The following is a 57671-nucleotide window of genomic DNA, read 5'->3' as shown; positions in this document are numbered from 1 at the left end:
CTACGGCTACGACGTGCTCCGCCGACTACGCGCCGCCGGTCTTGCCGACGTCGGGGACGCTTCGGTGTACGGCACACTCCGGCGGCTGTACTCCGCCGGCTGCCTGACGTCGTACGTCGTCCCCAGCGAAGAGGGGCCGCACCGCAAGTACTACGGAATCACCGACGCCGGCCGGGACCAGCTCACCGAGTCGACGAAGACCTGGACCGGCTTCGCCCGGACCATGGACGACCTGTTGACCGGGGAGGCAGTGGCATGACCGCACCGACTGTCGGGACCGAGGCGGACCGCTACCTGCAGCGGGTCCGGGCCGCCCTCGCCGACCTGCCGGACGAGGAGCGCAACGAGCTGATCGAAGATCTCTCCGCGCACCTCGCCGACATCACCGCGGAGACGCCCGGCACGCTCACCCAGGCCGCGCTGGTCGAGCGGCTCGGCCCGCCGGAGGCGTACGCGGCCGAGTTACGGTCCGCAGCCGGGCTCGCGCCGGCACCGACCGTGACCGCGACCCCGGCCGGGCGCCTCCGTCGCCGCTTCGAGCATGCCCGGGCGCGACTCGACGCCCTCCCCCTCTACCAGCGCTTCCGCGCGTTCCTGCCGGAGCTGCGGCCAGGCTGGTGGGTGCTCCGCGGGTTCTTCTTCGCCGCGCTGGTCTTCGCGATCTTCGGTGGCGGATTCAGGGGGCTGCTGCCGGCCGGCTCCGGCGAGACGTTCGTGTTCCTGATCTTCGTGGTCGCCGCGGCGTACGCGTCGGTGTGGCTCGGGCGCCGGACCGACGGCTTCGGGATGTGGGGCCGGCGGGCCGTGCTGGCCGGTGGCATCCTCGTCGCGCTGGCCGGGATCGCGATCACGACCAGCACGAACTACTCCTACGAGACGTCGTACGGATACGACCCCGGCCCGTACAACGGGGCGAGCGACCTGCGGGTCTACGGTTCGGACGGCAAGCTCCTCCGTGACGTGCAGGTCTTCGACCAGAACGGTAACCCGGTGGTCCTGCCGGAGAGCTGCCCGCTGCAGCAGCGCACCCGGGTCGACGGCGGACCGGCCGAGAACGTCTACCCCCGCACGTACGACTCGCCGTCGTCCGACGACTACTACCAATGCACCCCGGACGGCGTCCCGGTCGCCGAGCAACTCCCCGGCCTGACCTCGGTGACTCCAACGGCCCCCGCCATCCCGAGCGAATCCGCCAGCTCCACCCCGACTGCCAGCCCCACGCCGAGCGCCAGCCCCACGGCATCCGCGACCCCCACCCGCTGACCCGCGCGGCCGGCCCGACCCGGCCGCGCGTCAGTTCGGCGTCACCCAGTCGACGAGCTGGACGATCACCCCGTTCGGGTCGGTGACCTGGAAGAACCGTTCACCCCAGGGCTCCTCGGTCAGCTCGTGGGTGATCGGCACGCCTTCCGCACGCAGGCGCGCCTGCTCGTCGTCGAGATCCTCGACGACGAAGACGACGAGGACGCCGCCGGCATGGGCGTCGCGAAAAGGAGCAGGCAGCGTCGCCAGCCCGCGGCGCAGATAGATCACGTTCATCGCGTCGCCACGGGTCAGCGACGAGAAGCCGTCGGCCGACATCTCCTCGCGGAACCCGAAGTGCTCCTGCAGGAACCGGCTGGACGCCGGGACGTCGTCGACGTTGAGCGAAACCGCGCACGCGGTCACACGCATCCGGACTCCTTCGTCGAGAAACTCCGTACAGGGTACATTGTACTGCGTACGGAGAGAAGCCTGAGAAGATCGACCCGTGCCTGGAGAACGCAGCAGCGCCGGTGATCCGGCGCGGACCCTCGCCCTGCTCTGGCGCGGCGCCGAACCGGTCCCGCCCCCGTCGCGCGGCCCGCGGCCGACGCTGACCGTCGACCGCGTCGTGACGGTCGCGGTCGCTCTGGCGGACGCCGAAGGGCTGGCCGCCGTCACCATGCGCCGCATCGCGACCGACCTGTCGGTGGCGCCGATGACGCTCTACACCTATGTGCCCGGCAAGGCCGAGCTCCTCGACCTCATGCTCGACGCGGTGTACGCGGCCATCGCGCGCACGACCCCGGCCGACGCGAGCTGGCGCGCCCGGGTGGGCGCGGTCGCCGACGACAACCGGGCGCTGTACGAGCGTCATCCCTGGCTGGCCGAGATCTCGACGAGCCGGCCACCGCTGGGACCGGGCGCGATCGCCAAGTACGAGTACGAACTAGGGGCGTTCGACGACGCCGGTCTCGACGACGTCACCCGCGACGCCGCTCTCACGTTCGTCCTCGGGTTCGTCGAGACCTGCGCCCGAGGCGCAGCGGCAGCCCGGGCCGCCGCGCGCGAGAGCGCGCGCTCCGACGAGGACTGGTGGGCCGAGAGCGGTCCGCTGCTCGCGAAGGTCTTCGACGCCGACCGCTTCCCGCGCGCCGCGCGGATCGGCTCCGCGGCCGGCGAGGCCCAGAACGCCGCCTACAGCGCCGATCACGCCTACGACTTCGGCCGCGCCCGCCTTCTCGACGGCCTGTCCGCCCTGATCGACGCCTGACCCGGCCGAACTCAGTCGCGGGCGGGCACCGGGAAGCGCGTCTCGTTCCGGGCCAGCTTCGCGGTCGCGACGTCGATCAGGTCGACGTCGAGAACGCGGGCCAGTTGCACGAGGTACAGCACGACGTCGGCGATCTCGTCGCGGACGTTCGGAGCCGCCTCCGGATCCGTCATCACCGCGGCCGACTCCTCCGGCGTGAGCCACTGGAACAGCGCGGTGAGCTCGCCGACCTCCCCGGACAGCGCCATCACCAGGTTCTTCGGGGTGTGCCACCGACCCCAGTCGCGGGCGGCCGCGAAGTCCGCCGTAGCCGCCGACAGTGCGTCCAGTCCCGCGTCGCCACTCATGGCCCGCAGCCTACGGCGCGCCGCACCGCCGTCCGGAATGCGTAGAATAAACCCGTCTAAGGGGGGCAACGTGGGCAGCATCCTTGTCGTCGAGGATGAACCGGACATGCGCGAGCTCATGGCGGTCAAGTTGCGCGGCGCCGGGCACCGCGTCCGCACGGCTCAGACCGGAGTCGACGGCCTCGCCTCGCTGCGCGAGGACCGGCCCGATCTGGTCCTGCTCGATGTCCAGCTGCCCGACACGACCGGGCTCGCCTTCTGCAAGACCGTTCGGGCGGACGCGGAGATCCGCGACATCCTCATCGTGATGATCTCGGCCTCCGCGTCCCAGGAAGAAGTCGACGCGGGCCTGGCGGCCGGGGCCGACGACTACGTCACGAAGCCGTTCGCGCCGAGTGCGCTGGTGGCTCGCATCCAAGCCCTGCTCGATTCCGGCCCGGCCTGACGCTCCACCTAGGACTCCGGCTCCTCGAGATCACGGACGCCACGACACGGGCGGGCCTGTGGAGGCGGTCCGCGTGGCTGCGGCTGGACGGGGGATCATGGGTGCAACCGGTGCATCCAGGAGGTCGTTCGTGGTCGAGGCCGAGCCCGCGCGGGTCGTGGTGTACGCCTGCGGGGGCGCAGGTAGGTGGGGTGCTCTGTTGACCCACGGCGACGCTCGGCGGGAGCTGTCGGGAGCGGGCGACGGAGGTTCCCGGGAGCGGATGTCGCTGCTGGCGGTCGTGACCGCGGTGGAGCGATTGACCCGCCCGTCGGTGGTGTCGGTCCTGACGGACAGCCCGTACGTGCGAGACGGCGTGGCGGCTCGGCTGGCCGGCGGAGTGGCCGATGAGCGGGATGCGGATTTGTGGGGCCGGCTGGGGACGGCGGTCAAGGGGCATCGGGTGCAGTGGGTGGTGGTGGATGCCGCTCTGGCGGCGCGTGCCGCCGAGCTTGCTGCGCCCCCGAGCTCGGCCGCAGCCGCGCCGGAGGGTTCGGTCCCCACGGACCGGGCGCCGGACGCGCGCCAGCGCAGACCGATGGACGCAGCCGACCGCGACGCGGCCGACGCGGTCAGCGCGGCCGACGCGGCCGGCGCGGTCAGCGCGGCAGAGCGCGGCGCGGCCGACGCGGCAGAGCACGGTGCGGCCGGCACGGCCCGGCGCAGCACAGCCGGCACGGCAGAGCGCGGCGCGGCCAGCACGGCAGAGCGCGGCGCGGCCAGCACGGCAGAGCGCAGCGCAGCCAGCACGGCAGAGCGCAGCACAGCCAGCACGGCAGAGCGCAGCACAGCCAGCACGGCAGAGCGCAGCACAGCCGGCGCGGCCGAGCGCGGGACGGCGAACGCGGGCGAACGCGGCGCGGCCGAAGGCGGTGCGGCGGGCACGGCAGAGCGCGCCAGGACCGCGGGCGGTGAATCGGGCGCGGCCGACGGCGGGGCGGCAGACGCGGCCGAACGTAGAACAGCCCGTCAAAGCACACTGGATGCGGGCGAGCCAAGGGTCAGCGAGCGCGGCACGGCCGAGCGCAGGGCGCGCGGCGCCGCGGAAGGCAACCTGGCGAGCGCAGCTGAACGCGGGGTGGCGGAGCGCAACGCGATAGGCGCGGCCGAGCGCGGGACGCGCGGCGCCGCGGAAGGCAACCTGGCGAGCGCAGCTGAACGCGGGGCGGCCGATCGCGGCATGCCAAGCGCGTCCGAACACGGCGTCCCGGGCTGGGCCGAGCGCGGGGGCTCGGGCGAGCGCGAGGGCGCGGACGAACACAGGGGTGCCGACGAACACCGGGGCGTGGGTGGCGCCTCGGGTAGAGAGGTGCGGGGGGCGGCTGGCGAGCCGGTTTCCAGCAGGGGACACGGCGCGTCGGAGTCGGCGGAGCGCGGCGGGCTGGGTGCGGCGGAGCGCGATGCGGCGGGCGGTTCGGAGAGGATGTCGGCAGCGGAGGTAGGGCCTCGGGAGACACCAGCGGAGCGCGGAGCCACGGCTGCGGCAGGTCGCCGCGCGGCTGAGCGCGAAGCAACTGAACGCGGGACAACCGAACGCGGGGCAACCGAGCACGAGGCAACCGACCGCGGGGCAACCGAGCGCGGGGCAGCTGAACGCTCGACAACTGCGCGCAGGGCAAATGGGCGCGGGGTGGATGAGGGCGGCACAGCTGAGGGTGGTGCTGCACGCGGGGTGGCAGGCCCGGTTGAGCGGGGGGTGGCCGGGCGAGGGTTGCCGGCGGAGATCGTGGCGGCTATGCGTCCGGCCAGTACTTTGGGGCGGCCCAGCGGAGAGCGGACCGGGTTGCCATTTCGGGCCGGTGACCCCGTGCCCAGCCGGGCACCAATTGGCGACTCCGACCGTTCGGCGCAGCCCGGCGAGGGATCAGAGAACGTTGCCGCACCCTCGGCGCCCGGCTCCGCGCCCGACTCCGCGTCCGGCTCCGCCTTCGGCGCGGCGGAGGACTACGCGTCCGGCTCCACCTCTGGCCCAACGGTCGGCGCTGCGTCCGGCTCCGCGGACGGCTACCGGGACGGCTCCGCGGACGACTACGGGAACGACGGGGACGTCGCGGACGTCGGGGACGAGATGCGGGAGTTCGTCGAAGAGCTCGAGTTCTGGCTCGAGGAAGAAGCCGGGGATGGCGGCGCTCCCGACGAATGGGTGCGCGATGCTGCGCTGGTGATCGTGGGCGTCGGCGAGGAGTCGATCACGTTCGACGACGGCGACGGGCGGACGATCGGGCCGGTCCCGGTTCCGGCTGGCCTCGCCGAGCAGGCCGAGCCCGGCTGGCAGATCCGCCTCACCGCGGCCCGAACCGGCGACACCTGGCAACTCCGCGCCCGCACCTGACCCGCGGCGCCCCGGCGCCCCGGCGCTGCGGCGCCCCGGCGCCCCGGCGCCCCGGCGCTGCGGCGCGGCGGCATCGGCGGCGCCGCCCACCTACCGAGGCTGAGGCTTCAATCCGAGCAGGTGGGCGGCGTGCCGACGGTACGCGGCCCGGTAGTTCACCGGGCCTCCGGTCCGTCCACAGTCCACCACCCACTCGCACTCCACCGCCCACCCGCACTCCACCGCCCGCAGGCAGGCCTCAGCGTGAACTCTGCGTCTGAAGGTTTCGGCTCGTCGACGTTCTCGTACTGTCACCGCGCTCACCCGGCCCTGCTAGCGCTGACGCTCTCCGACCACCTCCACGATAACCCGAGCCAGCAAATGTCTAAAAGCAATTTGCACGTCACACTCGATTCCCGAAGGATTTCCTAGCGCAGCGGCGACGTTGCGGGCGGCGGGTCGTCGTCGGTGCGGTCGATGGTGGGGAACCAGAGCACGAACGTGCTGCCGACGCCCAGCGTCGAGAAGGCCGCAACCTGACCACCGTGCGACTCGACGATCTGACGCACGATCGCCAACCCCAGCCCGGTCCGCCGCTCCCGCGGCGAAGACTGCCCCCGCGACGACGCCTCCCGCCCCGAAGGCGACGACCGCCCCGCACCCCCGCGCCAGAACCGATCGAACACCCGGGGCAGATCCTCCGCCGCAATACCCGGCCCCTCGTCCGCAACCGCGAGCCAGAGCCACGACCCGACCCGACCCGTCGCGATCGTCACCGTCGAGGAGTCGGGGGCCAGCCGGAGCGCGTTGGACAGCAGGTTGCCGACGGCGCGCCGCAGAGCGTCCGCATCACCGATGAGGTGCAGGTCCGGGACCGTCGCGTACCGCAGGACGCGGTCGGAGACGACCGCCTCCTCCCCCGCCTCGCGGGCGGTCGCGCTGAGGTCGACGTCGGTCTCGGTGGTGGCGTCCGCGTCCCGGCGCGCGGTCGCGAGCAGGTCCTCGACCAGCCGCGACATCCGCGTAGTGGCGCGGTCGACGACCGCGACCGCGCGGGTCCGTTCCTCGGCGGACGCGTCCTCCGCGGTCAGCGAGGCGTCGAGGTGGGTGCGGATGATGGCGAGCGGGCTGCGGAGCTCGTGCGACGCGTCGTCGATCAGCTGACGTTGGGCCTGGAACGCGTCGTCGAGCCGGTCGAGCATCGAGTCGATCGTGTCGGCCAGGTCGCGGAGCTCGTCGTGCGGGCCCTGCAGACGGATGCGCCGGGAGAGGTCGGTGGCCTGGATGTCGCGCGCCGTGCGGGCGATCGCGCCGACCGGGCGCAGCACGCGTCCGGACAGGACCCAGCCGATGCCCAGGCTGCTGATCAGCAGGCCGCCGAGCGCGATCAGCGAGTACGTCCGGAGGTTCTCGAGCGTGTTGTAGTTGACCGCGGCCTCGATCTCGCTGACCTCGGCCACCGTGGTGGTGCCGACGTACTCGTAGTTGTTGTAGATCTTCGCGGTGCGCTGGGTGACCGGCTGCGGCGACGTGGTCTGGGCGACCGCGAAGTACGTGATCGCGAGCGCGCCGCCGGCCAGCGCGAACAGCAACGTCGAATAGATGACCGTGAGCCGGACGCGGATCGAGCGGAGCCTCACGACGTCTCCCGCAGGGCCTCGGACTCGCGCAGACGGTAGCCGCGCCCGACCACGGTCTCGATCCGGCCCTGGCCGAGCTTGCGGCGGAGCGTGCCGACCGTGACCCGCACCGTCTGCGTGAACGGATCGGCGTTGGAATCCCAGACGTGTTCGAGCAGCTCCTCGCCGGGGACGACGTGACCGGGGCGGGTCATCAGGTACTCGAGGACGCCGAATTCCTTGTTGGTCAGCGCGAGCGGATCGTCGCGCAGTGTGGCCGAGTGCTTGGCGGTGTCGAGGGTGAGGTCACCGACGGTGAGCGTCGCGGTGGAGCCGTTCGTGTCGCGGCGGAGCAGCGCGCGGATCCGGGCCAGGAGTTCGGCCAGGTGGAACGGCTTGACGAGGTAGTCGTCGGCGCCCTCGTCGAGGCCGCGGACGCGGTCGTCGAGGCCACCGCGGGCGGTGAGCATGAGCACGCGCAGGTCGGTGTCGCCCGGGGTCGGAACCGCGCCGTTGCGCAGGGCCCGGCACAGCGTGAAGCCGTCGCCGTCGGGCAGGTTGATGTCGAGCAGCATCAGGTCGTACTCGTTGACGGTGAGCCGGTCGTAGGCGGTCTCGGCGTCGATCGCGACGTCGACCGCGTAGCCGTTGCGGGCCAGGCCGACCCGTAAGCCCTCGGCCAGGTCTTCTTCGTCTTCCACTACCAGCAGCCGCATACTCGATCATCCCCGGGCGATGAGGGTGGTGGCCACCTGCGCGGCGCGGTCGATCGGGATCGCGAAGCCGATGCCGATGCTTCCGTTGCCGTCGAGGGTGGCGATGGCGGTGTTGACGCCGAGCACCTCGCCGCGGGCGTTGACCAGCGGGCCGCCGGAATTGCCGGGGTTGATCGAGGCGTCGGTCTGCACAGCGGTCCGGCGGACGTCGCCGCCGAGCCGCACCTCGCGGTTCAGCGCGCTGACGATGCCGGCGGTGACGGTGCCGGAGAGTCCGAGGGGTGAGCCGAGCGCGAGGACGGGCTCGCCGACGTGAGTGGTGCGGAGGTCGGCTCTTTCGAGCTTTTCGAGGCCGTCGGGGTCGACCGCGAGGACGGCGATGTCGTTCGACGGATCGGTGCCGACTACGTCGGCCCGGCGGCTGCGACCGTCCTGCCCGGTGACGCGCACCGGGCCGCCGTCGGCGGCGGCGACCACGTGGTTGTTGGTGACGACGTGGCCGTCGTCGTCGAAGACGAACCCTGATCCGGACGCGCGGCCCGCTTGCACGGAGACGACGCCGGGCAGCGCCCGGGCGGCCGCGGCGACGAGCGCGGTCGCGTCGGCACCGGGAGCGAGGCCGGGCGCGGCCGGGGCCCCGGCGGGGGCGACGGCGGATGCGTGGGTGGTGGCGTAGCCGGCGGTTCCGCCGGCCGCGGCGGCCAGAGCTAGCACCACGGCCCCGGCCGCGATCGCCCGAGGCCACCGCCGCGCGCCCGGCCCACCGCCACCCGGCGCACCGCCACCCGGCCCACCGCCACCCGGCCCACCGCCACCCGGCCCACCGCCGCCCGGCACACCGCCGCCCGGCGCCGACGGCTGCCCCCAGTACGGCGGGATCCCGCCGGACGTCCCATACGGCAACCTCCCCGCCGGGGACGCGGGAGCTCCCGACGGCGGCGCGGAAGGTGACCCCGGTGGGAGGGGGTGAGTGGGCCGCGCCGGGGGCGGCGGGGTGAGCTGCACCCCCGGCGCGGCGGTCGGGCCCGTGCCGGGGTGGACCGCCGGAGTCGGTCGGCCCCAGGCGGTCTCGGCCGACGAGGCACGCTCGCCCCAGGCGCCCCCGCTCGGCGCGGACTCGGGATCGGAAGAAAAATCTGGGCCCTGGGGGGCGCCTGAGTCGGACGACATACCAAACCCCTCACGGAAGCCGGGCGAACCAGAACAGCGACGCCAGCGCGCCGAGGACCGCGAAAACCAGACCCACCCCGATGAACCGCGCCGAAATGTCCTGCATCTCGGCCTCGAACCCCACCAAACTCCCGATGTCCGAATAAGCCGCCCGCAGTTCCGAGACACTCCCGGCCTCGAAGTACGACCCACCCGTCGCCTGCGCGACCGCCCGCAACGTCTCGCCATCCACCGGGACCGGCTGGGCCCCGGTCGTGAAACCGTTCCCGGCATCGATCGACCCACCGGCGGTCCCGAACGAGATCGTGTCCACCGGCACCCCGAGCTGGGCCGCCAGCTGCGCGGCCGACGCCGGGTCCTGGCCGGCCGTGTTCGCCCCGTCGGAGAGGACGACGACCCGGGACGGAGTCTCCTCCCGGATCTGATCCAGCGCGGTCGCGATCGCGTCTCCGATCGCGGTCCCGCCCTGGCCGGCGCCCTCCGACAGCCGATCGATCCCGGCGTCCACATCGGCCCGAGGGGCCGACGGTGGGACGGCCACCGACGCGGTCCCGGCGAAGCTCACCAGGCCGACCCGGAATCGCGACGGCAGGTCCCCGACGAATTCGTGGGCCGCGGTCTTGGCCGCCGACAAGCGGTCCGGGGCCACGTCCGACGCGAGCATCGACCGGGAGACGTCGACCGCGACCAGCACCGTCGCCTGTTCCCTGGGGACCTGCACCTCGGCCTGCGGCCGGGCGAACCCGACGACGAGCAGGACCAGCATGACCAGGAAGAGCCCGGCCGGCACGTGCCTGCGCCAGGCCGGTCGCTGCGGAGCGACCCGGTCGAGCAGCTTGAGGTTCGTGAAGCGGACGGCGTACCGACCGCGCCGGCGCTGGGCTACGACGTACGCGATCGCCAGCGCCCCGACGCCGAGCAGCAGCCACAGCCGCTCGGGAGAGAGCCAGCTCATGCCCGCACCCCCCTCAGCCGTCGCTGTGCCAGCACGTGGCGAGCGATGTCGGCGACCCAGTCCCGATCGGTCCGCAGCACGAGATGGGCGGCGCCGGCTCGCTTGAGCGCCGAAGCGATCGAGGCCTGCTGCTGCCCCACCGCCGCCGCGTACCGCTCGCGCAGCCGGCGCGAGGCGGTCGGGACTTCCCGCCGTCGTCCGGTCTCCGGGTCGACCATCGGCAACATTCCGACGTCCGGCAGCTCGTGTTCCCGCGGGTCGGTGACGTGCACGGCGAGCACCTGGTGCCGGTGCGCGAGCCGGCGCAGTGGCCGCTCCCAGGTCGGCGCGCCCGGCCCGAGCCCGTCCTCGTCCAGCCCGTCGAGGAAGTCCGACACGACGACGATCAACCCGCGCCGCCGCACCGCCCGCCCGATCCCACCCAGCCCCACGGCCAGGCCCCCCACGCCCAGGCCCCCCACGCCCGAGGCCGCACCCATACCGGCGCCCGCGCCCGCGGCCACGCCCGCGGTCGCCCGCGCGCCCACGCCCGCTTCCGGCCCACCCCTCGGCGCCTCGACGAGCGTCCGCAAGATACCGAGCAAGTGGGTCCGGCCGCCGCGCGGCGGGAACCGACGCGTGCCGGAGGCGCTCGACAGCCACCCCCCGAGACGGTTGCCGGTGCCGGTCGTCAGGAACCCCACCGCGGCCACCGCGCCGACGGCGAGCTCGCGTTTCTCGTACTCGGCGGTGCCGAAGTCCATGCTGGCCGAACCGTCGACGAGTACCCAGGTGGCCAGCTCACGGTCGGCGTCGACGGTCCGGACGTGCGGGACCGTCGTCCGCGCGGTGACCGACCAGTCCATCCACCGGACCTCGTCCTCACCGGCCCGGTACTCCCGGCTGCCGGCCGGTTCGCTCCCGGCGCCGGGCAGCAGCCCGAGGTAGCCGCCGTGCAGCAGCCCGTCCAGCCGACGGGTGATGAGCAGCTCCAGCCGGCGCAACCGACGTTCGGGCGTCAAGAGGGCGGTCACGCCGCCACCCCGAGACCCGGACCCGACTGCGCGGGCGCGATCGTCGGCCGCGGAACCGCCTCGACGATCCGCGCGACGACCTCTTCCGGGGCGACGCCGTCGGCGACCGCGTCGAACGAGAGCACGAGCCGATGAGCGAGCACGTCCGAAGCCAGGTCGAGGATGTCGCCCGGCAGCACGTACCCCCGCCCGCGCAGCAGGGCCAGCGCCCGACCGGCCGCGACCAGCCCGAGCGTCGCCCGGGGCGACGCGCCGTAGGCCAGCAACCCGGACAGGTCCGACAGCCCGAACCGCGACGGCGCCCGCGTCGCGGTCACCAGCCGCACCACGTACTCGGCCAGCGCGTGGTGGACGAACACGTCCCGGGCCTGGGCCTGCAGCCGCAACAGCGACGAGACGTCCAGCACCGGGGCGGCCGTCGGCCGCGAGGACCCCATCCGGTACAGGATCGCCAGCTCCTCCCGCTCGTCCGGGTAGCCGACGACGACCCGCATCAGGAAGCGGTCACGCTGGGCCTCGGGCAGCTGGTAGACGCCCTCGCTCTCGATCGGGTTCTGGGTAGCCAGCACCACGAACGGCGCCGGCACGTCGAAGGTGCGGCCGCCGATCGAGACGTGCCCCTCGGCCATCACCTCGAGCAGCGCGGACTGCACCTTGGCCGGGGCCCGGTTGATCTCGTCGGCCAGGACGACGTTCGCCATCACCGGTCCGAGCTCGACGTCGAAGCTCTCCCGGCTGGCCCGGTAGATGCGGGTGCCCAGCAGGTCGGAGGGCACCAGGTCGGGGGTGAACTGGATCCGGCGGAAGGACCCGCCGACCGCGACGGCCAGCGTCTCGGCAGCCAGCGTCTTGGCCACGCCGGGGACGCCTTCGAGCAGGCAGTGCCCGCCGGCCAGCAGCGCGGTCAGCAACCGCTCGACGAGCCGGTCCTGACCGACGATGACCTTCTTCACTTCGAACAGGGTCTGCTCGAGCAGCAGGGTGTCTGTCATGGGGCGATTCCAGCAATCGCCACCGAAAACGGAGCGAAGTTGCTCTGTGTAATTTCGAAATCACGATCGGCCTGCGGATTTCGTCACCCTGGCAATAGCATCAGGTGGCCGCGCCGGTCCCGCCGCCCCGGCTGAACGTGGGTGCTCCATTGGCTCGACGAAGCGGGGTGGCTGGAACCTGTGTTGAACACCGGCGCGTTACCGACGACCGGACGTGCACGCAGGCCGAGGCGGGGCCCTTCACGGGCTTCGCACACGCGGCCGTTACGAATGCCCCCGGAGTGGGCTCCGCACGACGCCACCTGGATGGCCTTCCCGACTCCGAACGCGACGTTCGAGGACGACAGCAGCCCCGCCCTGAAGGCCGCCCGTAAAGCCTGGGCCGCGGTCGCGAACGTCGTCGTCGGCTACGAGCCGGTCCGGATGCTCGTCAACCAGAACGACCGGGCCGCGGCCGAGGAGGTCCTCGACCCCCGCGTCCGCCTCGAGACCATCGAGCTCGACGACGCCTGGCTGCGCGACGCCGGCCCGACGTTCGTCCATGACCTGAGCGAGGGCGTGACCAGGGCGATCGCCTGGCGCTTCAACGGCTGGGGCGCACAGTCGTGGGCGTCCTGGGGTCGCGACCGGCACCTCGGCGCACGCATCGCCCGGGCGGCCGGCGTCGAGTTCGACCGGTCGAACCTCACCCAGGAGGGCGGCGGCCTGCACGTCGACGGCGCCGGCACCGTGCTGCTGACCGAGACCGTCCAGCTCGACCCCGATCGCAACCCGGGCTGGCTGCGCACCGAGGTCGAGACCGAGATCCACCAGCGGCTCGGCACGACGACCGCGATCTGGCTGCCCCGCGGGCTCACCGCCGACTACGACGAGTTCGGCACCCGCGGCCACGTCGACACGGTGGCCACGTTCGCCGAGCCCGGCACCGTGCTCGTGCACACGCAGCCCGACTCCGGGCACCCCGACCACGAGCCGATGAAGGAGGTCGGCGAGATCCTGCGCACGGCCGTCGACGCTCGCGGCCAGCGGTTACGGGTGGTCGATCTTCCGTCACCCACGGTGGCCGACTTCGACGGCCGCCCGGTCGACCACTCCTACGTGAACCACTACGTGGCGAACGGCGTCGTCGTCGGGTGCGCGTTCGACGATCCGCAGGACGCGGTGGCGGCCGACGTGCTGACGCGCGCCTACCCCGGCCGGGACGTCGTGCTGATCGACGCCCGCGACATCTTCCGCTTCGGCGGCGGCGTCCACTGCATCACCCAACAGCAACCGGCCGCGCCGTGGAGCTGATCGTCGCTCCCCGGGCCGCCTCCCCGGCCCGGGTGGCCGCGCCCGAACGCGCGCCGGTGACCGTCGGTCTGGTCCAGACCTGTTTCCATGCGGACGCCGCCGAGCACCGAGCCGTCCTGCTGGACGGCATCCGCACGGCGGCGGACGCCGGAGCGCAGGTCGTCGTCCTGCCCGAGCTGACCCTCTCGCGGTACCCGGCCGACGTCCGCCCGCCCGGCGACGCGGATGCGGACGCCGAAGACCTGCCGACCGGTCCGACGGTCGAGTTCGCGGCCGCGGCGGCGAAGGAGACCGGAGCGGCCGTGGCCGCGTCGCTGTTCGAGCGGGCCCCGGGCCCGGACGGGCTGGGCTTGAACACCGCGGTGCTGGTCGGGCCGGACGGGTCGCTGCTCGGGAAGCGGCGCAAGACGCACATCCCGCGGACCGCCGGCTACTACGAGGACCGGTACTTCCGGCCCGGGCCCGCGGATTACACGCCGCTGCCGGTCGGCGGCGCCTTCCTCGGGCTGCCGACCTGCTGGGACCAGTGGTTCCCCGAGGTCGCCCGCTCCTACGCGCTGCAGGGTGCCGACGTCCTCGCCTACCCGACCGCGATCGGGTCCGAGCCGGATCATCCCGATTTCGACACCGCGCCGCTCTGGCAGCACGTGATCGTCGGGCACGGTATCGCGAACGGTCTGTTCATGGTCGTGCCGAACCGCTGGGGGTCGGAAGGCCTGCTGACGTTCTACGGGTCGTCGTTCATCTCGGACCCGTACGGGCGGGTGCTGTGCGCGGGTCCTCGCGACCGCGATGTCGCGCTCGTGGCGGAGCTGGATCTCGACCAGCGGCGCGACTGGCTCACGCTCTTCCCGTTCTTCGAGACCCGCCGTCCGGAGACCTACCAGCGCCTCGTTTAACGTTTGGCCAGTGCAACCGATCAGCCGTGGCCTCACGCTTCTCTTCGCGATCGCCGGTGGCGCGGCCGTCGGCAACCTCTACTGGGCCCAGCCGCTGCTCGATTTCATCGCCGACGATCTGCACGCCTCGACCGCGGTGGCGGGCTGGCTCGTCACCGCGACCCAGGTCGGGTACGCGAGCGGAATCCTGCTGATCGTCCCGCTCGGCGACGTGCTCGATCGACGTCGTCTGGTGCCGGTGATGCTGCTCTGCGCGGCCGTGGCGCTGACCGCGTGTGCGCTGGCCCCGTCGTTCGGCACGCTGCTCGTCGCAATCACCGCCCTCGGAGTGACCACCGTCGCCGGGCAGATCCTCACCCCGCTGGCCGGCGACCTCGCCGACGACGCCCACCGCGGCCGGGTCGTCGGCACGGTGGTGTCCGGCCTGCTGGTCGGCATCCTGATCTCCCGGACGATCAGCGGGCTGGTGGCGTCCGTGGCCGGCTGGCGGGCGATCTTCGGGGTGGCCGCGGTCGTCGCGGTGGTGCTGGCGGCGCTGCTGTACCGGAGCATCCCGACCCTGCCGCCGAAGACCCAGCTGCCGTACCCGGCGTTGATCAAGTCGGTGTTCACCGCGATCGCCCGGGAGCGGACCGTCCGCTGGACGCTGGCCCTCGGCAGCACCGGCTTCGCCTGCTTCACGATGTTCTGGACGTCGCTGACGTTTCTGCTCAGCGCGCCGCCGTACGAGTACCCGGTGTCGGTGATCGGGTTGTTCGGCCTGGCCGGGCTGGCCGGGGCGCTCGCCGCCCAGCGGGCCGGGTGGCTGCACGACCGCGGCCTCGGCATCGCCGCGATGGGCGTGACCTGGACGGTGACGCTCGTCTCGTTCGTCGTTGCCGGGGTGGGACGGAACTCGGTCGTGTTGGTGCTGGTGGCGGTCGTGCTGCTGGACGTGGCGATCCAGGGCGGCAACATCCTGAACCAGACCCGGATGCTGTCGGTGTCGGACGAACTGCGCAGCCGGCTGAACACCGTGTTCGTCACCGGGAACTTCATCGGTGGAGCGATCGGATCGGCGGCGGCGGCGGTGCTGTGGAACGCGGGCGGCTGGACGGCGATTTGCGTGGCCGGTGTCACAGCCAGTGTGTTCGCGTTGGTTGTCTGGGTACTGGGCCGCAGTGGCCCACTCCGTACCTCGCCCTGATCGACTGGGCTACCGACCGGCGTTGGACGGGCTTCGGGCTCTCGCCGTCACCGCGGTGCTCGTCTACCACCTCGGCGCGTCCTGGCTGCCCGGCGGGTTCCTCGGCGTCGACCTGTTCTTCGTGCTGTCGGGGTTCCTGATCACGACGCTGTTGCTGGACGAGTGGGCGGCCCGGGGCCGGCTCGACCTTGGCGCGTTCTGGCTGCGCCGGGCCCGGCGGTTGCTGCCGCCGGCGCTGCTGGTCGTCGCCGCGGTGATGGTGGTCGGGTGGCGCACGGTCGATCCGTCGCAGCTCGCGTCGCTGCGCTCGGACGGCCTGTGGACGCTGTTCTACGGCGCGAACTGGCACCTGATCGGCTCGGGCCAGTCGTACTTCGACGCGTTCGCGGCCCCGTCGCCGTTGCGTCACGCCTGGTCGCTGGCGATCGAGGAGCAGTTCTACCTGGTCTGGCCGCTGCTGCTGCTCGTGCTGGTGCGGGTCCGGCGGTTCCTGCTGCCGGTGATCGTCGGGCTGATCGCGGTGTCGGCGGTGCTGATGGCGGTCCGGTACTCGGCCGAGGACCCGTCGCGGGCCTACTACGGCACCGACACCCGGGTGTTCGAGCTGTTGATCGGCGCCGCGGCGGCGGTGGTCCGGCCCCGGGTCGGCCGGGTGCTCACCGCCGTGGCCGGGGCCGGGGTGCTCGTCGCGTTCGCGTCGATGCAGGACGAGTGGGTGGGGTTCTACCGCGGTGGTGCGGTGGCGTTCGCGGTGGTGGCGGCGGTGCTGGTCGTCGGGACGGTGGCCCACCCGAACCGGGTCTTGACCGCCCGGCCGGTCGTCGCGCTGGGGCTCATCTCCTACGGCGTCTACCTGTGGCACTGGCCGGTGTACTGCTGGCTCGACGACGCCTGGCTGCCCACCACCACCCCCGGCCTGCTCGCCCACGGGGCGGCGAAGATCGCGCTCACGCTCGCGCTCTCGGTGACGTCGTACTTCGTCGTCGAGAAGCCCGTCCGGCGCGGGGCGTTCGGGCTGACCGGGCGGCGGATTCTCCTCGCCGCACCCACCGCGATCGCCGCGGTAGCGGCCCTCACCCTGGCCGCGACCGCCGCCGCCACCGCGCCGGTCACCCAGGTCGACGAGCGCAACGTGACCGCGCTGTCCACCCCGCGGGCCCTGGTCGCGCCCACCGCGTCGACCGAGCTCAGGCTCGCGACCGTCGGCGACTCGGTCGTCAAGAGCCTCTCCCCCGGTCTGGCCACGGCGGCCGAGGAGCGCGGCTGGTCGTACACCGACGCCAGCGTCAGCTCCTGCTCGGTGGCCGGCCTGCTGATGCTGGAGGAGGACGGCTCGCCCTGGTCGACCGGTGCGGTCTGCCCGCAGGTGGTGACGACCGTGCAGCAGCGGCTCATCGACGAGGACCGGCCGGACGTCATCCTGGTGCACTCCCGCTGGGAGACGTACCGGGTCCGCGGGGCCGACGGCGACCCGGTCGACGTCGGCACGCCCGCGCACCGGCAGTTCGTCGCCGCCCAGCTGCGCCTGACGATGGAGCGGCTGACCTCCGGCGGGGCCCGGGTCGTCTGGATCGACTCGACGCCGATGACCGAATCGCTGTGCCGTCGGCTCGGCCACGACACCGGGACCTGCGCCCACACCGCGGTCGACGCGACCGTCGACGCCTACACGGCGTTACGGCGCCAGGTCGCCGCCGAGTTCCACGGCCGGGTCACGTCGCTGTCGCTGACCGACCTGCTCTGCGACGACGAGCGGTGCCCGGATTCCGTCGACGGCCGGACGTTGCGCCCGGACGGTCTGCACTTCACCGCCGAGACCGCCGACGCGATCGTCCCGGACCTGCTGGAGCGGGTCGCGGCCGTCACTCAACTGCCCTAGTACTCTCACCCGAATGGGACGCGAATCCGGGTGGCGAAGCCGTCTGACCGGGGCAGTAGCCCGGTTAAGGAACGAACCGGGCACGGCTGACCTGACTCGGCTCCAACCGGTGGTCGAGCGGGCCAACGCGCGCCGGGACGAGATCGCCGAACTCGACGACGACGAGCTGCGCGCGGCCGCCGAGGCTCTGCGCACCGGCACCGAGCTCGACGACCTCGAGCTGGTGGAGTTCTGCGCCGTTGCCAGGGAGATCGGCCGCCGGGTCTGGAACCTCGACGCCTACGACGTCCAGCTGCTGGCCGTCGTCAACATGGTGCGGGGCAGCCACGTCGTCGACATGGCCACCGGTGAGGGCAAGACGCTCGTCGGCGCGCTGGTCGCGGCGGCCTACAGCTGCGCCGGTCGGCGCGTGCACGTGCTGTCGGTCAACGACTACCTGGCCCGGCGCGACGCCGAGTGGTCGGCCGGGTTCTTCTCCTGGTTCGGCATCTCCTGCAGCGGCGTGACGTCGGTGAACACCGACGACGAGCGCCGCGAGGCCTACCGCGCCGACGTCGTCTACGCGCCGGTCCACGAGGTCGGCTTCGACCTGCTGCGCGACCGCCGCCGCACGTCCCGGTCGGCGATGGTCCTGCACCACGAGGGTGGGGACGTGCGCGACGTCGCGGTCGTCGACGAGATCGACGCGGTGCTGCTCGACGAGGCGCTGGTCCCGCTCGTGCTGGCCGGCGACTCCGGCGCGGTGCACGACGGCCGCGACCTCGCGTCGCTGATGCGAGGCTTCCGCCTCGGTCGTGATTACGAGGTCGACGACGAGCGCCGGAACGCCACGTTCACCGACGTCGGCCTGCGGGCGGTCGAGCGGTTCCTGGACGTCGACAACCTGTTCGAGTCCGACCAGGTGGGGCACCTGACCGCGGCCAACCTCGCGCTGCACGCCGAGGTGCTGGTCGAGCGGGACGTCGACTACCTGGTGCGGCACGACCGGGTCGAGATCATCAGCAGCTCGCGCGGGCGCACCGTCGACAAGCAGCGCTGGCCCGACGGCCTGCAGACCGCGGTCGAGGTCAAGGAGGGCCTCGCGGTGTCGTCGGCGGGCGAGGTGCTCGACCAGATCCTGATCCGGGCCCTGGTCACCGGGTACAAGACGGTGACCGGGATGAGCGGGAGCGCCCGTGAGGCGGCCGGTCAGATCGACGAGTTCTACGACCTGAAGATCGGCGTCGTGCCGCCGGCCAAGCCGAACATCCGCGAGGACGAGCCCGACCGCCTCTACGCCGACGCCGAGTACCGCGACGACGCGCTGTTCGCGTTCCTCGCCGAGGTGCACGGCACCGGCCAGCCGCTGCTGATCGGTACCCGCAGCGTCGCGACCTCGGAGTACTGGAGCGACCGGCTGGCCAAGGAGGGCATCGAGCACGTCGTCCTCAACGCCCGCAACGACGAGGAAGAGGCCGGCATCATCGCCGAGGCCGGGCGCCGGGGCGCGGTCACCGTGTCGACGCAGATGGCCGGTCGCGGTGTCGACATCGTGCTCGGCGGCTCCGACGCGTCGTCGTCCGACGAGGTGCGTTCGTTGGGTGGCCTGTGCGTGGTCGGGATCGGGCGGTACGACTCGGCCCGGCTCGACCGGCAGCTCCGCGGCCGGGCCGGACGTCAGGGCGACCCGGGCACGTCGGTGTTCTTCACCAGCGTCGACGACGACCTGGTGCTCGAGCAGGCGCCGGACGTGCCGCAGATCCGGGACCTGGCCTCCGACGGCCAGGTCGAGACGGCCGCGGTGCGCAAGCACGTCGAGCACGCGCAGCGGGTCGCGGCGGGCAAGCTCGACCAGATCCACCGCAAGACCGTCCGCTACAACGAGATCGTCGAGAACCAGCGGGCGGCCGCCCTCCAGTGGCGCGACGTGATCCTGGACGCGACCACCCCCGACGACCTCGGCGACTGGCTCAGCCTGGAGGCGCTCGAGCGTCTGGACGAGATCGATTCGTCGGTCGCGATGGCCACGGCGTCGAATGTTCTGCTCTTCCATCTGGACCAGGCCTGGGCGGAGCACCTGGCTGACCTGGCCGGCCTGCGGGAGGGGATCCACCTGCGGATCCTCGGCCGCGAAGCGCCGCTGGACGAGTTCAACTCGCTCGCCGTGAACGCGTTCCGCGGTCTGCGCGACCGGGTGGTCGAGGCGGCCGACGAGACGCTGACGACGGCGGAGCTCACCGACGAGGGCATCGATCTGGAGGACGCCGGCCTCCGTCGCCCGACGACGACCTGGACGTACATGGTCGCCGACACGCCGTTCGCCACCGCCGAAGACGGCTTCTTCAGCGCCCTGGCCAAAACCATCCGCGGCTGACGCCGCCCGAACGCGGACCGGGCTCGCCAGGACGGGCCCGATCCGCGTGCCACCGATCCCGTACGCCGGTGAAGCTTCCGGCACGTTCGAGGTACGCCTTCTCGATGAGGGCGAGCACCTGATCGGAGTCTTCGCGCACATCGCGGGGTGTGAAGTGCAACGTCAGCACCCCACGGGCGGCGAGCACGTTCTGCCGGTGATACGTGCGATGCCAGTCGCGCGGTGAAGAGTGGAACTCGTGCGAGTTCGATTCCAGCGCCAGGCCTGCGTCTTCTATCAAGCCGTCCGGGGACGGCAGCGCTGTGCCGTCGGCGGCGACGAGGGCGGGGTTCCACCGCACGGCCGGCAGGATCGCGCTGCCGCGGACGAGGTCGCGGAGTTCCGCTTCCGGCGCGGAGACCACGCCGTCGGTCAGTTCGGCGATCACCCGGCGGAGTAGCGCGCTGTTGCGCTTGGGCCCGAGCCGGGCCCCTCGCTCCAGCGCGTCGACCGTGGTGAGCCGGCGCTGCACCATCTCGGCGAGAAACGCCCGTACCTCACGCAACGGATATCCGGCGCGTGCGGCGTCCGCACCCGCCCGGGAGACCGAGCAGATCTCCATCGCCGGCAGGAGCCGAGCGTGATCGTCGAGTCGCCGGGTGGTGCTCACGACGACGAATCCGCGGGAACTCCGACGCGTGCTCGGCGGCACGAGGACGTGGACTCGAGACTCGTCCGGTAGATACCTCAGGCGATGGTGCCGCAGGGCCGCGACGCCGGTGATCTGCGCGCACGTGCCGCCGTGCAGCGCGGCCGCTTGCAAGCGCTGCATCTCCGAGAGCGGGCCGCTGAAGCTCGCGTAGATACCGGCCAGCACGCGCTGCCAATAGCCGCGGGAGAGCCGCCAGGCTATCCCGCTCCGCGTCAGGCCGAGCGCCAGTGCCTGGTGCCGTGAATCAACCCGGACTGCCGGGCGAGCAGATCCACCCGGCCACTGTGCGCGCCCCACGTCACCGGGCGCGAGAGCCCGCCTCTAGCTGTGGACGGCGGCGATGGACGGAAGCGGATCGGGCTCGCTCGGGCGTGTCCTATCCGCGTTCGTTCGGGGGGAGCAGTCGGCGGAGGGCGTAGAGGGCGGCGCCGGCGGCGAGGACCGCGGTGCCCGCGAGCACGGCGCTGAGCGGGAGCGCCACCGCTAGCACCACGCAGCCCAGAAACCCGAGAACCGGCACCACCCGCGGCGGGCGGCCCTCGGCGAGGGTCAGCGTCCAGGCCGACGCGTTCGCCACCGCGTAGTACGCCAGCACCCCGAACGACGAGAAGCCGATCGCGTCCCGCAGGTCGGCGGTCGCCGCGACCACCGCGACGATCGCCCCGATCGCCACCTCGGCCCGGTGCGGCACACCGAAGCGCGGGTGAACGGCGGCCAGCACCGGCGGGAGGTGCCGATCGCGGGCCATCGCGAGCGTGGTCCGCGACACGCCGAGCAGCAGGGCCAGCAAAGACCCGAGCGCCGCCACCGCGGCACCGGCCCGCACGACCGGCGCCAACCCGGGATGCCCGGCCGCGCGCACCGCGTCCACCAGTGGCGTCGCCGCACCGTCCAGAGCCGACCCCAGGACCGCGAGCACGGCGAGCGTCACCAGGGCGTAGACGACCAGCGTGACCGCGAGAGCAACCGTGATCGCCCGCGGGATGACCCGCGCCGGGTCGCGGACCTCCTCGCCCAGCGTGGCGATGCGGGCGTAGCCCGCGAACGCGAAGAACAGCAGGCCGGCGCCCTGCAGCACGCCCAGCACCGACGACGGGGCCGACAGACCCGCCGGCCGCCCGGAGGAACTCAGCCCGACCACCACGATGACGGCCAGCACGACCAGCACCGTCACGACGATCGCCCGGGTCAGCCAGGCCGCCTTCTGGACGCCGACGTAGTTCACCGCGGTCAGCACGAGCACCGCGGCCACCGCCACCGCGTGGGCGTGGGCCGGCCAGACGTAAGTGCCGACGGTGAGCGCCATCGCCGCGCACGACGCGGTCTTGCCGACGACGAACCCCCAGCCGGCCAGGTACCCCCAGAACTCGCCCAGACGTTCGCGCCCGTAGACGTAGGTGCCGCCGGAGTCCGGGTAGCGCGCGGCCAGCCGGGCCGACGAGGTCGCGTTGCAGTACGCGACGACCGCGGCGATCGCCAGGGCCAACGGCAGCCAGGCCCGCGCCGCCGACGCGGCCGGACCGAGCGCGGCGAAGATCCCGGCGCCGAGCATCGCGCCCAGACCGATGACGACCGCATCGGTGAGGCCGAGCCGGCGGTCCAGTCTGGTCATCGGTTCTCCTGTGTGCCGCATGGTACTGTGTGCCGCATGGTAAACGACGTTCCCGAGAAGCTCGAACAGGAGCTGCGCCGGGGCGTCGTCGTGCTGGCGGTGCTGTCCCAGCTCGGTGAGCGTCGTTATGGCTACGAGCTGCGTCAATCCCTGGCCGAACAGGGGCTGACGATCGAGGAGGGCACGCTCTACCCGCTGCTGCGCCGGCTGGAGTCGCAGGGCGTGCTGAGTAGCGAATGGCGGACGTCCGACGGGAAGCCCCGGCGGTACTACGCGCTCAACGCCGAGGGCCGGGCGCTGTTCGAGCGGCTCCGGGGTTCGTGGCAGGGCCTGAACACGACGATGAACCATCTCCTGGGGAACGGGACGGGGTCATGGACCTGATCGACAGCTATGTCGCGGACGTGGTCGAGCTTCTGCCACGGCGGCAGCGCGCCGATGTCGCGCGGGAGCTGCGCGAGTTACTGATCGAAGAAGTGCAGGATGGTGGCGCCGAGGAGGTGCTGCGGCGGTTCGGGCATCCGGCCGAGGTCGCGGCCCGCTACGGGCAGCCGGTGACGCTCATCGACCCCGCCGACACCCGCCGGTTCCTGACGCTCGCGGTCGGCGGAGCCGTGCTCATCCACCTGGCGGCGTTCCTCGACGAGCTGATCAAGCCGGTGCACGATCTCGGCCGGGCCCCTGATACCGCTTGGCCGCTCGTGTTCGCCTGGCTCGGCGTGCTGTTCGCCCGGTTCGCGGCCCGGGCCTGGTACCGGCGTCGCCGGCCCGCGGAATGGAAGCCGCACCGGGTGCCGACCGGCCGGATCAACCGGCTCGGACGGGTCGCGGCGGTCGTGTTCTTCGTCGCCGGCACCGTGGTGCTGATCGACCCGGCCGGCGCGCTCCGGGTCGTCACCGGTGGCCGGGCGGCTCCGGCGGCCTACGACGCGCTGGCCTACGACGACGGGTTCCTCCGGCTGCGCGGGCCGGTCGTTCTGGCCCTGCTGGTGTCCGGTATCGCGCTGCAGGCCGTCACCGCCTGGGCCGGGCGGTGGAGCGCCCGACTGCTCGCCGTCGACCTCGTCCACAGCCTGGTGGCGTGCGCGGTGCTCACCTGGGCCATCGGCACCGGCCCGATCTTCGTAAGGGCGGCCGCCGATGAGACCGTGAAGGGCATCGTCGCGCTGATCATCCTGCTGACGCTGGTGGACCTGGCGGTCCGGGCCCGGCGGCTGAGCGTGGCCGCGGCCGTCGGTCACTGACCCCAGGCGTCCCAGGAGACGGTCTCGGCCGCGTCGGGGCGACCGTGCTCGCCCGAGATGGCCGGGCACTCGACGTAGACGACGCCCTCGGCGACCGACGTCCGCACCGAGTGGTGGGTACGCACCCGGATCAGCCCGCGTACCGTCTTGCGGAGCTCGGCCTGCTGGTCGCCCGGCACGTCGTGGATCTCTGCGAAGCCCCGGCGCTCGACGACGACGTTCGCGGCCACCTGGGCGACCAGATCGAGCCGCGAGTCGCGCTCGGGGGCCGGGAAGTGCCGGTCGATCAGGGCCAGGCAGCGACGGCAGGTCGGCGCGAACGCCACCAGCCGCGACCGTCCCACCGGCCCCCCGTCGCCGCCGACCATCACCGCCCAGACCCGGCCACAGAGCGTGGTGCGAGACCACAGCGGAGCGGTGAGCGCGACCGCGTCGTAGCCCTTGGCGACGTCGTTCTCCCCCACTGCTTCGCGCCCCCGGCCGGGCGCGTCGGCGACCGTCGCGAGGTGCACGGCCGCTCCGCTGCTCGTCGACGTCAGCAGCATCGATCGGCCCGCAACCGCGATCACGTTCGGCCCATGTCCCCCGGAAGGCATACGTACATTGTCACCACTCGCGGTGACTTATCGGGAGGGTAGGTGAATGCTGCGGTTGAGAACTCAGATCAGCGTGCTGGCCGGGTCCGGCGGGACGCCGGTGACCAGCCAGGTTCCCAGCGCCAGCTCCTTCAGGCGGGCCGGGTCGTGCAGGGTGTGGGTGCGGGCGTTGCGCCAGTGCCGGTCCAGGCCCTGGCCCCGGTCGGCCGCGCTGGAGCCGGCGAAGTCGAAGATCCGCGTCGAGACGTCGAGCGCGACCCGGCCCGCGAACGCCTTGGCCGCCGCCACCTCCAGCCGCGCCTCGGTCGCGTTGTAGCCGGCGTCCTCGGACGCGTCGAGCGCCCGGGCCGCCGACCGGAGGAACGCCTCCGCGGCCCGGACGTCGACCTCCAGCTCGCCGACCAGCCGGACGATCTGCTGGTCGTCGATCGCCCTGGTCACCCCGGAGCCGGGCGCCGGCCGGGCCCGCTCGCGCAGGAACGCCACCCCGTCGGTGAGCGCTCCGCGGGCGATGCCGACCTCGATCGCCGCGTGGATGATCTGCCCGAACGCCCCGAACGTGGTCCCGGCCAGCCGCACGAACGGCTGCCGCAGCACGTGGTCGCCCGGTACGACCACGTCGGTGAGGATCGTCGTCCCGCTGAACGTCGACCGCTGGCCGAACGCGTTCCAGTCCTGCTCGACGACGACCCCCGGAGCGTCCCGCCGCACGTACGCGACCGACACCTCGTCCGACTCGTCCTTACCGAACACCGGGATCCACTGCGCGGTGAGCGCACCGGTCGAGTAGTACTTCCGGCCGTCGACGACGTAGTCGTCGCCGGACGGCAGGATCCGGGTCGCGAAGTCGCGGGCGGTCTTCGTGCCACGCTCGGAGAGCGCGTTCCCGAGGCGGGCGCCGCCGAGGAACTCGGCCGCGAAGAACGCCACCTGGGACGGCGAGCCCGCGCGCAGCAGCAGGTCGGCGAACGCGATGTGGTTCTGCGGGATCTGGGCCACCGCCGGATCGGCGGTGGCCAGGATCCGGAACACCTCGGCGACGGTCGCCGCGCTGACGCCCGGGCCGCCGTGGGCCCGCGGGATGCGCATCCCGAGCAGCCCGGACGCGGCGAGCGCCTCGAGCTCCCGGTACGGCAGCGCACCGGTCGCGTCCCGTTCCACCGCGCCCGGCCGCCACGCGGCGGCCAACTCGGTCGCCGCGCTCACCGCGTCGGCGTCGTCCGTCAGGATCCTGGTCACGCCACAACGTCTACCCCAGAGCGGCAAGCCGGGGCACGACGGGTATCAGACGCTGTAGGAGTGGGCGCCCGCTCCGGCCAGCGAACCGCCGTCGACGATCAGGTACTCGTCGCGGATCGGCGTGCCACCGAAGTACGACTCCAGGATCTCCCGCGCCCCGGCCGCGTACCGGGCCTGGGCCGACAGCGACGACCCGGAGATGTGCGGGGTCATCCCGTGGTGCGGCATGGCCCGCCACGGATGGTCGGCCGGTGCCGGCTGCGGGTACCAGACGTCACCCGCGTACCCCGCGAGCTGCCCGGACTCCAGCGCCCGGACGATCGCGTCCCGGTCGGCGATCAGCGCGCGGGCGGTGTTGATCAGGTACGCGCCCCGCTTCATCGTCGACAGCAGCTCGGATCCGAACAGGCCCTGGGTCTCCGGGTGCAGCGGCGCGTTCACCGTCACCACGTCCAGGACCGGCACCATCTCCTGGGTCGACGCGTGGAACGTCAATCCGAGCTCGGATTCCAGCGAAGCAGGCAGCCGGTGCCGGTCGGTGTAGTGCAGCCGGACCCCGAACGGGGCGAGCCGGCGCAGCACGGCCAGCCCGATCCGGCCCGCGGCGACGGTCCCGACCTCCATCCCCTCGAGGTCGTACGACCGGGCGACGCAGTCGGCGATGTTCCACCCGCCGTCGTTCACCACCCGGTTCGCAGGCAGGTAGTTGCGCACCAGCCCGAGGATCATCATCACGACGTGCTCGGCGACGCTGATGCTGTTGCAGAACGTCACCTCGGCCACCGTGACGCCGTGCGCGATCGCCGCGTCCAGGTCGACGTGGTCGGAACCGATGCCGGCGGTCAGCGCCAATTTCACATTGGGTGCCGCCGCGAGCCGGGAAGCAGTCAGATACGCCGGCCAGAACGGCTGCGAGATCACGACCTCGGCCTCCGCGAGGTGCGCGTCGAACTCCGGGCCGTCCTTGTCGGACACCACGACCAGCTCGTGGCCGAGACCTTCCAGGTAGGCCCGCAACCCGAGCTCGCCCGACACGCTGCCGAGCAGCTCGCCCGGCGTGAAGTCGATCGCCGACGGCGTCGGCAGCGTCTGGCCGTCGGGGTAGCCGGTCAGCACCGGGAGCGAGTCCCGGGCGTAGGACTTCGGGTAGCCGTCCACCGGGTCCGGGTAGAGCACGCAGAGCACCTTGGCTCGAACGCGAGCAGCACTTCGGACGGGCCGCCGAAGCCTGCCACGCCACCCAGCCCGCGCTCTCGGCCGCGTTGCGCAAGCTCGAACGGCAGCTCGGCGTCACGATCGTCCGGCGTGGACGGCGGTTCGGCGGCTTCACGCCCGAAGGGCTGCGGGTCGTCGGCTGGGCGCACCGCATCCTGGCCGAGCGGGACGCGCTCCGGATCGACCTCGACCGGATGCGCGACGGGCTCACCGCCACCGTCCGGCTCGGCGCGATACCGACCGCGGTGCCCGCCACCGCGGTCCTCAGCGAGGCGCTGGTAGGGAGGCACCCGCTGGCCCGGATGCGCATCGAGGTGCTCCCGGCTCCCGAGATCCTCCGCCGCCTGCACGCCTACGAGCTCGACGCCGGGCTGACCTACCTGCCCGACGAGCCGCTCGCCGAGTCGCAGACGCTCGAGCTGTACCGCGAGCGGTACGTGCTGCTGACCCCGGCCGACGGCCCGTTCGCGGGCCGGGCGACCGTCGGCTGGGCCGAGGCCGCCGAGCTTCCGCTCTGCGCGCTGGTCTCCGGCATGCAGAACCGCGGGATCATCGACGCGGCGATGCGCGCCGCCGGGGCCGCGCACGCTCCGGTCGTCGAGGCCGAGACCGTCGACGCGCTCTACGCCCACCTGGCGACCGGCCGCTGGTCGGGCGTCATCGCCCACACCTGGTTGCGGGCGTTCGGCGAACCCGCGGGCCTGCGGGCGGTCCCGTTGGCGCCTCCGGCGCCGGCCCCGGCCGTCGGCCTGGTGACCGGCGATCACGGCCCGTCCTCCCTGGTGTCCCGCGCTTTGTCGGACGCCGTCCGAGCCGCCGATCTGAGCCGCCTACTGGCCTGGGAACCGACGTAGCCCCAAGCGTTCTAGGGTCGGGGGGTGACTACCGAGACCGAGCGGGCCGCTGGACTCCTGGAAGCGCAGGCGCACGCTCGAGAACTGTTCGCGGCCGTGGAGGCCGGCGGGCTCATCGCGCCCGGTTCGGGCGAACGTGAGGTGAGCGACCGCATCCGGGACCTGGCCGGCGAGATGTTCGGCGTCCGGCGGTTCTGGCACAAGCGGATCGTCCGATCGGGGCCGAACACGCTGCACCCCTACGCCGAGAACCCGCCCGACCGGACCCTCACCGACGACGACATCGTCTTCGTCGACTTCGGGCCGATCTTCGCCGAGTGGGAGGCCGACTTCGGCCGCACGTTCGTGCTCGGCGACGACCCGGCCAAGCTGGCGATCCGGGACGCGCTGCCGGAGGTCTTCGCCGCCGGCCGGGCCTACTTCGCGGCCCACCCCGACATCACCGGCGCCGAGCTGTTCACCGAGGTCAAGCGTCTGACCGCCGAGGCCGGCTGGACCTACGGCGGTCCGCACGCCGGGCACCTGGTCGGGGAGTTCCCGCACGAGCGGATCAACGGCGACCAGATCGAGTACTACATCACCGACGGCAGCGACGACCCGATGCGCCGCCGCGACCGCGCCGGCCGGGACTGCCACTGGATCCTCGAGATCCACCTGGTGGACGCCGAGGGAGGCTTCGGCGGCTTCCACGAGGAACTCCTCGATCTCTAGGCCGTCAGGTCGACGGCAGTGCCGACCCACTCGACGATCTCGCCGTCGTCGGCGAACAGCGGCACCGCCCGGGAGAGGGTCCGGCCGAGCGTCCCGTCGGCGCGGACGACGTTGTGCTCGAGCTCGAAGACCCCCCGGCTCGTCACCGCCCGCTCGATCGCCGCCAGCACGAGCGGCTGGTCCTCCGGGCGGACGTACGTGTCGAGCCAGGTGCTGGTGGGCTCGTCGGCGTCGGCGATGAAGCCCCGGCCGTCGAGCGCGCGCAGCTCGGTCCAGTCGGGGTTCATCCGGTAGACGACGTCGAAGCTGGCCTCGATCAGCGCCCGGAAGCGCCGGTCGGCGTCCGAGCGGACCTGCGCCAGCTGGAGCTGCGCGGCGACCCGGGCGACGAGTTCGCGACCCGCGAACGGCTTGGACAGGAAGTCGCTGGCGCCGGCGGCCAGCCCGTCGATCGCGGCCTGCTCGCCGGCCCGCGCGCTGAGCAGGATCATCGGCACGCCACGCAGCACGCTCTCGGCCCGGAGCTGCCGGAACAGCCGCAGACCGTCGACGTTCGGCGTCATCACGTCGGCCAGGACGAGGTCCGGCGGCCGCTGCCGGACGCGGTCGAGGGCCTGATCGCCGTCGCCGGCCAGGTCGACGTCCCAGAACGCGGACAGCAACCGGCTCAGGTAGCTCCGCATGTCGCTGTTGTCGTCGACCACCAGCACCCGCGCCCGGTGCCCGTCCGCGCCGAGCCCCGGCCCCACCGGGACGTCCGGCGTCCGGGGAACGGTCGGCGCCACTCCCCAGAAACCGGCGATCTCGGCCAGCGCACCGGCGACCGGGTGCCTGCTCTTGTGCTCGGTCGTCGGCCGGGCCCCGGCGGCCCGGCGGGTGGGGATCCAGACCGTGAACCGGCTGCCCTTGCCCTCGGTGCTCTGCACCCGGACCCGCCCGTTGTGCTGGCGGACGAGCTCGTCGACCAGCGCCAGCCCGATACCGGCCCCCTCGTGCGTGCGGGCGCGGACGCCGAGCACCCGGTGGAACCGCTGGAAGATGTTCGCCAGCTGGTCCTCGGGGATGCCGACGCCGCTGTCTTCGACGCTCAGCTCGACGTGGTGCGGCAACTCGCGCAACCCGAGGCGGATCTCGCCCTCGAACGTGAACTTCAGCGCGTTGGACAGCAGGTTCGCGACGATCTTCTCCCACATCGTGGTGTCCACGGCGACCGGAGTGGGCAGCGTCGGGCAGTCCACGGTGAACTGGATTCCGGCCCGCTCGATCGCCCCGCGGAACGCGTCGGCGACCTCGGTGGTCAGCCGGGCCAGGTCGGTCGGCTCGAGCCGCCCCTCGATCCGGCCGGCCTCGATCTGGGAGAAGTCGAGCAGGCTCTCGACCATCGTCAGCAACCGGCGCGCGTTGCGCTGGGCCGCCTCCACCGCGACCCGCTGCGGCTCCGGGAGGTCGACGTCCGGGGAGCTGAGCTCCTCCAGCGGGGCCAGCAGCAGCGTCAGCGGCGTCCGGAACTCGTCGCTGATGTTGGAGAGGAACTCGCTCCGTACTCGGTCGAGCTCGGCGAGCTGGTCGATGCGCCCCTGCTGGCGCTCCCGGATCGCCGCCTCGGTCAGCGCTGCGCCGGTGTGCGCGGCGACCAGGTGGAGAAAGTCGAGGTAGATCGAGTCCTCGGGGAGGCTCGGGTTGAGGCCGAGCACGAGGACGCCGATCGGGCGGTCGTCGTCGATGCCGCCGAGCGGGCACACCAGCGCGGTCTCGGGGTGACGTCCGAGCCGGCCGACGACCGCGCCGCGGAACCGGCTGCCCAGGTCGTTCAGGCGCACCGGGCTTCCCCCCGACACCACCTGGTCGATCGGCCAGGGCGGCCGGTCGGCGTCGAGGTTCAGCGTGTGCGGCGCCAGCGGTCCGCCGGGTGGCGTCCCCACCGCGCCGACCAGGTCGACGCGGGTGCGCGCCCGATCGACGACGTAGCCGACGCTGAACGGGATGTCGGCGTCGTGGGCGGCCAGCGCGCGGAGCGTCCGTTCCAGGGCCGCCGAACTGGTCTCGGCGCCGCCGACCGCGACCGCCAGCGCGTCGAGCGTCGTCAGCCGTCGTCGGCTCAGCACCTCGGTGGTGGTCTCGATCACGGTGGCCAGCACGCCCTCGACCCGGCGGTCGTCCCTGCGGATCGGGCTGAACGTCAGGTCGAACCAGCAGTCACGCAGCACGCCGTCCCGGGTGATCGGGTACAGCGCGTCCTTGAGCGCGACGGCCTCGCCGTTCATCACCCGCGCGTAGCGCGGCTGGTTGAGGTGCCAGACCTCGGGCCAGCACTCGCGGTTCGACTGACCCAGCCCGGCCGGGTGCCGGTCACCCATGATCTGGCGGTAGGCGTCGTTGTAGAACTGCAGCTGGTCGGGGCCCCAGAGCACGCACAGGCCGACCGGGCACTCCAGCGCGGTCCGGAGCGTCGACACCAGCACGGCCGGCCAGGTCGCGACCGGCCCCAGCGTCGTCCGGTACCAGTCGATCGTGCGGAGCAGCGCGGCGACCTCGCCGGGCAGGTCGAACAGCGCGGCCGCGGACCGGTCGCCACTGTCGCGGGGCCGGACGCCGCCGCGCACGACGTCGAGCAGCAGCGGGCCGATGTCGTAGAGGTCGACGACGAGATCCGTCGCGCCGGCCGCGATCGCCGCGGCCGGCATGCCGGCGTGCTCGGCCGAGTCCGGGCTCTGGGCCAGCACGATGCCACCGGCGTCGCGCACGGCCTTGGCGCCCACCGCGCCGTCCCGGCCCATGCCGGACAGGACGACCGCGGCCACCCGGTTCGCGAACGAATCCGCGAGCGACGACAGCAGGATGTCGAGCGGCTCGTAGGGCTTCCGCAGCGGGGACACCGACAGAGCTCCGTCGGGGAGCACCTCCAGCACCGACCGCGGCGGCGCTACCCGCACCTCGCCCCGGACCAGGACGTCCCCGTCGGCGGCCCAGCGCACCGGAACGTCGACCCGGCGGCCGAGGATGTCGACGAGCGCGCTCCCGTGACCGCCCAGGTGCTGCGCGACGACGATCGCGACCGGGGGGTCGGCCGGGAGCGTCCGCAGCACGGCGGAGATCGCGCCGAGCCCGCCGGCCGACGCCACCAGCACCAGGACGTCGACCGAGGGATCCGTTGACGTCATACCGGTCACCTGCCCGCCGTCGCGATGACCGAATCGTACGAGCCGATCGGCCCGGCCGTCTGACTACGCTGTAGCGATGTCTGCGCCGTTCGGGAACTACCAGAACGAGATCTACTTCGCCGGCCTGTCCGGCGTTCTTCCGCCCTATCCGGTGACCTTCGCCGAGCTGGAAGAACGCGCCGAGTCCGCGCTCGCGCCCGGCATCTGGTCGTACGTGGCCGGCGGCGCCGGCGACGAGCACACCCAGCGCGCGAACGTCTCGGCGTTCACGAAGCACGGGCTGATTCCTCGGATGTTCGTCGGTGCGGCCCAGCGCGATCTGACGGTGGAGCTGTTCGGCCGCCGCTACCCGACCCCGATCTTCCTGGCCCCGATCGGCGTCATCGGGCTGTGTGCCCAGGACGGCCACGGCGACCTCGCGACCGCCCGGGCCGCCGCGCGCACCGGCGTCCCGATGGTGGCGTCGACGCTGTCGGTGGACCCGCTGGAGGACGTCGCCGCCGAGTTCGGGGACACGCCCGGCTTCTTCCAGCTCTACACGCCGACCGACCGCGAGGTCGCCGAGAGCCTCGTCCGCCGCGCCGAGCAGGCCGGCTACGCCGGCATCGTCGTCACGCTCGACACCTGGATCACCGGCTGGCGCCCCCGTGACCTGCGCACCTCCAACTTCCCGCAGCTCCGCGGCCACTGCCTGCAGAACTACCTCGGCGACCCGGTCTTCCGGTCCCGATTGGCCAAGCCGCCGGAGGAGGACCTCAACGCGGCCATCCTGCACTGGGCCCTGTCCTTCGGTAATCCGCTGACCTGGGACGACCTGCCCTGGTTGCGCTCGCTCACGTCGCTTCCGCTCCTCGTCAAAGGCATTCAGCACCCGGACGACGTCCGACGCGCGATCGACGGCGGCGTCGACGGCATCTACTGCTCCAACCACGGCGGACGCCAGGCGAACGGCGGGCTGCCCGCGCTGGACTGTCTGCCGGACGTGGTCGAGGCGGCGGACGGGACCCCGGTGCTGTTCGACTCCGGAGTGCGCAGCGGTACCGACGTGGTGAAGGCGCTGGCGCTCGGGGCGACCGCGGTCGGCGTGGGGCGCCCCTACGCGTACGGGCTGGCGCTCGGCGGCGTCGACGGCATCGTCCACGTGCTGCGCACGCTGCTGGCCGAGGCCGACCTGACGATGGCCGTCGACGGCTACCCGACGATCGCCGACCTCACCCCGGAGGCGCTGCGCCCGACCCGCTGAGTCAGAACACCCGGATCGCCCCCGGCGGCACCTCCACGGTCAGCTCGGACCCGTGCTCCACCGGAGCCAGCGAGTGGACCACCAGGTCCTGCTCGCCGAGTCCGACCACGTACCGGTAGTGGTCTCCGAGGAACGCCCGCGACCGCACTTTCGCCGCGACCGTGTTCACCGCCCCCGGCGCCGGCTGCACGACGACCAGCTCCGGGCGAACGCCCAGCCGCACCTCTCCGTCCGGGGCGCCCGGCACGGTCAGCGGCTGCCCCAGCCCGGCCAGCCACACCTGCCCGCCGGACGCGCGCCCGCTCAGCAGGTTGACGGTCCCGACGAAGTCGGCCACGAACTCGTCGGCCGGTATCCGGTAGACCTCCTCCGGCGTCCCGATCTGGCGGACCCGGCCCTGGTCCATCACCAGGAGACGGTCGCTCATCGAGAGCGCCTCGTCCTGGTCGTGGGTGACGAAGACCGTGGTCACCCCGATCCGCTGCTGCAGCGCCCGCAGCCATTCGCGCGCGCGTTCGCGCAGCTTGGCGTCCAGATTGGAGAATGGTTCGTCGAGCAGGAGCAGGTCCGGCTGGTGGGCCAGCGCGCGGGCCAGCGCTACGCGCTGCTGCTGTCCTCCGGACAGCTCGTGCGGGTACCGCTTCTCGTAGGCGCCCAGCTCGACGAGGTCGAGCACTTCGCGGACGCGGGCCGCGCGCGCGGCGTGCCCCACCCGCCGCAACTTCAGCGGGTAGCCGACGTTGTCGTGCACCGACAGATGCGGCCAGACCGCGTACGACTGGAACACCACCCCGCAATTGCGACGCTCCGGCGGCACGTCGATCCGGCCGCCGTCGAACACGACCCGGTCGCCGAACGCGATCGTGCCGCGGTCGGGCGAGTGCAGGCCGGCGATCGACCACAGCGTGGTCGACTTCCCGCACCCGCTCGGGCCGAGCAGCGTGAAGAACTCGCCCTCGTCGACGTGCAGGTCGAGATCGTGCAGGACCGCGTTGGACCCGAAGCTCTTCGCCACCGAAGTCAGCGTCAGATCAGGCATGCGCGCGCACCCCCAGGAAGAGTCGGCCGGCGCCGAGAACGGCCAGCGTGATCGCGATCTGGATCACGCCGAACGCGGCCACCGCCCCGCCGGTGCTGGTGGCCGCGAGCTGCAGCATCGTCAGGCCCATGACCGGCGTCCGGTCGGTGACGAGAAAGACGGCCGGGTCGGCGTCGTTGAGCATCGAGACGAACAGCAGGACGAAACACGCGGCCATCGCGGGCGCCGCCAGCCGCAGCGCGACCCCGACCGACGCCTGCCACCAGGTGGCCCCCGACGTCCGGGCGGCCCGGTCCAGGTCGAGCCCGATCGCCGCCAGCGCCGGATAGAACACCCCGTAGCCGAGCGCCAGGCTGCGCACCGCGAACGCGAGCCCGATGCCCCAGAGCGACGCCCGGACCGCACCGCTCGGGTCGAGGATCGCGAACGACCAGAAGAACGCCATGCCGGTGACCAGCCCCGGCATCATCCGCGGCCACAGCACGGCCTGCTGCAACGACCCGCGGAACCGGAACGACGACCGGTGGGCCACCACCGAGATCACCGCGATCGCCAGCGTGGCCAGCAGCCCGCCGACCCCGGCGATCAGCAGGCTGTTCACGATCGAGTCCGACCAGATCGGGTTCCCGCTGATCGCCGAGAAGTTGTCGAGCGTGAGCACCGACCACGGCGTGACCAGCGGCGTCAGGATCGACGTGAACGCCGACAGCGCGACCCCGGCCAGCGGCACGACGACGAGCACGGCCAGCACCCCCGCGAGGACCGCGAACACCCCCCAGCGCACGCCGCCGAGATCCACCGTGCGCCGGGCCGACGCCTTCCCGGTCACCGCCGTGTAGCGGGCCAGATCCCCCAGCAGCCGGTTGCGCAGCACCAGCAGCCCCGAGACGCACACCAGCAGGAACATCGCCCCGGCCGACACCAGCCCCTGGTCGGGCGACGCGGCGGTGATCCAGTGCCCGTACAGGTAGGTCGAGACGAACGTGATGTCCTTCGAGAACCCGAGGATCAGCGGCAGCCCTAGCACCTCGAACGACACCGCGAACACCAGCAGCGCCGAGTTCAACACGGCCGGACGCAGCAGCGGCACGGTCACCGAGACCAGCGCCCGCAGCGGCCGGGCCCCGGCGCTCCGGGCGGCGTCCTCGAGCGCCGGGTCGATGGCCAGCACCGAGCCGCGGCAGAACAGGAACACGGTCGGCGCGGCCACGGTCGTCGCGACCAGCGCCATGCCCGGCACCGTGTACAGGTCGACCGGGAACGCGAGGAACGTGTGCAACGACAGCCACGAGCTGACGTACCCGGACGGCGCCCACATCGCCATCCAGCCGACGATCAGCACGAGTCCGGGCAGCATCACCGGCAGGATCAGCACCCCGGTCAGCAGCCGCCGGAACGGCACGTTGGTGCGGGTCAGCAACACCGCCGCACCGACGCCGAGCACCACCGAGAGCACGGTGGTCAGCGACGCGAACAGCGCGCTGTTGCCGACCGCTCCCCACCAGGCCGAGTCGGTGAGCAGGTTGCGGTAGTTGGCCAGCGTGAAGCCACCGCCCGACCGGTACAGCGGCGTCGACCACAGCGAAGCCAGCAGGATCGGCACGACCGGCCCCACGACGACGACCAGCGTCGATCCCCAGACGACGTACCAGCCGATCGAGGGCCGCCGCACCGCCGGGAGAGCGAGCGTCATCGCCCGAAGGCCTTGTTGAAGCGCGCGACGATCTGCGGCTGCTCGGTCGCGAGCTTCGCGTCGAACGTCCCGATGATCAGGTTCTGGTCGCCGACGATGGCCTTGACCTGCGGCAGTCCGAAGTCGCACTTGACCCCGTCGCGGTATGGGGTGAACCCGCCGGTGCACGCGGCTTCCTGCCCGGGAACCGACAGCAGCCAGTTCAGCCACACCTTCGCCGCGTTCGGGTGCTTCGCGGCCGACGTCACCGCGGCGGCCCGGGGCAGCAGCGGTGTGCCGTCCTTCAGGTACCGGTAGTTCACGACCTTGGCGACGTCGTCGACGATGAACGCCCGCACCGTGCCGGAGACGAAGAACGCGGCCGCGTACTGGCCCTGGGCGAGCTTGGTCACCAGCGGGCCGTTGTCGGACTCCAGCCCGGCGTGGGCCCCGATCTGCTCGAGCGTCTTCCAGCCGGTGTCGCCGTACTTCTGCAGGTAGGCGCTGGTCGCGCCGAACTGGATGACGTTGCTGATCGCGGTGGCGCCGATCTTGCCGTCGAGCTGCGGGGCCATCTTGGCCAGGTCGGCCATCGTCGTCGGCTGCTTGTCCTCGGGCAGCACGGCCTTGTTGAAGACCGCGATGACCGGGTCCTCGGAGAACGCGTACACGCCCGGCCCGAGCAGGGCGTAATCCGGCAAGTTTGGCGAGTTCGGATCCCGGTAGTTCAAAACCCCACCGGAGCGCATGAACAACAGCCACCCCACCGCGTCGCTGCTCATGACCACGTCGGCGGTCGACCCCCCGGACGCCACCTCGGTCTGGTAGCGCTGGAACATCTCCTGGTTGCCGAGCGTCAGGCTGCGCACCCGGATACCGGGGTTGGCCGCCTCGAACGCCTTGATGACCGGCGTCATCTGTTGCTCTTCGCTGTTCGTGTACAGCAGCACCTCGCCCTCCTTCCGCGCGGCGGCGAGCGTCGAGGCGTCCACCGGAGTGACGGCGGACGCCTGACCGACGTCGGCCGACGCGGTCGGATCGGCGGACGAGGTCGAACCGGCGTTGCTGCCGCAGGCCGCGAGCGCGAGCGCGGCGGCGAGCGAGAGAGGTACTAAGGCGATCCTCTTCATGATGAGTCCTCGGGGGTTCTCGCCGGCACCGTCGCCGGCATCGCCAGGGGAAATACGGCGCGCCGCTGAATCAGTCAGCTGACGGCGCGCGCAGCCGCGCGTCCGGCCACCCGGCCGGAGAACAGACATCCGCCGAGGAACGTGCCCTCGAGCGCGTTGTAGCCCATCATTCCGCCGCCGCCGAAGCCGTTGACCTCGCCGGCCGCGTACAGGCCCGGGAACGGCGTCCCGTCCGCCCGCAGGCAGCGGCCGTCGAGATCGGACTCCAGTCCGCCGAGCGTCTTGCGCGAGATGATGTTCAGCCGGACGGCGATCAGCGGACCGGCCGCCGGGTCCAGCAGCTTGTGGGGCGCCACCGTGCGGCTGAGCTTGTCGCCCCGGTAGTTGCGCGCACCCCGGATCGCGGTGATCTGCGCGTCCTTGCTGAACGGGTTGTCGATCTCCCGGTCGCGGGCCTCGATCAGCTCACGCAGCGCGTCCTCGGAGAGCTCGACCTCGCCGATCTTGTTCATGCCCGCGACGAGCTCGGCCAGCGAGCCAGCGACGACGAAGTCCGGCCCGTGCGCCTTGAACGCCTCCACCGGCGTCGGCGCCCCGCCCCGCACCCGGGAGAGCACGAGCTTGATGTCCTTGCCGGTCAGGTCGGGGTTCTGCTCCGACCCGGAGAGCGCGAACTCCTTCTCGATGATCTTCTGGGTCAGCACGAACCACGAGTAGTCGTAGCCGGTCTGCCGCAGGTGGCGCAGCGTCCCCAGCGTGTCGAACCCGGGGAAGTACGGCGCGGGCAGACGGCGGCCGGTCGCGTCGAGCCAGAGTGACGACGGCCCGGGCAGGATCCGGATGCCGTGGTTCTCCCAGATCGGGTCCCAGTTCCGCACGCCCTCGACGTAGTGCCACATCCGGTCCGGGTTGATCACCCGCGCACCGGCCGCCTCGGTGACGCCGAGCATCCGTCCGTCGACGTGCGCGGGCACGCCGGAGACCATCGTCCGGGGCGGTGTCCCGAGCCGGGCCGGCCAGTTGCGACGGACCAGGTCGTGGTCCCCGCCGATGCCACCGCTGGTGACGATCACCGCCTGCGCCCTCAGTTCGAAGTCTTCGACCGTGACCCGTGAGGTGGGCCGCCCCCGTTCGGCCGGGTCCGGCGCCAGTACCACCCCGTGCACGCCCACCACGGTCCCGTCCTCGACCACGAGCCCGTCGACCCGGTGCCGGAACGCGAGCCGGATCCGCGACGACGCCCGCACCCGGCGGGCGAACGGCGCCACCACGCCCGGCCCGGTCCCCCAGGTGATGTGGAACCGCGGCACCGAGTTCCCGTGCCCCTCGGCCCGCCCGTCCCCCCGCTCGGCCCAGCCGACCAGCGGGAAGACCCGGTGGCCCATCCCCCGCAGCCAGGCCCGCTTCTCCCCCGCGGCGAAGTCGACGTACGCCTCGGCCCAGGCCCGCGGCCAGCGGTCCTCCGGGCGATCGAACTGGGCCGACCCCAGCCAGTCCTGCCAGGCCAGCTCCCGGGAGTCCCGGATCCCCATCCGCCGCTGCTCCGGGCTGTCCACCAGGAACAACCCGCCCAGGCTCCAGAACGCCTGGCCGCCGAGCGACTGCTCGCCCTCCTGGTCGAGCAGCACCACCGACCGGCCGGCGTCCGCCGCCTCGGCCGCGGCCACCAGGCCGGCCAGCCCGGCCCCCACCACGATCAGGTCGACGTCAGTCACCGCGCACCGCCAGCAGGGCCAAGGGGACGTGATGCTGACCGGCGTGCATGTCCCGGTCCCGGAGCGAGCCCTGGGACACCGGCCGCGGGAACGAGATCTTGACGATGTTCAGCGACGGGATCCGGAAGATCTGGATCGTGCCCGGGTCGACCCGGTACAGCTCGGCGACGATCCGCTCGTCGACGAACGACACGGCTCGGTACCCGTCGGCATCACGCATGAACAGTTCCATCGTCACCCAGAAGGGGCCGGCGTTCTTCGAACGGACCTCGAGCGCGAGGTCGCTGATCGTCGTCATCGGACGGCTCCGTACTCGATGCGGAACAGGGCAGTGGGGGTCACGCTGTCGACGACGTGGTTGAGCACGAACTCGTAGGCCGCGCCCCGCTCGACCTCGGCCGGCGAGCTCGCGAACGCGAAGCTCGGCAGGTGGTCCATCGCGGCCGCGGGCAGGTGCAGCAGAAGCGTGTTGGCGACCTTCGCGACCGCGGTCGCGGTGGCCTGGTCGGGGGCGTTGACCAGCAGCATCACGCCGACCTCACGCGGCGCCCCGGTCTCCGGCTCGATCGCGTCCAGCACCGCGTTGTGCCCGTAGAGCCGGACGTCGAACGCGTACTCGTCGTCGGCCAGGCCCAGGGTCTGGGTCACCCGCGCGGTCACGTGGTGGCGTAACAGGGCGGCCCAGGCGTCGACGTCGGCCAGCACCAGCGGGTCGCGGATCGCGCTGAACGACAGCGTCTCGTAGCCGGTGACCCGGGAGCCCTCGAGCTTGATCGTGTGCTGCTCGGCCCGGTGGAACCGCGAGCCCTCGACCCGGACCCGCCGGTCGTCCAGCGCGGTGTACGTGGCCTCGCGGACGTCGAGCGTGCCGTCCGGCTCGCGCATCTCGAACGGGTTCACGGTCTCGTAGAGCATGTGCGCGGCGACCGTGTACGGCGTGCAGGCGCTGTCGGCCGCGAGCGGCTCGATCGTGAACCCGGTCGCGTCGATCGTGGTGTGGACGCCTCCGCCGCGCGGGTTCGTCGTGCACTGCCCGCCGCACTCGACGATCTTCGCCGCGTGCCAGCTCGGACCGGCCGGTGCGCCCTTCATCAGCGGGTACGCGGCCGCGAGCGCGGTGTCGGTGGCGCGGCCGGCCAGCACGACCCGGGCCCCGGCCGCGAGCGCCTCGACGATCGGCTCGTGGCCCATCATCCCGACGATGTGCGCGCAGCTCTCCAGCGTCTCGGCCTTCAGCTCGCCGAGCGGCGGCAGCGGGTGGATGCGACCGGCGTCGAGGTGTTCCTTCAGGTCGGCGGCGTTCTGCTCGCTGTAGATGCGCGCGACCGGGAGGTCGAGCCCCTCCTCGGCCTGGATCTCGGCGACGAGGCCGGCGACCCAGTCGACGCCCCGGTCGGTTCCGCTGGTGCCGCACGACCCGACGATCAGCGGCGCACCGGACCGGGCCGCCGCCCGCAGCAGGCTGCGCAGGTCACGGGCCACGGCCTTGGCGGTGGTTTTGGCGGTCGCCGACCCGAGGTAGTAGGGCCCGGAGTCGGTGGACCCGGCGTCGACGGTGATCACGTCGACGCCGAGCGCCAGCCCGCGCTCGATCGTGGCCTCGTCCCAGCCGGCGCCGAGCATGCCGGTGGGCGTGAGGATTCGAATTTCGTCCATCAGTGCTTCTTTCTGATCGCGAAGCGGGGTGCGCCGTTGAGGGCGGCCACCAGCTCGGCGGCGCCCTCGATGCCGGCCGCCCGGCGGGCCTGCGCGGACTGGCCGGCGAGGTGGGAGTAGACGACGATCTCCTCGACGGTCCGCAGCGGGCTGGTGACCGGCAGCGGTTCCACGTCGACGACGTCGAGCGCGGCCCCGGCGATCTCGCCCGACCGGACCGCCTCGATCAGCGCGTGCTCGTCGACGATCGGGCCGCGGGCGGTGTTGATCAGCACCGCGGTGGGCTTCATCCGGCGGAACGCGGCCGCGTTCAGCAGACCCCGGGTCCGGTCGGTGAGCGCGGTGTGGACCGACACGTAGTCGGAGGCGGCCAGGAGTTCGTCCAGGGGGACGGCCTCGGGGACGTCGGGGCGGCTGGTCGTGCAGAGGAGCCGGAGGCCGAACGCGCGGGCCAGCGGCACCACCGCCTGAGCCACCGCGCCGTACCCGATCAGGCCGAGCGTCGCGCCGCGCAGTTCGTTCCCGTCCTCGCGCGGCCAGCGGCCGGCCGCGACCCCGGCCGCGCTGTGCACGAGGCCCCGCGCGGCGACGAGCAGCAGTCCGATCGTGTACTCGGCCACCGCGTTCGCGTTGATGCCGGGCAGGTTGCTGACCGAGATGCCGAGCTTGGCCGCAGCCGCGACGTCGACCGAGTCGTAACCGACGCCGGTGCGCACGATCGCCCGGAGCGAGGGGGCCCGGGTGAGCACGTCCTCGGTCATCGGGTCGTGGCCGATCAGCGCGCCGTCGATGCCTTTCAGGGCGGCGACTAGATCGCGCGGGGCGGACGCGTGCACGGTCTCGTGGCCGAGGCGACGCAGGTACTGGTCGACCTCGTCCCCGGGCTTCAGGTAGTCGGTGGTGATCAGGACGCGAGACGCCATTGTTCTCCTCCCGCCATCGGGTTGGGCCACCGTAGTTTTGCTATAGCAAATTCGTCAAGGGTTGCATGGCGGGCGGTTAAGCTGCGGCGGTGGCGACCGAATCCCTTGCCGAGCTCACCAGCGACACGCTCGCCGACCGGGCCTACCGGTCGGTCCGGGCGGCGATCGTCACCGGCGAGCTGCGGCCGGGCCAGAAGGTGACCGAGCGCGGGCTGGCCGAGCGGCTCGCGGTGAGCCCGACGCCGGTGCGCGAGGCGATCCGCCGGCTCGAGCAGGACGGTCTGCTCGAGCGCAGCGGCCCCCGCACGGTGAAGGTGTCGAGCATCGGCGACTCCGCGCTGCAGGATCTGGCCGAAGTGGAGGTCGCGCTGCGTGGGATGGTCGCCCGCTTCGCCGCCCGGCACGCGACCCCGGAGCAGGTCGACAACCTCGACGCGATCCTCGACGAGGCCGACGACCTGCGGCTGGTCATCGAGCAGCGGCTGAAGAAGCGCGAGCCGGTGACCCGCAACGTCAACCAGCTGCTCGACGTGATGCAGCGGTTCAACGACGCGGTCAGCGCCTGCGCGAACAACCCGGTGCTGGTACGGCTGCTCGACCAGACCCGAGTGTTCTCGCCGTCGGAGACCCGGGCCCGGCGGTTGGAGCGCGTGTCCGGCGACCCACGGTTCGGCGAGGAACGCTACGCGACCCACCGCGCGCTGGTGCGCGCTCTGCGCGCGGGTGACGAGCCCGCGGCCGAGACCGCCGTCGTCGAGGACGCGCGCGGCGGCCTGACCGCGCTGCTCTCCGATGGCGATCACTAGGGCGCTGCTCGCCGCCGTCCTCCTGCTGACGCTCGGCGGCGCGGCGCGCTCGGCCGTCCTGACCTGCCCGAGCGAGCTGGCCGGCCGGGCCACGTGTTACACCGGTCAGGACGAGAACGGCGCCTACTACGCGATGGCCGTGCCGACGCACTGGAACGGCTCGCTCGTGGTGTTCGCGCACGGCGGGCCGGACTTCGACGTGTCCACTCCCGAGCCCTGGGCCGGGATGGTCGACGCCGGGTACGCCTGGGCGGCGTCGTCGTATCGGCGGGGCGGGTACGGCGTCCGGATGGCCGCGGCCGACACCGAGAACGTGCGCAGGCTCTTCGTCGAACGCTTCGGGAGGCCGGCCCGGACGTACCTGCACGGACAGTCGTACGGCGGGGACGTGGCCGCGAAGGCGGCCGAGGTCTACCCGGGCTCCTGGGACGGGGTGTTGCTGACCAGCGGCCTGCTGGCCGGCGGGTCGCGCGGCTACGACCACCGGGTCGACCTGCGGGTCGTGTACCAGTATTACTGCCGCAACCTGCCGGGGCCGGAGTGGCAGGGGCTGCCCGAGGACTCGACGCTGACCCCGGCCGAGCTGCACGACCGGCTGACCGACTGCGTCGGTTCGGCCGGGGCCCGGACGGCCGTCCAGCAGCGGAACCTCGACGACATCCTCGCGGTCACCCGGCTGCCGGAGCGGACGCTCGAGGTGCACCTGCAGTACGCGACGTTCCTGTTCCAGGACATCGTGTGGAAGCGGCTGGGCGGGCGGAACCCGTTCAGCAATCGCGGGGTCGTGTACACCGGCTCGCACGACGACCGCGCGCTGAACGCGGGCGTGGCCCGGTTCGACGCCGACCCGACCGCGCGCCGCGACCTCTCGTACGACAGCGACCTCACCGGCCGGGTCGCGGTGCCGGTGCTGACGCTGCACGCGATCGGCGACCCGCAGGTGCTCGTCGAGAACGAGGCCGCGTACCGGGCTCCGAACCTGGTGCGGACGTTCACGACCGAGACCGTGCACAGCGACCTGAGCCCGGCGGAGTACGCGACCTCGATCGCCGCGCTGGACGCCTGGGTCCGCACCGGCCGGAAGCCGACCCCGCGCTCGATCGCCGCGTCGTGTGCCTCCGGGTGCTTCTACGACCCGGAGTTCCGCCCTCCGCCATACCCGCCGCGGCCCGGGGAAACGCCGATGACGGCCGCCCAGGAACGCGCCTGGAGCCGGATCGCCGGGGTCGGGATCGGTTTCTGACCCTCGGGGTACCCCCTACGGGAGAGTGTTCATCAGAGACCCCCCACGGTCTGACGACGAATCGGGTCTCGGCGACGCAGGCTGGATCCATGGACGTTTTCGAGCACCCGTACCTGTTGCTCGGCCCGCTCGCGGCCGTGCAGGGTCCGGCGGCCGCGCTCACCGCCGGTGCCCTCGTGGGTGCGGGCAAAGTGGCGTTCCTGCCGGTCTGGCTGATCGTCGTCGCCGCCGAGGTCACCGTCGACAGCGTCCTGTACTTCCTGGGGCGGTCGGGGCAGAACCGGCGGGTCGCGGGGTTGCTGCGCCGTCTGGGGCTGACCGACGCGTTGCGCGAGCAGTGGACGTCCGCGGCGACCCGGTCGATGGCCCGGCTGGTCTTCGTCGCGAAGGCCGTCGACGTGCTGGCCGGTCCGGCGTTCCTCACGGTCGGCCTGGCCGGCGTCTCGTACCGCCGGTTCCTGGGCTGGGTGTCGGCCGCGTCGGCGGCCCGGGCCGCGCTGCTGATCGGCGTCGGCGCGACGCTGGGCGCCCGCTTCCACGTGTCCCCGGTCGCGGTCCTGGCCTGTGGTCTGGTGCTCGCGCTGCTCGCGATCGGCGTCCCGTTGCTCGTTCAGACGGCGAGCCGGGGCGGTAGCGACGCGGCCAGGAAGTCGACGAAGTCGCCGGCCCGACGGGAGACCAGGCGGTCGCTCTCGGTCAGCGCGTAGATGTCCGCGGCCGGCGTCGGCACGTGCGGGAGGACCCGGACGAGCTCGCCGCGGTCGAGGAACGGCTGGACGTGCCACCGCGACCGCAGAATGATCCCGCGGCCCTCCCGCGCCCAGGCGGTCACGACGTCGCCGTCGTTGCTGGCCAGCGTCCCGCCGACCCGGACCCGCTTCTGGGTGGACGCGTCCCCGAATCGCCACAGCGCGAAGTCGCTCTCGTTCTCGCGCAGCACGATGCAGTCGTGCCCGGCCAGGTCCTCGACGGTCTCGGGCGTCCCGCGGGCGGCCAGATAGGACGGTGCTGCGCAGGGCACCCGCTGGTTCTCGGCCAGCCGGCGCAGCCGCAGCGTCGAGTCCGGCGGGGTGCCGACGCGGATCGCCACGTCGAAGTCCCGCCGGAGCGGCAGAGCCGACGTGTCCAGCCGGACGCGCAGGCCCGGCCGGGTCGCCGCGAACTCGGCCAGCAGCGGCGCGATGTGGGCCCGGCCGAGCCCCAGCGTCGCGTGGACGACCAGCGCGCCGGGCAGTTCGCCGCCGACGAGTTCGTCGAGCTCGCGCACCTGGTCGAGGATCCGCTCGACCCGCTCGGCGTAGACCTCGCCCTCGGCCGTGAGCGTCAGCCGCCGGGTGCCGCGCTGGACGAGTTTCGCGCCGAGCCGCTTCTCCAGCGCGGCGAGCCGTTTGCTCACCACCGGCAGCGAGCGGCCGAGGGCGCGCGAGGCGGCGGTGAGCGTCTCGCTGCGGGCGACCACCCGGAAGAACGCCAGATCGTCGATCATGGGCCTTTCGCTACGGGAAAGGCAGGGTTGCCGTCAACCGCCTTGCGGGAAGCCGGGCGGGCCACGGAAGGTACGGGCATGTATCGCATCGCGGTGATCCCGGGCGACGGGATCGGCACCGAGGTCGTGCCGGAGGGCGTCCGCTGTCTGCTCGCCGCGGCCGACGCGTTCGGGTTCTCGCTGGACCTGGTCGAGTTCGACTTCGCCAGCGCGGCCTACTGGGAGAAGCACGGGACGATGCTGCCGTCCGACTGGCAGCCGACGCTGGAGCCGTTCGACGCGATCTTCTTCGGTGCGGTCGGCTGGCCCTCGGTGGTGCCCGACCACGTGTCGCTGTGGGGCAGCCTGCTGCAGTTCCGGCGCGTGTTCGACCAGTACGTCAACCTGCGGCCGTGCCGGTTGCTGCCGGGCGTCCGGAGTCCGTTGGCGGACCGTTCGCCGGGCGAGATCGACTTCGTCGTCGTCCGGGAGAACACCGAAGGTGAGTACTCCAGCATCGGAGGACGCATCTTCGAGGGGACCGACCGGGAGACCGTGCTGCAGGAGACCGTCATGACGCGGCACGGCGTCGACCGGGTGCTGAGGTTCGCGTTCGAGTACGCGTCCCGGCGGGACGCCCGCCATCTGACCTCGGCCACCAAGAGCAACGGGATCTCGATCACGATGCCGTACTGGGACGAGCGGGTCGCGGCGATGGCCGCCGACTACCCGAGCGTAGAAACCGACAAATACCACATCGACGCGCTGGCGGCGAACTTCGTGCTGCACCCGGAACGGTTCGACGTCGTCGTGGCCAGCAACCTGTTCGGCGACATCCTGTCCGACCTCGGCCCGGCCTGCACCGGGACGCTCGGCATCGCACCGAGCGCGAACATCAACCCGGAACGGCGGTTTCCGAGCCTGTTCGAGCCGGTGCACGGCTCCGCGCCGGACATCGCCGGGCAGGGCATCGCCAACCCGATCGGTCAGATCTGGTGCGGCGCGATGATGCTCGAACACCTGGGCGAGGAGGCCGCCGCCGCGGCCGTGCTGGGCGCGATCGAGTCGGCGCTCAGCGAAGAGCGCGACGCGCTCACCCCTGACCTGGGCGGCACAGGAACCACCCGGAGCCTGGGCGCCGCGATCGCGGGGCGCCTCGCGGATTGACGACATATCGGGGTTCTGAGGGCCTTCAGAACCCCGATATGTCGTCGAGCCGCGCGTGCAGCGCGGGGAATAGCCGCCCCCTCCAGGTGATTGACGTGTCAACAGAAACGACCTGGAGGGCAGTGCAGTGACCGACCTCGTGATGGGCCTCGACACATTCGGCGACGTGCCGTCCGACGACACCGGCGCCCTCTTGAGTTCCGCCGCCGCGATCCGGCAGGTCGTGGACGAGGCCGTGCTCGCCGACGAACTCGGCGTCGACGTGATCGCGCTGGGCGAGCACCACCGCCCGGAGTACTCGATCTCCACCCCGGAGACCGTGCTCGCCGGCATCGCGACCAAGACCGAGCGGATCAAGCTCGCCTCCGGCGTCACCGTGCTCAGCTCCGACGACCCGGTCCGGGTCTTCCAGCGGTTCGCGACCGTGGACGCGCTGTCGAACGGCCGGGCCCAGGTGATCCTCGGCCGCGGGTCGTTCACCGAGTCGTTCCCGCTGTTCGGCTACGACCTGAGCGACTACGACAAGCTGTTCGAGGAGAAGGTCGAGCTGTTCGCGTCGCTGCTCGACGAGCAGCCGGTGACCTGGGAGGGCACGGTCCGGGCGCCGCTGGTCGACGCCGACGTGTACCCGAAGACCGAGTCCGGCCGCCTCGACACCTGGGTCGGCGTCGGCGGATCGCCGCAGTCGGTGGTGCGCACGGCCCGCTACGGGCTGCCGCTGATGCTCGCGATCATCGGTGGGCCGGCCGGACGGTTCGCGCCCTACGTCGACCTGTACCGGCGGGCCGCCGAGCAGCTCGGCACCGTCGCGCACCCGGTGGGGATGCACTCTCCCGGCTTCGTCGCCGACACCGACGAGGAGGCCAAGGAGCTGTTCTACCCGTCATGGAAGATCCAGCGTGACCGGATCGGTGCGCTGCGCGGCTGGCCGCCGCTGCGCCGGGCCGAGTTCGACGCCGAGGTCGAGGGCGGTTCGATGTACATCGGCTCGCCGGAGACCGTCGCCCGCCGGATCGCCGCCGCGGTGAAGACGCTGGGCGTCGGCCGTTTCGACATGATCTACACCGGTGGAGCGCAGCCGGTCAGCGCCCGGCTGCGGGCGGTCGAGCTGTACGGCGCGAAGGTGATCCCGATGGTGCGTGAGATGGTCGCTTCATGACAACGCTGGGAATCCTGGGGGCCGGCAAGGTCGGCACGGTCCTGGCTCGGCTCGCGGTGGCGGCCGGGTACGACGTGCTGATCTCCGGCTCGGACGATCCGTCGAAGATCGCGCTGATCGTCGACGTGCTGGCCCCCGGGTCGACCGCGGTGTCGGCGGCCGACGCGGCCCGGCGGGCCGACGTCGTCGTGCTGGCCCTGCCGCTCGGGAAGTACCGGTCGCTGCCGGTCGAGGAGCTGCGCGGGAAGCTCGTCGTCGACGCGATGAACTACTGGTGGGAGGTCGACGGGGTCCGCGACGACCTCACCGACCCGCGGACGTCGTCCAGCGAAATCGTCCAGGAGTTCCTGCCCGGGTCGCGGGTCGTGAAGGCGTTCAATCACATGGGTTACCACGATCTCGAGGGCGAGGCCCGGCCCGCCGGCGCGCCCGGCCGCAAGGCGATCGCGATCGCCGGCGACGCCGGCGTCGAGGAGGTCGCCGCGCTGGTCGACGCGCTCGGCTTCGACCCGGTCGTGGCGGGGCCGCTGGCCGAGGGGGTCCGTCTGCAGCCGGGCTCGGAGCTGTTCGGCGCGAACGCCGAAGCGTCCGAGATCCGCGCGATGCTCGACCGCTACCCGACGTCGGACGCCGGCCGCCAGGTCGCCGAGGCCCGCGGGGCGTAAGCGTGACCCCTCCGATCGTGCTGGGCTTCGCGCGGAATCCGTCGACTCCGGCCGACGTCTTGGTCCGGTTGATCGACGAGTACGGCGCCGCGTTCGACGTCCGGCGGGAGCTGCGGCACCGCCGAGACCTCCCGCCGGAGATCGACGACGCTCCCGAGGCGTCGGCCGGCAACCGGCCGCCGGCCGAGCCCGAGGACCTCTGGTCCGGCGGGCAGCGCGTCACCTATCCGCTGCTCGGCCCGGTCTCGGCCCGCACGATCGAGTGGGTCCTGGCCCACGGCACCGCCCGCGACCTCGCCGCGATGGCCTACAGCCCGAGCCTCCCAGCGCCGCTCGTCGAGCAATTACGCCGACACCCCCGGCCCGAGATCCGCCGGGCCGTGGCTCGCCGCGCCGACCTGACGTCCGCGCAGATCACCGCCCTGGCCGACGACCCGGACGCGTCGGTCCGCACCGCGGTGTCGGTGCATCCCGGGCTCACCGAGCAGCAGCGGGCATCGATCAGCATCGACCTCGGCACCGTCGATCTGACCAGGCAGAAGCCCGACCCGACCCGGCCCCCGGAGGAGCTCGCCGCCTCGGTCAACCCGCTGCTCCGGCGGCGAGCGGCCTGCGCGCCCGACCTCTCCCCCGCGCTACTCGATCGGCTGGCCGACGACCCCGACCTCGGCGTCCGCGTGCTGCTCGCGCTGCGCCAACCGGCCGCGCCGCCGCGGGTGCTCCTCCGCAGCTACCTCGAGTACTCCGGTCCCGGCCGCGCGACGCTCCCGCTCAAGCCCGGCTTTCCCACCGAGGGCCTCGCGGTCTACGCCGCGGATCCGCACCCGTCGCTGCGCCTGCTCGCCGCCTTCGATCCGGACGCCGGCCCCAGCCTGCTCGTCCGTCTCAGCCACGACGACCACGCGGACGTCCGGCGCGCCGCCGCCCGGCGCGAGGACCTACCGTCCGAGCGGCTCGTGGCGATGACCGAGGACGACGACGTGGACGTGGTGTACACGGCGGCCGCGAACCCGGCCTTCCCGGTGGACGAGCTGCGCAGGCGGTACGTAGGACTACCGGGGCCAGGACAACCGGAGCCCGGCGGCACACACTGAACCGGTGGAGAACTGGGAGTTCGGCCGGATGGTGCGCACCTGGCGCGATCGCGTCGCGCCGTCGACCGTCGGGCTGTCGGCCGGTGGGCGACGCCGGGCGTCCGGGTTGCGGCGGGAGGAGCTCGCCGGGCTCGCCGGCATCTCGGCCGACTACCTGACCCGCCTCGAACAGGGCCGCGCGACGTCCCCGTCGGCGCAGGTCGTCGAGGCGCTGGCCCGGGCTCTGCGGCTCTCCGACCCGGAGCGCGATCTGCTGTACGAGCTGGCCGGCCACGCCGCTCCCGGCCCGGACGTCGTCCCGTCGCGGATCCCGCCGAGCGTCCAGCGGCTGCTCGACCGGCTGGCGAACACGCCGGTCGTCGTCTACGACGCGACCTGGACGGTCCTGGTCGCCAACGCGCCGTACGACGCGCTGATGGGCGAGACGTCGAGCCTGCGCGGGATCGAGCGCAACGCGGTCTGGCGGCACCTGGCCGGCGGCGGGAACCGGACCGTGCACACGCCCGACGAGTACGCCGAGTTCCAGGCCGGGCTGGTCGCCGACCTACGCCGGACCGCGGCCCGGTACCCGGCCGACCGGGCGCTCAAGCGGCTGGTCGCCGAGCTCCGGGCCGCGAGCCCCCGGTTCGCCGGGCTCTGGGACACCGACGCCCCGGTGCCGTCCCGGGAGCCGTCCCGGCACAAGACGATCGACCACCCGGCGGTCGGCCCGATCACGCTCGACTGCGACACGCTGGTCGTCGCGCTCGACGACCTGCGGATCATGGTCTACACCGCCGAACCCGGCTCCGCGGACGCCGACCGCCTGGCGCTGGCGATCGTCCTCGGCACCCAGTCACTCGTCGAGTGAGTTCTTGCTGGTGAAGCGGGCCAGGAGCGACGCGAGCAGGCGCATCTCGGCGGCCAGCGCCTGCTCGCCGGCCGGGGTGATCGACGCCCAGGTGCGGGGACGACGGCCTTCGTAGCCCTTCTCGAGCTCGATCAGCCCCTGCTCGGCCAGGATGTCGAGGTGGCGGCCGAGGTTCCCGTCGGTCAGGCCGAGCGTCCGGCGCAGGTACGGGAAGTCGGCCCGCCCGGCCTCGTCCAGCACGGTCAGCAACGCCAGCCGGGTCTTCTGGTGCACGACGTCGTCCAGACCCAGCGCCGGATGCGGCTCGGCCGCGTCCGCATCAGGCATCGGCGGGCCGGGGCGCGCGCCGGACCAGGACGAACGCGGCCGCGAGCATGGTCAGGCCGGCCAGCGGCCCCAGGCCGAGCGCGGCGACGGCGACCGCCTCGCCGGCCGCGGTGGAGATCATGACCAGCAGGAGCTGGACCGCACCGCCGAACGCGAGCCACTTCGCGACGCGCTTGAGCGTCGTGCTCCGCTGACGGAAGCCGATCGCGGCGAGGATCGCGCCCGGCCACGCCAGCGGCCCGAACACCCCGACGAAGAACGCGGGCAGGAACAGCAGCGCCAGCACCGGCAAGCTCACCAGGTACCCGAGCGTCACCGGCCGGTACGACCGCGGCCCCTCCCCGACGCCGTCCCGGGAAGCGACCCGGCGCGCGTAGGCCCACAGCACCCCGAGGCCGATCGCCCCGGCCACCGGCCAGTACAGCAGCGCCGACACGTGCCGGGCCGCCGCTCCGCCCAGCAGCATCACCGCCGAGTTCGCCAGCACCAACACGCCGAACACGACCAACGGCGCCACGACCGTGCGCCGATCCGACCGCACCTGCGCTCGAAGTCCCGCCAGCTCTTCCTGAATCCCGCTCATACAGAGAACTCTACGGTGCAGAGTCAAGGGGCCTGGGTAAGCGATCAGTGATGAAACGTCGCTGGCTGTTCGCCGACCAGCTCGGCCCGCACTTCCTCGACTCCCCCGGCCAGCCGGTTCTCCTGGTCGAGTCGAAGGCCGTGTTCCGCCGCCGGGCCTTCCACCGTCAGAAGGCCCACCTGGTGCTGTCGGCTCTGCGTCACCGGGCCGCCGACGGCGACGACGTCCGCCTGGTGCGGACCGAGACCTACCGCGAGGCGGTCACCGAACCGCTGAGCGTCTGCCATCCGACCTCGCGCGCGGCGCGCGCGTTCGTGCAGAACCTTCCGGACGTCGAGATGCTGCCGCCGCGCGGGTTCGTGACCGCGCCGCAGGACTTCGTGAGCTGGGCCGACGGCCGCAAGCACCTACGGATGGAAGACTTCTACCGGTTCGCGCGGCAGCACCACGGAGTGCTGATGGACGGCGGCGAGCCGGCCGGGAGCCGGTGGAACTACGACGCCGACAACCGTGAGCCGCCGCCGGCCCGGCTGGACGTGCCCGCGCCACCGCCGATCGTCGAGGACGAGATCGACCAGGAGGTCCGCGCCGACCTCGACCGCTGGGAGCGCGACGAGGGCATCGAGTTCGTCGGCCGCGACGGCCCCCGCCTGTTCCCGGCCACCCGACGCGAGGCGCTCGCGCGCCTGCGCCACTTCGTCCAGCACCGCCTGCCGACGTTCGGCCCCTACGAGGACGCCATGCTGGCCGGCGATCCGTTCCTGGCCCACAGCATGCTCAGTGCGCCGATCAACCTGGGGCTGCTGGATCCGGTCGAGGTGATCGAGCGGGCCGAGAGCGCGTACCGGGCCGGCGAGGCGCCGCTGAACAGCGTCGAGGGGTTCGTCCGGCAGATCCTCGGCTGGCGCGACTTCATCTGGCACCTGTACTGGTACTTCGAGCCGACCTACCGGGCCGCCAACGAGCTGAGGGCCCGCAAGGAGCTGCCGAAGTGGTTCGCTTCGCTGAACGCCGAGGCGGTCGAGGCGCGGTGCCTCTCCGACGTGCTCGCCGGGGTGCGCGACCGCGGCTGGGTGCACCACATCCCCCGGCTGATGGTGCTCGGCAACTACGCGATGCAGCGCGGCTGGCGTCCGGGCGCGGTCGCCGACTGGCTCCACCGCTGCTTCGTCGACGGGTACGAGTGGGTGATGACCGCGAACGTCGTCGGCATGAGCCAGTTCGCCGACGGCGGCCGGATGAGCACGAAGCCGTACGCGGCCGGCGGCGCGTACATCAACCGGATGAGCGACTACTGCGGCGGCTGCCGGTACGACCCGAAGGTGCGGGTCGGCGAGAACGCGTGCCCGTACACGGCCGGGTACTGGCACTTCCTGGCCCGGCACGAGGACGCGCTCCGGGGCAACCACCGCCTGCGCCAGCCCCTGCAGGGCCTGCGCCGGCTCACCGACCTCGACGCGCTGGTCGAGCAGGAGGACGCCCGCGGCTCCCGCGCGCCCTGAGCGGGAGCCGCGAGCCCGGTCTCAGCCGGCCTGCGTCCAGGCGAGGTCTCTGTCGTCCTCACGGTCCTCGAACGCGGCCCGCAGCGCCCGCTGTCCGTAGTAGAGCCGCGACTTGATGGTGCCGAGCGGTACGCCCAGCCGCTCGGCCGTCTGCTTGAGCGTCGCCCCGTCGAAGTAGACGTGGACGAGCACGTCGCGGTGTTCGGGCGCGAGCCGTCCCAGCGCCTCGTTCACCGCCAGCGAGTCCACGACCCAGTCGGCGTGGTCGCGCGCGACCGGCGGCCGGTGGATGATCTCCGCGGCCTCGGCCGGCCGGGACGCCTTGGCCCGGGCTTGATCGATGATGAGGTTTCTCGCTACGGTGAGTAACCAGCCTCGAAGTGAGCCCTTGCCGTTCGAGATGACCGCGGGGTTCCGCCAGGCCTGCAGGATCGTCTCCTGGACCACGTCCTCGGCTATCGCCGGGTCACCGGTCAGCAGGGTCGCGTAGCCCATCAGCGCGCGCCCGTGCTCGGTGAACAGGTACCTGGCCAGATCCTCGCCCTCGGTCGCCGGCAGCTCTCCGGATGACATCGACGCCATTCGCACTCCCTCGTCGCAGAAGCGGCGAGCACGGACTTTTGGTCCTAATCGCCCGTCGGGATCATGTCCGACAAGAGTCGAGAGTGGATTTCCGGAAACCGGCCGTCAATGCAAGTCATTCAACGCTCACCCAGATATCGCCTTAGCTACCAGCGGGCGCCATGACATCTTCAGGCAACAAAAAGCACAATTCGTCGCGTGTGGGACGCGGATTTCTGCTCAGACGCTTCGCTTGACGGACGATCGCGGCATCGAGGATCTGCCGTGCATACCGACCGTTACCGAAACTTTCGTCGCGCTCGATCGACTCGAAGTGCGTCCGGAGCGCGGCCAACGCCCCTGCGCTGCACTCGTATCCGGACGCGGCCGCGTGCTGCGCCACGATCGTCACCAGCTCGTCGGACGAGTAGTTGCCGAACGTGATGTGGTGCGAGAAACGCGACGAGAGGCCCGGGTTCGCGTCCAGGAAATCCTTCATCTGGGTGGCGTAGCCGGCCGCGATGACGACCACCTCGTCGCGGTGGTCCTCCATCAGCTTCACGAGCGTGTCGATCGCCTCGGTGCCGAAGTCGTTGCTGCCGCCGGCCCGGCCACCGCGCTGCGAGGAGAGCGTGTAGGCCTCGTCGATGAACAGGATCCCACCGCGGGCCCGGTCGAACGCCTCCCGGGTTCGTTGCGCAGTGTGACCGATGTACTGGCCGACCAGGTCGGCCCGGGCCACCTCGATGAGCTGTCCGGTCTCGACCACCCGCAGCGCGGTGAGGATCCGGCCGTAGTAGCGGGCCACGGTCGTCTTGCCGGTGCCGGGCGGACCGGCGAAGATCAGATGCCGGCTCAGCGACGGCACCGGCAACCCCATCTCCTGCCGCCGCCGGGCCGAGGCCAGCAGGTCGACCATGTCGGCCACTTCGGACTTCACGTCGTCCAGGCCGACCATCCGCTGTAGTTCGGCGAGCATCGCCTCGACCTGCTCGGCGTCGACCGGGCCGACGGCCTTGCTCGGCGGGATGAGGTCGACCGGCAGCAGCTGGGTCAGCGCCCGGGCGTCGGCGGTGTCGTCGTCGGCCAGCCGGTAGGCCTGACGTCCGACCATCTCCTCGAACACCTTGCGGGCGGTGCGGCCGTTGCCGAACGTCTCACCCCGGGGCATCTCCTCGAAGTGCGTCATGAGCGCGGCCCGGGTCTCGAACTCCATCCGGTAGTCGTGCGCCCGGCACAGCCGCTCGACGATCGTCACCAGGTCACCGGCCGAGTAGTCCTCGAACTCGATCGTCCGGGTGAACCGGCTGGCCAGGCCCGCGTTGGCCTTGAGGAACTTGCGCATGTCGAACGTGTAGCCGGCGACGATCACCACGACGTCCTCGCGGTGGTCCTCCATCAGCTTGACGATCGTGTCGATCGCCTCCTGGCCGAAGTCCGGGCCGGAGCCGCCGGAGCCGGTGCTCAGCGTGTAGGCCTCGTCGAGGAAGAACACCCCGCCGAGTGCCTTGTTGAACATGTCGGTGGTCTTCAGCGCGGTGCCGCCGATGACGCTGGCGACCAGATCGGCCCGGGCCACCTCGATCAGCTGCCCGGTGCGCAGCACGCCGAGCGCGGCCAGGATCCGGCCGTAGAGGCGGGCGACGGTCGTCTTGCCGGTACCGGGTGAGCCGGCGAAGACCAGGTGGTGGCCGAGCGGGGGGCTGGGCAGGCCGGCGGCGGCGCGTTTCTCGGCCATCTGGTGCAGGCGCACGAGGGTCTCGACCTCGCGCTTGACCCCGCCCAGGCCGACCAGCTCGTTGAGGTCGGCGAGGGCGGCCTTGAGCTCGTCGCCGGCGTCGGTGGGAACGGCGGGCTCAGGGGTTGTCTTCGGGGGCTCGGCCGGTTTCGCCGGCGCTGGGGTGTTTCGGTCGCTGCTGACCTCGGCGGTGGTGACCGCGCCGGCCTCCGGGCCGGTCTTGAGGCCGGTGCCCCGGTTCTCCAGCGTCCGGATCCGGGTCAGTCCGACCGGCTTGGACGTCGTGATCAGCAGGCCGTCGCCGGCGTTGCGGAGGAACTCCGACTCGGTGACCGTGCCGCCGGCCGGGTCGGAGATCTCGAGGCCCGGACCGCCGTTCGCCTCGACCCGGGAGGACGAGAGGGTCAGCGTCCCGTCGCCGGTCACCCGGATGCCGGCCCCGGCGCTGTCGGACACCACGCACCCGCGCAGGTTCGCCACCCCGCCGGTTCCGATCTGGACGCCGACGTCCTGGCTGCGCAGGACCCGGGTGTTGCGCACCTCCGGGCGGCCGGAGCCGACGCGCAGGCCGGCGCCGGCGGCGTCGGAGATCTCGCAGTCCTCGATCAGGCCCTGGCCGTCGCCGTCGACCGACAGCCCGTCGGCACCGGACTGGCGGATCGTGACCCGGCGCAGCAGCGGGTTCGCGGACGTCCGGATCTCGGCCCCGGGCCCGGCCGCCTCGGCCAGCGTGACGTCGCTCAGCGTCGGCGCGGCCGCGTCCGCGACGTGCACGCCCGGCCCGCCGGTGCCGCGGACCGTCGTGTGTTCGACGGTCGTCTCGCTGTTCTCGGCGATCCACAGCCCGGCCGCGCCGATCTCCTCGAACGTGCACCCGGTGAGTGAGCCGGTCGACTGCTGGAGCGCGTGCAGGCCGTGACCGGCCACCCTCTTCAGACGCAGCTTGGTGACCCGCGGAGCGGCCTTCTGCAGCAGCACCAGACCCTGACCGCCGACGTCCTCGACGACGCAGTTCGTGATCTCCGGGCCGGACGCCGCGACCATGATGCCGATCCCGGTGCAGTCGGCGACCCGGACCCCGTCGAGCTCGGTCTCGGCGCCCTGCTCCAGCGCGATCGCCGGCGAGCCGCACGACCGCACGGTCCCGCCCCGGATCAGGCCCTTGCCGCCGTCGGCCGAGAGCACGCCGCTGCGCCCGGCGTCGACGATCGTGCAGTCGACGAACTGGGGCACCGCGCCGTTGCGGATCACGACCGCCGAGGTGCTGGCCGGGCCGAGCGTGCAGCTCTCGAACAGCCCGCCCGCGCCGTCCACCGCGAGGACGCCGGCCCCGGCCGGGTTGGCGAACGTCGTGCCGCGCGCGGCCACCTCGGCGTGCCCGCGGACCAGCAGCGCCGCTCCCGAATCGGCGCTGACCGTGCAGTCGTCGAGCCGCAGCCGCCCGGACGAGACGTCGATCGCGACCTGCTCGGCGTTGCTGTGCACGAGGACCAGCCCGCTGAGCGTGGCGCGCTCGGCGGTCGAGCGGACGACCGGGTCGCCGTCGCACTCGATCCGGACGCTGCCCGACGGCCCGGCGGCCGAGATCGTGACCTCGCGGACCAGGCCGAGCCGCTCGGCGTACGTGCCGGGCTGCACCGAGATGACGTCGCCGCCCCGCGCGTTGGCCAGCGCGTCGCCGATCGTCGAGTAGCAGTTCGGGGTTCCGGGCGCGACGTTCAGGATCGAACGCTGGCCGGCTCCGGGCGGCGATCCGGACAGCGAAACGCTCGACATTCAGGGAGTCCTCTCAGTGCGTCGATTGCCGGATTCAGTCCGCGCGCCAGGCGGGGGGCTCGGGAGGCGGGCCGGCGAGGGTGGCCATCACCCGGTGGTGGCTCAGCCGGGTCAGCGGCTTGGGCGCCTCGTCGGCGCCCTTGATGTGCTCGGCCAGGTCGGGCTCCGGCGCGAGGCCGTGTTCGCGCAGGTAGTACGCGACCGTGTCGGGCCAGATCCAGACGCCGTCGGAGCGGAACGACATCGGCACCACCGCACCGCGGTCCGGCGCCACCACGTCGACCATCGTGCCCGGGGTCAGCAGGACGGCCTCGGCGCCGGTGAGGTACGCGAGCAGCGCGTCCCGCTCGGCGGCGTCGACCTGGGGGTGATCGGGGTGGAAGAACGGGCCGGTGGCGGCGTCGGCGCCGTCGAAGGCCCGGGCCAGCCGGGTCTCGGCCGGAGGCTCGTCGGTCCAGAGAAGTGTCGAGCCGGCCAGCGCGGCCTCCTGGTACGGCGGCAGGTCCGGGCCGGGGCCGAACACCTCGACCCGGGGCGGGTCTTCGCCGATCTCGGCCAGCCACTGCTGCAGCTCGGCGGTGAGCTCGGGGAGGTCGGCGTCGGCGGTGGCCTCGACCAGGAAGACGCGGACCGGCCGGGTGGGGTCGCGGTCGTCGGCGGGGGCCTCGCTGAACCGGTCGAACGTTTCCACGACCGGCCCACTGGTCGTCCGCCACGATCGCCAGAGGGCGCGGACGCCGTCGAGCCGGCCGGCGGCCTCGATCGCGACCTGCTCGGCCGTGCCGTCGCCGTCGTCGCCGGCGCTGAACCGGGCGGTGGGGACCGGGATCTCGTCGGCCCGGAGCTCCGGGCCGAGCGGGGCGACCAGGAACCCGTGGTCGGCCACCAGCTCGGTGACCAGCGCCTGCTCCGACCCGGTGAGCGCGAGCCGGCCGGACTCCACCGCCATCGTGAGGAAGTGCGCGAGCTCGTAGTCGTCCTCGTCGGCGAGGAACGTCCGCATCATCGCGAGCCCGTCGTCGGGCACGCGTCCGGCGAGTCCCAGCAGCAGCGCGTGAGCGCGGCCGCGGTCTGTTCCAGTCGGCACGGATGCTCTCCTCGGGCGTCAGTCGGCCGGTGGGGTGAAGGGCTGGTCGTCCGGCTTGAAGCCGATCAGCGGGACGGCCGCCGACGGGCCGGCCGCGGGCGCGTTCCGCGCCGCGTCGCGCAGGCGGGTGAGGATCCGGTCGTCGGCCTCGGCCGTCTCTCCGGTCCACCGGTGCAGGTCGCGGGTCCGTACCTCGGTCAGGTAGACGCGGAACCCGCCGGCCGCGGTCTCCTCGGTGGCCAGCACCCCGAAGCGGGTGCTGGGCGAGAAGATGATCGGCAGCGTCTCCCGGTCCGGCACGAAGTCCTCGCACCGGCGTCCGGTGGACGACCAGAGGACGAAGTCGACGTCGTCCGGGCGCACCGCCGTCCGGCGGGCCGAGGCGACCACCGGGGCCGGCTCCCAGAGCAGCCGTCCGGGCCGGTAGTGCCCGCGCCCGGCGTGGGCGCCGCCCGGCACGGTGGCGAACGCGACCCCGCGGTACGACGGCACCCGGCGCAACCCCCCGGTGACGCAGGCCAGCAGCGGCCCGTCGGTGCCGATGCGGCCGGTCCGCTGGGCGGTGACCAGGGCGCCGGGGTCGGCGGCCAGGAAGGCGCGGAGGGCCACGAGCTCGGTGACCATGGCGTCGGCTTGTCCGGCGGCAGCCGTGCGGATGCCCGGGCGCTCGGCGAGGAGGACGACGATCTCGCGCGCTTCGGTGTCGTAACGCCAGCCGAGGGAGACGCGGACGAGTTGGCGTTCTTCGGGGGTGCTGGGGCGGTCGGCGGCGAGGACGTGGGGGCCGGTGGGGGTGTTGTCGTCGGATGGGGCGTCGTCGGGGGCGGGCGCGTTCGGGAGCTCGGTGGGGGTGGTGGGGTCTGTTTCGGTCGTCTCCGGTGCCGTGGACGGTTCGTCCGGCGCGGCGGACTGCGCCGGGACGAGGGGCTGAGCCGGCGTCATCGGCTGAGCCGATATCAGGGGCTGAGCCGGCGTCAGGGGCAGAGCTGGTATCGAAGGCTGAGCCGGTGTCGAGGGCTGGGCTTGCTTCATGGGTTGAGCCGGGCTCAGGGGCTGGGCTGATTTCAGGGGCTGGGCCGGCTTGAGGGGTTGAGCGGGGCTCGGGGGCTGGGCCGGGGTCAGCGGGGGGGTGGGCGTTCGCTGGGTGGGCGTGACTGGGTCGGCCGACGCGGCGGGGGCCGGGGCCGACGCGGCCGGGGCCGACGGGGCGCTGGG

Annotated in this window: 52 protein-coding genes (1 of these 52 running past the window's edge); 24 read left to right on the top strand and 28 right to left on the bottom strand. The window is 72.6% G+C overall.

Features of this window, described 5'->3' with window-relative positions:
• A protein-coding gene (locus FL583_RS35005; protein ID WP_142709188.1) for a PadR family transcriptional regulator crosses the window boundary here: on the top strand, positions 1-259 show its 3' portion. It extends 71 nt beyond the left edge of the window; the window shows 259 of its 330 coding nt (coding positions 72-330); the start codon falls outside the window, past its left edge; the stop codon is at positions 257-259.
• On the top strand, positions 256-1263 hold the full coding sequence (locus FL583_RS35000) for an HAAS signaling domain-containing protein (RefSeq protein WP_142709187.1): 1008 nt from the start codon (positions 256-258) through the stop codon (positions 1261-1263). The genes FL583_RS35005 and FL583_RS35000 overlap by 4 nt, the downstream gene beginning before the upstream one ends.
• 30 nt (positions 1264-1293) lie before the next feature.
• Here the strand turns inward: FL583_RS35000 and FL583_RS34995 are convergent, their stop codons facing one another.
• Positions 1294-1674 carry a VOC family protein gene (locus FL583_RS34995; protein WP_142709186.1) on the bottom strand — a complete coding sequence of 127 codons (381 nt, stop codon included), beginning with the start codon at positions 1672-1674 and terminating at the stop codon, positions 1294-1296.
• A 76-nt stretch (positions 1675-1750) separates the two neighbouring features.
• Between FL583_RS34995 and FL583_RS34990 the strand changes: the two genes are divergently transcribed.
• Positions 1751-2515 carry a TetR/AcrR family transcriptional regulator gene (locus FL583_RS34990; protein WP_142709185.1) on the top strand — a complete coding sequence of 255 codons (765 nt, stop codon included), beginning with the start codon at positions 1751-1753 and terminating at the stop codon, positions 2513-2515.
• Between the two features lie 11 nt (positions 2516-2526).
• On the opposite strand, the gene FL583_RS34985 is transcribed toward FL583_RS34990, so the two are convergent.
• Positions 2527-2862, bottom strand: coding sequence for a nucleotide pyrophosphohydrolase (locus FL583_RS34985; protein ID WP_142709184.1), 336 nt, complete (start codon positions 2860-2862; stop codon positions 2527-2529).
• Between the two features lie 70 nt (positions 2863-2932).
• Between FL583_RS34985 and FL583_RS34980 the strand changes: the two genes are divergently transcribed.
• Together FL583_RS34980 and FL583_RS34975 are read left to right on the top strand one after the other, a co-directional pair.
• Entirely contained in the window at positions 2933-3307 is a 375-nt protein-coding gene (locus tag FL583_RS34980; RefSeq protein WP_170324032.1) for a response regulator transcription factor, read from the top strand.
• A 97-nt stretch (positions 3308-3404) separates the two neighbouring features.
• A complete protein-coding gene (locus FL583_RS34975) occupies positions 3405-5678 on the top strand; it encodes an RNase H family protein (RefSeq protein WP_142709182.1) in 2274 nt (757 codons plus the stop codon).
• 407 nt (positions 5679-6085) lie between these two features.
• Here the strand turns inward: FL583_RS34975 and FL583_RS34970 are convergent, their stop codons facing one another.
• The 6 genes from FL583_RS34970 to FL583_RS34945 form a co-directional block, all read right to left on the bottom strand.
• On the bottom strand, positions 6086-7297 hold the full coding sequence (locus FL583_RS34970; RefSeq protein ID WP_142709181.1) for a sensor histidine kinase: 1212 nt from the start codon (positions 7295-7297) through the stop codon (positions 6086-6088).
• Positions 7294-7992 (bottom strand): response regulator transcription factor, encoded by a 699-nt coding sequence (locus FL583_RS34965; protein WP_142709180.1) that lies wholly within the window; start codon positions 7990-7992, stop codon positions 7294-7296. The genes FL583_RS34970 and FL583_RS34965 overlap by 4 nt, the downstream gene beginning before the upstream one ends.
• Positions 7993-7998: 6 nt before the next feature.
• Positions 7999-8895, bottom strand: coding sequence for a S1C family serine protease (locus tag FL583_RS42630; protein ID WP_205752739.1), 897 nt, complete (start codon positions 8893-8895; stop codon positions 7999-8001).
• A 277-nt stretch (positions 8896-9172) separates the two neighbouring features.
• Positions 9173-10117: a VWA domain-containing protein gene (locus FL583_RS34955; protein WP_142709178.1), complete on the bottom strand. Its 945-nt coding sequence runs from the start codon at positions 10115-10117 to the stop codon at positions 9173-9175.
• Positions 10114-11130: a DUF58 domain-containing protein gene (locus tag FL583_RS34950; RefSeq protein ID WP_142709177.1), complete on the bottom strand. Its 1017-nt coding sequence runs from the start codon at positions 11128-11130 to the stop codon at positions 10114-10116. Before FL583_RS34950 ends, FL583_RS34955 begins: the two co-directional genes overlap by 4 nt.
• Entirely contained in the window at positions 11127-12122 is a 996-nt protein-coding gene (locus FL583_RS34945) for an AAA family ATPase (RefSeq protein ID WP_142709176.1), read from the bottom strand. Before FL583_RS34945 ends, FL583_RS34950 begins: the two co-directional genes overlap by 4 nt.
• A 306-nt stretch (positions 12123-12428) precedes the next feature.
• Between FL583_RS34945 and FL583_RS34940 the strand changes: the two genes are divergently transcribed.
• The 5 genes from FL583_RS34940 to secA2 are packed head-to-tail and all read left to right on the top strand — an operon-like array spanning position 12429 to position 19732.
• Positions 12429-13415 (top strand): agmatine deiminase family protein, encoded by a 987-nt coding sequence (locus FL583_RS34940; protein WP_205752738.1) that lies wholly within the window; start codon positions 12429-12431, stop codon positions 13413-13415.
• A complete protein-coding gene (locus tag FL583_RS34935; RefSeq protein ID WP_142709174.1) occupies positions 13406-14314 on the top strand; it encodes a nitrilase-related carbon-nitrogen hydrolase in 909 nt (302 codons plus the stop codon). The genes FL583_RS34940 and FL583_RS34935 overlap by 10 nt, the downstream gene beginning before the upstream one ends.
• A 10-nt stretch (positions 14315-14324) precedes the next feature.
• The gene (locus tag FL583_RS34930) at positions 14325-15500 is read left to right on the top strand and encodes an MFS transporter (RefSeq protein ID WP_205752737.1); all 1176 of its coding nucleotides are present in this window, start codon (positions 14325-14327) and stop codon (positions 15498-15500) included.
• A 22-nt stretch (positions 15501-15522) separates the two neighbouring features.
• Complete coding sequence (locus tag FL583_RS34925; protein WP_170324030.1) at positions 15523-17379, top strand: acyltransferase family protein; 1857 nt, start codon at positions 15523-15525, stop codon at positions 17377-17379.
• A 13-nt stretch (positions 17380-17392) separates the two neighbouring features.
• On the top strand, positions 17393-19732 hold the full coding sequence (gene secA2 / locus FL583_RS34920; protein ID WP_142709171.1) for an accessory Sec system translocase SecA2: 2340 nt from the start codon (positions 17393-17395) through the stop codon (positions 19730-19732).
• On the opposite strand, the gene FL583_RS34915 is transcribed toward secA2, so the two are convergent.
• Together FL583_RS34915 and FL583_RS34910 are read right to left on the bottom strand one after the other, a co-directional pair.
• The gene (locus FL583_RS34915; RefSeq protein WP_142709170.1) at positions 19701-20588 is read right to left on the bottom strand and encodes a hypothetical protein; all 888 of its coding nucleotides are present in this window, start codon (positions 20586-20588) and stop codon (positions 19701-19703) included. The genes secA2 and FL583_RS34915 overlap by 32 nt on opposite strands.
• A 211-nt stretch (positions 20589-20799) precedes the next feature.
• The gene (locus FL583_RS34910) at positions 20800-22035 is read right to left on the bottom strand and encodes an APC family permease (RefSeq protein WP_240746916.1); all 1236 of its coding nucleotides are present in this window, start codon (positions 22033-22035) and stop codon (positions 20800-20802) included.
• 36 nt (positions 22036-22071) lie between these two features.
• Between FL583_RS34910 and FL583_RS34905 the strand changes: the two genes are divergently transcribed.
• Positions 22072-22419 carry a PadR family transcriptional regulator gene (locus FL583_RS34905; protein WP_142709168.1) on the top strand — a complete coding sequence of 116 codons (348 nt, stop codon included), beginning with the start codon at positions 22072-22074 and terminating at the stop codon, positions 22417-22419.
• The gene (locus FL583_RS34900; protein WP_142709167.1) at positions 22410-23279 is read left to right on the top strand and encodes an HAAS signaling domain-containing protein; all 870 of its coding nucleotides are present in this window, start codon (positions 22410-22412) and stop codon (positions 23277-23279) included. Before FL583_RS34905 ends, FL583_RS34900 begins: the two co-directional genes overlap by 10 nt.
• Here the strand turns inward: FL583_RS34900 and FL583_RS34895 are convergent.
• The 3 genes from FL583_RS34895 to FL583_RS34885 all read right to left on the bottom strand — a co-directional run bounded on the left by FL583_RS34895 (position 23273) and on the right by FL583_RS34885 (position 26290).
• Positions 23273-23875: a hypothetical protein gene (locus FL583_RS34895; protein WP_142709166.1), complete on the bottom strand. Its 603-nt coding sequence runs from the start codon at positions 23873-23875 to the stop codon at positions 23273-23275. The genes FL583_RS34900 and FL583_RS34895 overlap by 7 nt on opposite strands.
• A gap of 63 nt (positions 23876-23938) precedes the next feature.
• Positions 23939-25114 (bottom strand): SfnB family sulfur acquisition oxidoreductase, encoded by a 1176-nt coding sequence (locus tag FL583_RS34890; protein ID WP_205752735.1) that lies wholly within the window; start codon positions 25112-25114, stop codon positions 23939-23941.
• Between the two features lie 45 nt (positions 25115-25159).
• On the bottom strand, positions 25160-26290 hold the full coding sequence (locus FL583_RS34885) for an NAD-dependent formate dehydrogenase (protein ID WP_205752734.1): 1131 nt from the start codon (positions 26288-26290) through the stop codon (positions 25160-25162).
• Between the two features lie 233 nt (positions 26291-26523).
• On the opposite strand from FL583_RS34885, the gene FL583_RS34880 reads away from it, so the two are divergent.
• Entirely contained in the window at positions 26524-27183 is a 660-nt protein-coding gene (locus FL583_RS34880) for a LysR family transcriptional regulator substrate-binding protein (RefSeq protein WP_240746917.1), read from the top strand.
• Between the two features lie 24 nt (positions 27184-27207).
• Positions 27208-27894, top strand: a complete 687-nt coding sequence (locus FL583_RS34875) for a M24 family metallopeptidase (protein WP_142709163.1) — start codon at positions 27208-27210, stop codon at positions 27892-27894.
• Here the strand turns inward: FL583_RS34875 and FL583_RS34870 are convergent.
• Positions 27891-31055 (bottom strand): chemotaxis protein CheB, encoded by a 3165-nt coding sequence (locus FL583_RS34870; protein WP_142709162.1) that lies wholly within the window; start codon positions 31053-31055, stop codon positions 27891-27893. The two genes, FL583_RS34875 and FL583_RS34870, sit on opposite strands and share 4 nt — an antisense overlap.
• 76 nt (positions 31056-31131) lie before the next feature.
• On the opposite strand from FL583_RS34870, the gene FL583_RS34865 reads away from it, so the two are divergent.
• The gene (locus FL583_RS34865) at positions 31132-32298 is read left to right on the top strand and encodes a lactate 2-monooxygenase (protein WP_142709161.1); all 1167 of its coding nucleotides are present in this window, start codon (positions 31132-31134) and stop codon (positions 32296-32298) included.
• Position 32299: 1 nt separating this feature from the next.
• Here FL583_RS34865 and FL583_RS34860 read toward each other — a convergent pair whose 3' ends face one another.
• The 7 genes from FL583_RS34860 to FL583_RS34830 form a co-directional block, all read right to left on the bottom strand.
• Positions 32300-33337, bottom strand: coding sequence for an ABC transporter ATP-binding protein (locus FL583_RS34860; RefSeq protein WP_142709160.1), 1038 nt, complete (start codon positions 33335-33337; stop codon positions 32300-32302).
• Complete coding sequence (locus FL583_RS34855; protein ID WP_142709159.1) at positions 33330-35030, bottom strand: ABC transporter permease; 1701 nt, start codon at positions 35028-35030, stop codon at positions 33330-33332. Before FL583_RS34855 ends, FL583_RS34860 begins: the two co-directional genes overlap by 8 nt.
• Positions 35027-36139 (bottom strand): ABC transporter substrate-binding protein, encoded by a 1113-nt coding sequence (locus FL583_RS34850; RefSeq protein ID WP_142709158.1) that lies wholly within the window; start codon positions 36137-36139, stop codon positions 35027-35029. Before FL583_RS34850 ends, FL583_RS34855 begins: the two co-directional genes overlap by 4 nt.
• A gap of 74 nt (positions 36140-36213) precedes the next feature.
• Positions 36214-37854, bottom strand: coding sequence for an FAD-binding dehydrogenase (locus FL583_RS34845; RefSeq protein ID WP_142709157.1), 1641 nt, complete (start codon positions 37852-37854; stop codon positions 36214-36216).
• On the bottom strand, positions 37847-38152 hold the full coding sequence (locus tag FL583_RS34840) for a DUF4387 domain-containing protein (RefSeq protein WP_142709156.1): 306 nt from the start codon (positions 38150-38152) through the stop codon (positions 37847-37849). The genes FL583_RS34845 and FL583_RS34840 overlap by 8 nt, the downstream gene beginning before the upstream one ends.
• Positions 38149-39510, bottom strand: a complete 1362-nt coding sequence (locus FL583_RS34835; protein WP_142709155.1) for an acyclic terpene utilization AtuA family protein — start codon at positions 39508-39510, stop codon at positions 38149-38151. The genes FL583_RS34840 and FL583_RS34835 overlap by 4 nt, the downstream gene beginning before the upstream one ends.
• On the bottom strand, positions 39510-40433 hold the full coding sequence (locus FL583_RS34830; RefSeq protein WP_142709154.1) for a phosphoglycerate dehydrogenase: 924 nt from the start codon (positions 40431-40433) through the stop codon (positions 39510-39512). The genes FL583_RS34835 and FL583_RS34830 overlap by 1 nt, the downstream gene beginning before the upstream one ends.
• An 89-nt stretch (positions 40434-40522) precedes the next feature.
• Here FL583_RS34830 and FL583_RS34825 point away from each other — a divergent pair, with 89 nt between their 5' ends.
• From FL583_RS34825 to FL583_RS34815, 3 genes are all read left to right on the top strand, one after another.
• Positions 40523-41239: a GntR family transcriptional regulator gene (locus FL583_RS34825; protein ID WP_142709153.1), complete on the top strand. Its 717-nt coding sequence runs from the start codon at positions 40523-40525 to the stop codon at positions 41237-41239.
• A complete protein-coding gene (locus FL583_RS34820) occupies positions 41226-42482 on the top strand; it encodes an alpha/beta hydrolase family protein (RefSeq protein ID WP_142709152.1) in 1257 nt (418 codons plus the stop codon). Before FL583_RS34825 ends, FL583_RS34820 begins: the two co-directional genes overlap by 14 nt.
• A gap of 89 nt (positions 42483-42571) precedes the next feature.
• Positions 42572-43189, top strand: coding sequence for a DedA family protein (locus FL583_RS34815; protein WP_142709151.1), 618 nt, complete (start codon positions 42572-42574; stop codon positions 43187-43189).
• On the opposite strand, the gene FL583_RS34810 is transcribed toward FL583_RS34815, so the two are convergent.
• Positions 43093-43968, bottom strand: a complete 876-nt coding sequence (locus FL583_RS34810) for a LysR family transcriptional regulator (RefSeq protein ID WP_142709150.1) — start codon at positions 43966-43968, stop codon at positions 43093-43095. The two genes, FL583_RS34815 and FL583_RS34810, sit on opposite strands and share 97 nt — an antisense overlap.
• A 78-nt stretch (positions 43969-44046) precedes the next feature.
• On the opposite strand from FL583_RS34810, the gene FL583_RS34805 reads away from it, so the two are divergent.
• From FL583_RS34805 to FL583_RS34785, 5 genes are all read left to right on the top strand, one after another.
• The gene (locus FL583_RS34805) at positions 44047-45114 is read left to right on the top strand and encodes a tartrate dehydrogenase (protein ID WP_142709149.1); all 1068 of its coding nucleotides are present in this window, start codon (positions 44047-44049) and stop codon (positions 45112-45114) included.
• A 127-nt stretch (positions 45115-45241) separates the two neighbouring features.
• A complete protein-coding gene (locus FL583_RS34800) occupies positions 45242-46273 on the top strand; it encodes an LLM class flavin-dependent oxidoreductase (protein WP_142709148.1) in 1032 nt (343 codons plus the stop codon).
• Positions 46270-46938, top strand: coding sequence for an NADPH-dependent F420 reductase (locus FL583_RS34795; protein ID WP_142709147.1), 669 nt, complete (start codon positions 46270-46272; stop codon positions 46936-46938). Before FL583_RS34800 ends, FL583_RS34795 begins: the two co-directional genes overlap by 4 nt.
• A gap of 2 nt (positions 46939-46940) precedes the next feature.
• Positions 46941-48032: a hypothetical protein gene (locus tag FL583_RS34790; RefSeq protein ID WP_142709146.1), complete on the top strand. Its 1092-nt coding sequence runs from the start codon at positions 46941-46943 to the stop codon at positions 48030-48032.
• Between the two features lie 4 nt (positions 48033-48036).
• Complete coding sequence (locus FL583_RS34785; protein WP_142709145.1) at positions 48037-48882, top strand: helix-turn-helix transcriptional regulator; 846 nt, start codon at positions 48037-48039, stop codon at positions 48880-48882.
• Here FL583_RS34785 and FL583_RS34780 read toward each other — a convergent pair.
• On the bottom strand, positions 48868-49209 hold the full coding sequence (locus FL583_RS34780; protein ID WP_142709144.1) for a transcriptional regulator: 342 nt from the start codon (positions 49207-49209) through the stop codon (positions 48868-48870). The genes FL583_RS34785 and FL583_RS34780 overlap by 15 nt on opposite strands.
• Positions 49202-49792: a hypothetical protein gene (locus FL583_RS34775; protein WP_142709143.1), complete on the bottom strand. Its 591-nt coding sequence runs from the start codon at positions 49790-49792 to the stop codon at positions 49202-49204. The genes FL583_RS34780 and FL583_RS34775 overlap by 8 nt, the downstream gene beginning before the upstream one ends.
• Before the next feature lie 50 nt (positions 49793-49842).
• On the opposite strand from FL583_RS34775, the gene FL583_RS34770 reads away from it, so the two are divergent.
• On the top strand, positions 49843-51294 hold the full coding sequence (locus FL583_RS34770; protein WP_142709142.1) for a cryptochrome/photolyase family protein: 1452 nt from the start codon (positions 49843-49845) through the stop codon (positions 51292-51294).
• 21 nt (positions 51295-51315) lie between these two features.
• Here FL583_RS34770 and FL583_RS34765 read toward each other — a convergent pair whose 3' ends face one another.
• From FL583_RS34765 to FL583_RS34750, 4 genes are all read right to left on the bottom strand, one after another.
• Positions 51316-51876, bottom strand: coding sequence for a sigma-70 family RNA polymerase sigma factor (locus FL583_RS34765; RefSeq protein WP_142709141.1), 561 nt, complete (start codon positions 51874-51876; stop codon positions 51316-51318).
• A 142-nt stretch (positions 51877-52018) separates the two neighbouring features.
• Positions 52019-55369 (bottom strand): right-handed parallel beta-helix repeat-containing protein, encoded by a 3351-nt coding sequence (locus FL583_RS34760; protein ID WP_142709140.1) that lies wholly within the window; start codon positions 55367-55369, stop codon positions 52019-52021.
• Between the two features lie 34 nt (positions 55370-55403).
• Positions 55404-56456 carry a hypothetical protein gene (locus FL583_RS34755; RefSeq protein WP_142709139.1) on the bottom strand — a complete coding sequence of 351 codons (1053 nt, stop codon included), beginning with the start codon at positions 56454-56456 and terminating at the stop codon, positions 55404-55406.
• 18 nt (positions 56457-56474) lie between these two features.
• A complete protein-coding gene (locus FL583_RS34750) occupies positions 56475-57398 on the bottom strand; it encodes a hypothetical protein (protein WP_142709138.1) in 924 nt (307 codons plus the stop codon).
• Positions 57399-57671: the final 273 nt, after the last annotated feature.

This window comes from Cryptosporangium phraense (assembly GCF_006912135.1).
GTDB classification, from domain to species: Bacteria; Actinomycetota; Actinomycetes; order Mycobacteriales; family Cryptosporangiaceae; genus Cryptosporangium; species Cryptosporangium phraense.
The sequence above is the reverse complement of the archived record's forward strand: the minus strand, read 5'-3'. Positions and strand labels throughout refer to the sequence as shown.

Coding starts and splice junctions, on each gene's coding strand:
- FL583_RS35000 (WP_142709187.1), top strand. CDS start 256: ATGACCGCACCGACTGTCGGGACCGAGGCGGACCGCTACCTGCAGCGG.
- FL583_RS34995 (WP_142709186.1), bottom strand. CDS start 1,674: ATGCGTGTGACCGCGTGCGCGGTTTCGCTCAACGTCGACGACGTCCCG.
- FL583_RS34985 (WP_142709184.1), bottom strand. CDS start 2,862: ATGAGTGGCGACGCGGGACTGGACGCACTGTCGGCGGCTACGGCGGAC.
- FL583_RS34975 (WP_142709182.1), top strand. CDS start 3,405: ATGGGTGCAACCGGTGCATCCAGGAGGTCGTTCGTGGTCGAGGCCGAG.
- FL583_RS34965 (WP_142709180.1), bottom strand. CDS start 7,992: ATGCGGCTGCTGGTAGTGGAAGACGAAGAAGACCTGGCCGAGGGCTTA.
- FL583_RS34955 (WP_142709178.1), bottom strand. CDS start 10,117: ATGAGCTGGCTCTCTCCCGAGCGGCTGTGGCTGCTGCTCGGCGTCGGG.
- FL583_RS34945 (WP_142709176.1), bottom strand. CDS start 12,122: ATGACAGACACCCTGCTGCTCGAGCAGACCCTGTTCGAAGTGAAGAAG.
- FL583_RS34940 (WP_205752738.1), top strand. CDS start 12,429: ATGGCCTTCCCGACTCCGAACGCGACGTTCGAGGACGACAGCAGCCCC.
- secA2 (WP_142709171.1), top strand. CDS start 17,393: ATGGGACGCGAATCCGGGTGGCGAAGCCGTCTGACCGGGGCAGTAGCC.
- FL583_RS34910 (WP_240746916.1), bottom strand. CDS start 22,035: ATGACCAGACTGGACCGCCGGCTCGGCCTCACCGATGCGGTCGTCATC.
- FL583_RS34905 (WP_142709168.1), top strand. CDS start 22,072: ATGGTAAACGACGTTCCCGAGAAGCTCGAACAGGAGCTGCGCCGGGGC.
- FL583_RS34900 (WP_142709167.1), top strand. CDS start 22,410: ATGGACCTGATCGACAGCTATGTCGCGGACGTGGTCGAGCTTCTGCCA.
- FL583_RS34895 (WP_142709166.1), bottom strand. CDS start 23,875: ATGCCTTCCGGGGGACATGGGCCGAACGTGATCGCGGTTGCGGGCCGA.
- FL583_RS34880 (WP_240746917.1), top strand. CDS start 26,524: ATGCGCGACGGGCTCACCGCCACCGTCCGGCTCGGCGCGATACCGACC.
- FL583_RS34870 (WP_142709162.1), bottom strand. CDS start 31,055: ATGACGTCAACGGATCCCTCGGTCGACGTCCTGGTGCTGGTGGCGTCG.
- FL583_RS34865 (WP_142709161.1), top strand. CDS start 31,132: ATGTCTGCGCCGTTCGGGAACTACCAGAACGAGATCTACTTCGCCGGC.
- FL583_RS34860 (WP_142709160.1), bottom strand. CDS start 33,337: ATGCCTGATCTGACGCTGACTTCGGTGGCGAAGAGCTTCGGGTCCAAC.
- FL583_RS34855 (WP_142709159.1), bottom strand. CDS start 35,030: ATGACGCTCGCTCTCCCGGCGGTGCGGCGGCCCTCGATCGGCTGGTAC.
- FL583_RS34850 (WP_142709158.1), bottom strand. CDS start 36,139: ATGAAGAGGATCGCCTTAGTACCTCTCTCGCTCGCCGCCGCGCTCGCG.
- FL583_RS34840 (WP_142709156.1), bottom strand. CDS start 38,152: ATGACGACGATCAGCGACCTCGCGCTCGAGGTCCGTTCGAAGAACGCC.
- FL583_RS34835 (WP_142709155.1), bottom strand. CDS start 39,510: ATGGACGAAATTCGAATCCTCACGCCCACCGGCATGCTCGGCGCCGGC.
- FL583_RS34830 (WP_142709154.1), bottom strand. CDS start 40,433: ATGGCGTCTCGCGTCCTGATCACCACCGACTACCTGAAGCCCGGGGAC.
- FL583_RS34820 (WP_142709152.1), top strand. CDS start 41,226: ATGGCGATCACTAGGGCGCTGCTCGCCGCCGTCCTCCTGCTGACGCTC.
- FL583_RS34815 (WP_142709151.1), top strand. CDS start 42,572: ATGGACGTTTTCGAGCACCCGTACCTGTTGCTCGGCCCGCTCGCGGCC.
- FL583_RS34810 (WP_142709150.1), bottom strand. CDS start 43,968: ATGATCGACGATCTGGCGTTCTTCCGGGTGGTCGCCCGCAGCGAGACG.
- FL583_RS34805 (WP_142709149.1), top strand. CDS start 44,047: ATGTATCGCATCGCGGTGATCCCGGGCGACGGGATCGGCACCGAGGTC.
- FL583_RS34795 (WP_142709147.1), top strand. CDS start 46,270: ATGACAACGCTGGGAATCCTGGGGGCCGGCAAGGTCGGCACGGTCCTG.
- FL583_RS34780 (WP_142709144.1), bottom strand. CDS start 49,209: ATGCCTGATGCGGACGCGGCCGAGCCGCATCCGGCGCTGGGTCTGGAC.
- FL583_RS34775 (WP_142709143.1), bottom strand. CDS start 49,792: ATGAGCGGGATTCAGGAAGAGCTGGCGGGACTTCGAGCGCAGGTGCGG.
- FL583_RS34770 (WP_142709142.1), top strand. CDS start 49,843: ATGAAACGTCGCTGGCTGTTCGCCGACCAGCTCGGCCCGCACTTCCTC.
- FL583_RS34765 (WP_142709141.1), bottom strand. CDS start 51,876: ATGGCGTCGATGTCATCCGGAGAGCTGCCGGCGACCGAGGGCGAGGAT.
- FL583_RS34760 (WP_142709140.1), bottom strand. CDS start 55,369: ATGTCGAGCGTTTCGCTGTCCGGATCGCCGCCCGGAGCCGGCCAGCGT.
- FL583_RS34750 (WP_142709138.1), bottom strand. CDS start 57,398: ATGACGCCGGCTCAGCCCCTCGTCCCGGCGCAGTCCGCCGCGCCGGAC.